This window comes from Streptococcus sp. Marseille-Q5619 (genome assembly GCF_946901205.1).
In the GTDB taxonomy this organism is placed as follows: domain Bacteria; phylum Bacillota; class Bacilli; order Lactobacillales; family Streptococcaceae; genus Streptococcus.
On record NZ_CAMPPO010000001.1, the window covers coordinates 57672 to 115342 of the forward strand.

The 57671-nt window shown below is 39.3% G+C and carries 56 protein-coding genes (2 of these 56 cut by a window edge); 43 read left to right on the top strand and 13 right to left on the bottom strand.

Annotated features, from left to right (window positions below):
* The 14 genes from OC530_RS00270 to lepA form a co-directional block, all read left to right on the top strand.
* Nucleotides 1-1015: the 3' portion of an O-acetylhomoserine aminocarboxypropyltransferase/cysteine synthase family protein gene (locus tag OC530_RS00270; RefSeq protein WP_262078508.1), read on the top strand. It extends 266 nt beyond the left edge of the window; the window shows 1015 of its 1281 coding nt (coding positions 267-1281); its start codon lies off the left edge, out of view; the stop codon is at nt 1013-1015.
* Nucleotides 1016-1110: 95 nt separating this feature from the next.
* Complete coding sequence (locus OC530_RS00275) at nt 1111-2385, top strand: DUF2130 domain-containing protein (RefSeq protein ID WP_262078510.1); 1275 nt, start codon at nt 1111-1113, stop codon at nt 2383-2385.
* Nucleotides 2386-2396: 11 nt separating this feature from the next.
* Nucleotides 2397-3275: a tRNA pseudouridine(55) synthase TruB gene (truB, locus tag OC530_RS00280; protein ID WP_262078777.1), complete on the top strand. Its 879-nt coding sequence runs from the start codon at nt 2397-2399 to the stop codon at nt 3273-3275.
* A gap of 112 nt (nt 3276-3387) precedes the next feature.
* Nucleotides 3388-4026, top strand: coding sequence for a uridine kinase (gene udk / locus OC530_RS00285; RefSeq protein WP_001181376.1), 639 nt, complete (start codon nt 3388-3390; stop codon nt 4024-4026).
* Nucleotides 4027-4136: 110 nt separating this feature from the next.
* The gene (locus OC530_RS00290; RefSeq protein ID WP_262078512.1) at nt 4137-4805 is read left to right on the top strand and encodes a hypothetical protein; all 669 of its coding nucleotides are present in this window, start codon (nt 4137-4139) and stop codon (nt 4803-4805) included.
* Nucleotides 4802-6514, top strand: a complete 1713-nt coding sequence (locus OC530_RS00295; RefSeq protein WP_262078514.1) for a GbpC/Spa domain-containing protein — start codon at nt 4802-4804, stop codon at nt 6512-6514. The genes OC530_RS00290 and OC530_RS00295 overlap by 4 nt, the downstream gene beginning before the upstream one ends.
* Before the next feature lie 240 nt (nt 6515-6754).
* On the top strand, nt 6755-8095 hold the full coding sequence (xseA, locus tag OC530_RS00300) for an exodeoxyribonuclease VII large subunit (RefSeq protein WP_164226235.1): 1341 nt from the start codon (nt 6755-6757) through the stop codon (nt 8093-8095).
* The gene (locus OC530_RS00305; protein ID WP_000043230.1) at nt 8073-8285 is read left to right on the top strand and encodes an exodeoxyribonuclease VII small subunit; all 213 of its coding nucleotides are present in this window, start codon (nt 8073-8075) and stop codon (nt 8283-8285) included. Before xseA ends, OC530_RS00305 begins: the two co-directional genes overlap by 23 nt.
* On the top strand, nt 8282-9157 hold the full coding sequence (locus tag OC530_RS00310; RefSeq protein WP_164226236.1) for a polyprenyl synthetase family protein: 876 nt from the start codon (nt 8282-8284) through the stop codon (nt 9155-9157). The genes OC530_RS00305 and OC530_RS00310 overlap by 4 nt, the downstream gene beginning before the upstream one ends.
* Nucleotides 9150-9965: a TlyA family RNA methyltransferase gene (locus OC530_RS00315; RefSeq protein ID WP_164226237.1), complete on the top strand. Its 816-nt coding sequence runs from the start codon at nt 9150-9152 to the stop codon at nt 9963-9965. Before OC530_RS00310 ends, OC530_RS00315 begins: the two co-directional genes overlap by 8 nt.
* The gene (locus tag OC530_RS00320; protein WP_164226238.1) at nt 9958-10389 is read left to right on the top strand and encodes an arginine repressor; all 432 of its coding nucleotides are present in this window, start codon (nt 9958-9960) and stop codon (nt 10387-10389) included. The genes OC530_RS00315 and OC530_RS00320 overlap by 8 nt, the downstream gene beginning before the upstream one ends.
* Nucleotides 10390-10395: 6 nt before the next feature.
* Nucleotides 10396-12063, top strand: a complete 1668-nt coding sequence (recN, locus tag OC530_RS00325; RefSeq protein WP_164226239.1) for a DNA repair protein RecN — start codon at nt 10396-10398, stop codon at nt 12061-12063.
* 1 nt (nt 12064) lies between these two features.
* The gene (locus tag OC530_RS00330; RefSeq protein ID WP_024057651.1) at nt 12065-12793 is read left to right on the top strand and encodes a metallophosphoesterase family protein; all 729 of its coding nucleotides are present in this window, start codon (nt 12065-12067) and stop codon (nt 12791-12793) included.
* A 78-nt stretch (nt 12794-12871) separates the two neighbouring features.
* A complete protein-coding gene (gene lepA, locus OC530_RS00335) occupies nt 12872-14695 on the top strand; it encodes a translation elongation factor 4 (protein ID WP_050242730.1) in 1824 nt (607 codons plus the stop codon).
* Between the two features lie 81 nt (nt 14696-14776).
* On the opposite strand, the gene OC530_RS00340 is transcribed toward lepA, so the two are convergent.
* Nucleotides 14777-15097, bottom strand: coding sequence for a hypothetical protein (locus OC530_RS00340; protein ID WP_262078528.1), 321 nt, complete (start codon nt 15095-15097; stop codon nt 14777-14779).
* 180 nt (nt 15098-15277) lie between these two features.
* Here OC530_RS00340 and OC530_RS00345 point away from each other — a divergent pair, with 180 nt between their 5' ends.
* The 13 genes from OC530_RS00345 (at nt 15278) to OC530_RS00405 (ending at nt 26572) form a co-directional block, all read left to right on the top strand.
* The gene (locus OC530_RS00345; RefSeq protein WP_000521974.1) at nt 15278-15754 is read left to right on the top strand and encodes a PTS sugar transporter subunit IIA; all 477 of its coding nucleotides are present in this window, start codon (nt 15278-15280) and stop codon (nt 15752-15754) included.
* Nucleotides 15755-15792: 38 nt separating this feature from the next.
* Entirely contained in the window at nt 15793-16098 is a 306-nt protein-coding gene (locus tag OC530_RS00350; protein WP_000590550.1) for a PTS sugar transporter subunit IIB, read from the top strand.
* Nucleotides 16099-16145: 47 nt separating this feature from the next.
* Complete coding sequence (locus OC530_RS00355) at nt 16146-17621, top strand: PTS galactitol transporter subunit IIC (protein WP_000338735.1); 1476 nt, start codon at nt 16146-16148, stop codon at nt 17619-17621.
* Nucleotides 17622-17719: 98 nt separating this feature from the next.
* On the top strand, nt 17720-18616 hold the full coding sequence (locus OC530_RS00360) for an aldose 1-epimerase family protein (RefSeq protein ID WP_262078531.1): 897 nt from the start codon (nt 17720-17722) through the stop codon (nt 18614-18616).
* 156 nt (nt 18617-18772) lie between these two features.
* Nucleotides 18773-19198 carry a galactose-6-phosphate isomerase subunit LacA gene (lacA, locus tag OC530_RS00365; protein WP_000029277.1) on the top strand — a complete coding sequence of 142 codons (426 nt, stop codon included), beginning with the start codon at nt 18773-18775 and terminating at the stop codon, nt 19196-19198.
* Between the two features lie 30 nt (nt 19199-19228).
* Complete coding sequence (gene lacB / locus OC530_RS00370) at nt 19229-19744, top strand: galactose-6-phosphate isomerase subunit LacB (RefSeq protein WP_001216916.1); 516 nt, start codon at nt 19229-19231, stop codon at nt 19742-19744.
* Between the two features lie 10 nt (nt 19745-19754).
* Nucleotides 19755-20684: a tagatose-6-phosphate kinase gene (locus OC530_RS00375; protein WP_164226242.1), complete on the top strand. Its 930-nt coding sequence runs from the start codon at nt 19755-19757 to the stop codon at nt 20682-20684.
* A 1-nt stretch (nt 20685) separates the two neighbouring features.
* The gene (gene lacD / locus OC530_RS00380) at nt 20686-21666 is read left to right on the top strand and encodes a tagatose-bisphosphate aldolase (protein ID WP_262078535.1); all 981 of its coding nucleotides are present in this window, start codon (nt 20686-20688) and stop codon (nt 21664-21666) included.
* Nucleotides 21667-21900: 234 nt separating this feature from the next.
* Complete coding sequence (locus OC530_RS00385; protein ID WP_262078537.1) at nt 21901-22737, top strand: transcription antiterminator; 837 nt, start codon at nt 21901-21903, stop codon at nt 22735-22737.
* Nucleotides 22738-22772: 35 nt separating this feature from the next.
* Nucleotides 22773-23090, top strand: coding sequence for a PTS lactose/cellobiose transporter subunit IIA (locus OC530_RS00390; RefSeq protein WP_262078539.1), 318 nt, complete (start codon nt 22773-22775; stop codon nt 23088-23090).
* Nucleotides 23090-24784, top strand: coding sequence for a lactose-specific PTS transporter subunit EIIC (locus tag OC530_RS00395; protein ID WP_262078541.1), 1695 nt, complete (start codon nt 23090-23092; stop codon nt 24782-24784). The genes OC530_RS00390 and OC530_RS00395 overlap by 1 nt, the downstream gene beginning before the upstream one ends.
* Before the next feature lie 81 nt (nt 24785-24865).
* Nucleotides 24866-26272: a 6-phospho-beta-galactosidase gene (gene lacG, locus OC530_RS00400; RefSeq protein ID WP_173306875.1), complete on the top strand. Its 1407-nt coding sequence runs from the start codon at nt 24866-24868 to the stop codon at nt 26270-26272.
* Between the two features lie 42 nt (nt 26273-26314).
* Entirely contained in the window at nt 26315-26572 is a 258-nt protein-coding gene (locus tag OC530_RS00405; RefSeq protein WP_262078544.1) for a DUF3884 family protein, read from the top strand.
* A 284-nt stretch (nt 26573-26856) separates the two neighbouring features.
* Here OC530_RS00405 and OC530_RS00410 read toward each other — a convergent pair whose 3' ends face one another.
* Nucleotides 26857-27618, bottom strand: coding sequence for a DeoR/GlpR family DNA-binding transcription regulator (locus OC530_RS00410; protein ID WP_000917603.1), 762 nt, complete (start codon nt 27616-27618; stop codon nt 26857-26859).
* A 188-nt stretch (nt 27619-27806) separates the two neighbouring features.
* On the opposite strand from OC530_RS00410, the gene OC530_RS00415 reads away from it, so the two are divergent.
* A complete protein-coding gene (locus OC530_RS00415; RefSeq protein ID WP_023933379.1) occupies nt 27807-27953 on the top strand; it encodes a hypothetical protein in 147 nt (48 codons plus the stop codon).
* Here OC530_RS00415 and nrdF read toward each other — a convergent pair.
* The 3 genes from nrdF to nrdH form a co-directional block, all read right to left on the bottom strand.
* Nucleotides 27950-28912 carry a class 1b ribonucleoside-diphosphate reductase subunit beta gene (gene nrdF / locus OC530_RS00420; protein WP_023939068.1) on the bottom strand — a complete coding sequence of 321 codons (963 nt, stop codon included), beginning with the start codon at nt 28910-28912 and terminating at the stop codon, nt 27950-27952. The two genes, OC530_RS00415 and nrdF, sit on opposite strands and share 4 nt — an antisense overlap.
* Before the next feature lie 187 nt (nt 28913-29099).
* The gene (gene nrdE / locus OC530_RS00425) at nt 29100-31259 is read right to left on the bottom strand and encodes a class 1b ribonucleoside-diphosphate reductase subunit alpha (RefSeq protein WP_166731698.1); all 2160 of its coding nucleotides are present in this window, start codon (nt 31257-31259) and stop codon (nt 29100-29102) included.
* Nucleotides 31260-31339: 80 nt separating this feature from the next.
* Entirely contained in the window at nt 31340-31558 is a 219-nt protein-coding gene (gene nrdH / locus OC530_RS00430) for a glutaredoxin-like protein NrdH (protein WP_262078550.1), read from the bottom strand.
* A 350-nt stretch (nt 31559-31908) separates the two neighbouring features.
* Here nrdH and OC530_RS00435 point away from each other — a divergent pair, with 350 nt between their 5' ends.
* The 4 genes from OC530_RS00435 to OC530_RS00450 all read left to right on the top strand — a co-directional run bounded on the left by OC530_RS00435 (nt 31909) and on the right by OC530_RS00450 (nt 35134).
* Complete coding sequence (locus OC530_RS00435) at nt 31909-32172, top strand: phosphocarrier protein HPr (RefSeq protein WP_000146947.1); 264 nt, start codon at nt 31909-31911, stop codon at nt 32170-32172.
* Between the two features lie 5 nt (nt 32173-32177).
* Nucleotides 32178-33911, top strand: coding sequence for a phosphoenolpyruvate--protein phosphotransferase (ptsP, locus tag OC530_RS00440; protein WP_000138123.1), 1734 nt, complete (start codon nt 32178-32180; stop codon nt 33909-33911).
* Nucleotides 33912-34043: 132 nt separating this feature from the next.
* Nucleotides 34044-34538, top strand: coding sequence for a YkgJ family cysteine cluster protein (locus OC530_RS00445; RefSeq protein ID WP_262078559.1), 495 nt, complete (start codon nt 34044-34046; stop codon nt 34536-34538).
* Between the two features lie 56 nt (nt 34539-34594).
* Nucleotides 34595-35134, top strand: coding sequence for a ClbS/DfsB family four-helix bundle protein (locus OC530_RS00450; protein ID WP_262078561.1), 540 nt, complete (start codon nt 34595-34597; stop codon nt 35132-35134).
* Between the two features lie 203 nt (nt 35135-35337).
* Here the strand turns inward: OC530_RS00450 and dhaQ are convergent, their stop codons facing one another.
* Entirely contained in the window at nt 35338-36327 is a 990-nt protein-coding gene (gene dhaQ / locus OC530_RS00455; protein ID WP_262078562.1) for a DhaKLM operon coactivator DhaQ, read from the bottom strand.
* Entirely contained in the window at nt 36324-36854 is a 531-nt protein-coding gene (gene dhaS, locus OC530_RS00460) for a dihydroxyacetone kinase transcriptional activator DhaS (protein WP_262078564.1), read from the bottom strand. The genes dhaQ and dhaS overlap by 4 nt, the downstream gene beginning before the upstream one ends.
* 153 nt (nt 36855-37007) lie before the next feature.
* Between dhaS and dhaK the strand changes: the two genes are divergently transcribed.
* The 11 genes from dhaK to pdrM all read left to right on the top strand — a co-directional run bounded on the left by dhaK (nt 37008) and on the right by pdrM (nt 45594).
* Nucleotides 37008-37997, top strand: a complete 990-nt coding sequence (gene dhaK, locus OC530_RS00465; RefSeq protein ID WP_262078568.1) for a dihydroxyacetone kinase subunit DhaK — start codon at nt 37008-37010, stop codon at nt 37995-37997.
* A gap of 20 nt (nt 37998-38017) precedes the next feature.
* A complete protein-coding gene (gene dhaL, locus OC530_RS00470; RefSeq protein ID WP_001100265.1) occupies nt 38018-38593 on the top strand; it encodes a dihydroxyacetone kinase subunit DhaL in 576 nt (191 codons plus the stop codon).
* Nucleotides 38593-38967, top strand: coding sequence for a dihydroxyacetone kinase phosphoryl donor subunit DhaM (gene dhaM / locus OC530_RS00475; RefSeq protein WP_000534745.1), 375 nt, complete (start codon nt 38593-38595; stop codon nt 38965-38967). The genes dhaL and dhaM overlap by 1 nt, the downstream gene beginning before the upstream one ends.
* Nucleotides 38968-39560: 593 nt before the next feature.
* Nucleotides 39561-40562: a hypothetical protein gene (locus OC530_RS00480; RefSeq protein ID WP_262078571.1), complete on the top strand. Its 1002-nt coding sequence runs from the start codon at nt 39561-39563 to the stop codon at nt 40560-40562.
* Entirely contained in the window at nt 40559-40756 is a 198-nt protein-coding gene (locus tag OC530_RS00485; RefSeq protein WP_000658758.1) for a hypothetical protein, read from the top strand. Before OC530_RS00480 ends, OC530_RS00485 begins: the two co-directional genes overlap by 4 nt.
* Before the next feature lie 38 nt (nt 40757-40794).
* Nucleotides 40795-41487, top strand: coding sequence for a YjjG family noncanonical pyrimidine nucleotidase (locus OC530_RS00490; protein ID WP_173234981.1), 693 nt, complete (start codon nt 40795-40797; stop codon nt 41485-41487).
* A gap of 61 nt (nt 41488-41548) precedes the next feature.
* Nucleotides 41549-42202, top strand: coding sequence for a uracil-DNA glycosylase (locus OC530_RS00495; protein ID WP_138700500.1), 654 nt, complete (start codon nt 41549-41551; stop codon nt 42200-42202).
* Between the two features lie 9 nt (nt 42203-42211).
* Nucleotides 42212-42676, top strand: a complete 465-nt coding sequence (locus OC530_RS00500; protein ID WP_001135770.1) for an 8-oxo-dGTP diphosphatase — start codon at nt 42212-42214, stop codon at nt 42674-42676.
* 12 nt (nt 42677-42688) lie between these two features.
* Nucleotides 42689-43957, top strand: a complete 1269-nt coding sequence (locus tag OC530_RS00505) for a dihydroorotase (protein ID WP_138700496.1) — start codon at nt 42689-42691, stop codon at nt 43955-43957.
* Nucleotides 43958-43970: 13 nt separating this feature from the next.
* Nucleotides 43971-44231 (top strand): hypothetical protein, encoded by a 261-nt coding sequence (locus OC530_RS00510; protein WP_001105920.1) that lies wholly within the window; start codon nt 43971-43973, stop codon nt 44229-44231.
* 10 nt (nt 44232-44241) lie between these two features.
* Nucleotides 44242-45594, top strand: coding sequence for a sodium-coupled multidrug efflux MATE transporter PdrM (pdrM, locus tag OC530_RS00515; RefSeq protein WP_173234983.1), 1353 nt, complete (start codon nt 44242-44244; stop codon nt 45592-45594).
* A 214-nt stretch (nt 45595-45808) separates the two neighbouring features.
* On the opposite strand, the gene xerS is transcribed toward pdrM, so the two are convergent.
* The 6 genes from xerS to OC530_RS00545 all read right to left on the bottom strand — a co-directional run.
* Nucleotides 45809-46879: a tyrosine recombinase XerS gene (gene xerS / locus OC530_RS00520; protein WP_262078584.1), complete on the bottom strand. Its 1071-nt coding sequence runs from the start codon at nt 46877-46879 to the stop codon at nt 45809-45811.
* 528 nt (nt 46880-47407) lie between these two features.
* On the bottom strand, nt 47408-48958 hold the full coding sequence (locus tag OC530_RS00525; protein WP_262078587.1) for a ClC family H(+)/Cl(-) exchange transporter: 1551 nt from the start codon (nt 48956-48958) through the stop codon (nt 47408-47410).
* A 15-nt stretch (nt 48959-48973) separates the two neighbouring features.
* Entirely contained in the window at nt 48974-49753 is a 780-nt protein-coding gene (locus OC530_RS00530) for a ribonuclease HII (protein ID WP_173217874.1), read from the bottom strand.
* Nucleotides 49740-50591, bottom strand: a complete 852-nt coding sequence (gene ylqF / locus OC530_RS00535; protein ID WP_173217872.1) for a ribosome biogenesis GTPase YlqF — start codon at nt 50589-50591, stop codon at nt 49740-49742. Before ylqF ends, OC530_RS00530 begins: the two co-directional genes overlap by 14 nt.
* 252 nt (nt 50592-50843) lie before the next feature.
* The gene (locus OC530_RS00540) at nt 50844-56561 is read right to left on the bottom strand and encodes an SIALI-17 repeat-containing surface protein (RefSeq protein ID WP_262078591.1); all 5718 of its coding nucleotides are present in this window, start codon (nt 56559-56561) and stop codon (nt 50844-50846) included.
* Between the two features lie 41 nt (nt 56562-56602).
* Nucleotides 56603-57671 carry the final stretch of a ZmpA/ZmpB/ZmpC family metallo-endopeptidase gene (locus tag OC530_RS00545; RefSeq protein WP_262078593.1) on the bottom strand. 5522 nt of this gene lie beyond the right edge of the window, so 1069 of the gene's 6591 nt are visible here — the last part of the coding sequence; the start codon falls outside the window, past its right edge; it ends in the stop codon at nt 56603-56605.

A 57671-nucleotide genomic window follows, 5' to 3' on the forward strand; every position in this document is an offset into this window, starting at 1 on the left:
AGTGACTTATACGATTTTGGCTCTTGCCCATGCGGGTGACCATGTTGTAGCGGCCTCAACTATTTACGGTGGAACTTTCAATCTCTTAAAAGAAACCCTTCCTCGTTATGGTATCACAACAACCTTTGTTGATGTTGATAATTTGGAGGAAGTGGAAGCAGCTATTAATGACAATACCAAGCTTGTTCTGATTGAAACCTTGGGTAACCCCTTGATTAATATTCCAGATTTGGAAAAATTGGCAGAGATTGCGCATAAATACCAGATTCCACTCGTTTCGGATAATACCTTTGCCACACCTTACTTGATTAATGTCTTTTCTCACGGTGTAGATATTGCCATTCACTCTGCGACTAAGTTTATCGGTGGGCATGGTACGACTATTGGTGGAGTGATTGTTGATAGCGGTCGTTTTGACTGGGCGGCTTCAGGAAAATTCCCTCAATTTGTTGAGGAAGACCCAAGCTACCACAATTTGAGCTATACTCGTGATGTGGGGGCAGCAGCCTTTATTATCGCTGTTCGTGTTCAATTGCTTCGTGATACAGGTGCAGCCTTGTCGCCATTTAATGCCTTCCTCTTGCTTCAAGGACTGGAAACCCTTTCTCTTCGTGTGGAACGTCATGTACAAAATGCTGAGAAAATTGTTGATTTCCTTGTCAACCATCCTAAGGTAGAAAAAGTTAACTATCCAAAATTGGCAGATAGTCCTTACCATGCCTTGGCTGAGAAATACTTGCCAAAAGGTGTGGGCTCAATCTTTACCTTCCATGTCAAAGGTGGGGAGGCAGAAGCACGCAAGGTAATTGATAATTTGGAAATCTTCTCTGATCTTGCGAACGTAGCGGATGCCAAGTCTCTGGTTGTTCATCCAGCAACAACCACTCATGGTCAATTGTCAGAAAAAGACCTGGAAGCAGCAGGTGTCACACCAAACCAAATTCGTTTGTCAATCGGTCTTGAAAATGTAGATGATTTGATTGAAGACTTGCGCTTGGCCTTGGAAAAAATTTAAAGTAAAAAAAGATAAACAGTGGGTTTCGACTCGCTGTTTTTGATTTTTCCTCAGGCATGATATAATGGATAAAGAAGTCTAGAAAGAGGAACGATATGAACGAAATCAAATGTCCCAACTGTGGGGAAGTCTTTACAGTAAATGAAAGTCAGTATGCTGAACTTTTGTCTCAAGTGAGAACAGCAGAGTTTGATAAGGAATTGCACGATCGGATGAAGCAGGAACTGGCCTTGGCTGAGCAAAAGTCCATGAATGAACAACAGTCTAAACTAGCTCAAAAAGACCAAGAAATCGCTCAATTGCAGAGTCAAATTCAAAACTTTGATACAGAAAAAGAATTGGCCAAGAAAGAAGTTGAACAGACAAGCCATCAGGCCTTATTGGCTAAGGACAAGGAAGTACAGGCTTTGGAGAACCAATTGGCCACTTTGCGTTTGGAGCATGAAAATCAACTGCAAAAGACCCTTTCTGACCTAGAAAAAGAACGGAATCAGGTTAAAAACCAGCTTCTTTTACAAGAAAAAGAAAACGAGCTTTCTCTTGCTTCAGTTAAGCAAAACTATGAAGCCCAGCTTAAAGCAGCTAGTGAACAAGTCGAGTTTTATAAGAATTTTAAGGCTCAACAATCTACAAAAGCCATCGGGGAAAGTTTGGAACACTATGCAGAGAGTGAGTTTAACAAGGTTCGCAGCTTTGCCTTTCCAAATGCCTACTTTGAGAAGGATAACAAGGTTTCTGCGCGTGGGTCTAAGGGGGACTTTATCTTCCGTGAGTGTGATGAAAATGGAGTCGAAATCATTTCCATTATGTTTGAGATGAAAAATGAAGCGGATGGAACAGAGAAGAAGCACAAGAATGCAGATTTTTATAAGGAATTGGACAAGGATCGTCGGGAGAAGAACTGTGAGTATGCCGTTTTGGTGACCATGCTTGAGGCCGATAATGACTACTTTAACACGGGTATCGTGGATGTCAGTCATGAGTATGAAAAGATGTATGTGGTTCGTCCTCAATTCTTTATCCAATTGATTGGGCTTTTGCGTAATGCGGCGCTTAATTCTCTAAAATATAAGCAGGAGTTGGCCTTGGTTCGGGAGCAAAATATCGATATTACACATTTTGAAGAAGACTTGGATGCCTTTAAACAGGCCTTTGCTAAGAACTATAATTCAGCTTCGACCAACTTTGGTAAAGCTATCGATGAAATCGACAAGGCCATCAAACGCATGGAAGAGGTCAAGAAATTCCTAACCACATCTGAAAACCAACTTCGACTCGCAAACAATAAATTGGAAGATGTTTCCGTCAAAAAATTGACCCGGAAAAATCCAACCATGAAAGCGAAATTTGAAGCGCTGAAGGGGGAGTGAGAAAACAAGATATGAACGGTATTATCAACTTAAAAAAAGAAGCGGGCATGACCTCGCATGATGCGGTTTTTAAACTGCGTAAGATTTTGGGAACCAAGAAAATTGGTCATGGTGGAACCTTGGATCCGGATGTGGTGGGTGTTTTGCCGATTGCGGTTGGCAAGGCGACACGAATGGTCGAGTTTATGCAGGATGAGGGAAAGGTCTATGAGGGGGAAATCACTCTGGGTTATTCCACGACGACTGAGGATGTCAGTGGGGAAGTGGTCGTAGAGACACCTGTTTTATCGCACTTGGATGAAAAGCTTGTGGATGAAGCGATTACGAATCTGACTGGGCCTATTACTCAGATTCCACCTATGTACTCAGCGGTTAAGGTCAATGGTCGTAAGCTCTATGAGTATGCGCGTGCTGGTCAGGAAGTGGAGCGTCCAGAACGTCAGGTGACCATTTATCAATTTGAGCGAACAAGTCCGATTTCTTATGAGGGTCATCTTGCACGCTTTACTTTTCGTGTAAAATGTAGCAAGGGAACTTATATTCGTACCTTGTCAGTTGATTTAGGTGAAAAGCTTGGTTATGCGGCTCATATGTCACATCTGACACGGACTAGTGCAGCCGGTTTGCAGCTAGAAGATGCTCTTAGCTTGGAAGAAATTGCTGCAAAAGTGGAGGCTGGTCAGCTGGATTTTCTCCATCCTTTAGAGATTGGGACAGGTGACCTTGTCAAAGTTTTCCTAAGTCCAGAAGAGGCTACGGAAGTTCGCTTTGGTCGTTTTATTGAGCTAGACCAAACGGACAAAGAACTGGCTGCCTTTGAAGATGATAAATTGTTAGCCATTCTAGAAAAACGAGGCAATCTCTACAAACCAAGGAAGGTTTTTAGCTAGTCTAACTGGGTGTAGGGATTGGAAATGTTTCCCTTAGACTATCCAAAATCAGACTATAAATTTTGTAAAAAATGTGATAGAATAGACGACGGATAAAAAAACGGAGGATAGCATGCAAAATAGACCAATCATTATCGGAGTGACAGGTGGTTCTGGCGGTGGTAAGACCAGTGTTTCAAGAGCCATTTTATCGCATTTTCCTGATGAAAAGATTTCCATGATTGAGCATGATTCATACTACAAGGATCAGTCTCATTTGACCTTTGAAGAGCGTGTCAAAACCAACTATGACCATCCTTTTGCCTTTGATACAGATTTGATGATCGAGCAGATTAAAGAATTGTTGGCAGGGCGTCCGGTGGACATCCCGACTTATGACTATACAGAGCATACACGAAGTAGCAAGACCTATCGTCAAGAGCCTCAAGATGTCTTTATCGTTGAGGGGATTTTGGTCTTGGAGGACAAGCGCCTGCGCGATTTGATGGACATCAAGATTTTTGTGGATACGGATGATGATGTGCGCATTATTCGTCGTATCAAGCGCGATATGGAGGAGCGTGGCCGTAGTCTTGATAGCGTTATTGACCAGTACTTAGGTGTGGTTAAACCAATGTACCACCAGTTTATCGAGCCAACCAAGCGTTATGCTGATATTGTCATTCCTGAGGGAGTCAGCAATACAGTTGCTATTGACCTGTTGACGACCAAGATTGCTAAGATTTTGGAAGAAGCTCGAAACAGCAAATAAACAGATGAATTAGATTTAAGTAAATTTATTGTATATGTATTAAGTTTGGAATATAAATAATCAAAAGAAACTAAGTTTTCTCTAAATCGTTCTAAGAAAGAGTGAGTAATATGAACAAAAACTCAGTAAAATTTGGATTAGCAAGCGCATGCTTAACTTCTGCTATCTTATTTGGGGTGCATACAGTTGAAGCTTCTGACCAATCTTCAAACATTCAACAAAACGAGTTTGATAGTTATGGCAAGGATTTAACTACGTATAAGGCAGAAACAACAAAATATGAATTAGATAAGAAAGCATATGAAGCAGAACTTAAAGCCTACAATGAAAGTGTGGCTAAATATGAAGCGGACAAGGCTGAGTACGATAAGGCGAAGGATGAATATGACAAAGCGTTAGTTGCAAACAAAGAGACACTTACAAAATACGAAAGTGACCTTTCGGAATACAATAAACAAAAAGCTGAGGCGGACAGGGTAAAAGCTGAATACGAAAAACTTAAAGCTGAGTGGGATGCTAAAAAAGCACAATATGAAAAAGATAAAGCGGCCTATGACAAAGCTCAAACTGACTATAATATGGCCAAAGCTGATTATGACGCTAAACTTGCAACATACAATACAAAACTTGCAGAATACAATAAACAAGTTAAATCTAATGAAGCTGCTGATAAAATTGAAAACGATAAACGTAGAGCAGAATATAACGAAAAATTGAAAAAATTCGAAGAAGAATCGAAGAAACCAGGTCGTTTTGCAAGCGAAGAAAAAACTATTTGATTTTCGTTAAAGAACCAAATGCTAAAATCAGCATAGAAGTTAAAGATACTGGTGATACTGGTGCTTTAGCAATGTTGAAATATACTCAGAAAGACGGAAGTTTTTGGAAACTAAATCATAAAAAGTTGAGTAGCGACCAATTATCAGATGAAGCATTAGCCAAAAATAATTTGACAGATAAGATCATCAAACGATGGGATGAAACAGTAACAGGTTATCGAGAATACGGCAAAGACCCACATATCACCACATATCCTGTCATTGCCAAAAAAGATAGACCGTTTACCGTGACTTACACAAACTTAGAGAACACCACATACGATAAGAAAAAAGTCACACGTATTGATTATGAATACACTGTCTTAGAGACTGGTAGTTCTGTTGATACAATGCAAATTTCTCCTGCCTACGATCCAACTATTTCAGTATCAATCTATGGTGATTTCAGAAAACATGGATATAGTACAAGAGTTCGTATGAAACCAACTCTATATCTTGAAGATGGAACGAAAGTGATTCCAACAAAAGAAAAACCAGTTATGTTTGCAGTGAGTTCTATGAATACAGGATGGCATGGTTATAGTGACAATTCGTATTATTTCGCAGACAATAAGGATATGTTTAAGGAATTCTATGGGAAATCAGGAGTTTATGACGAATACTTAAATGACGAATTTAAGAAACTGTATAACGTAGACCTCGAAACAGCATCAAAACCCGGCGGATTATTGAGTGACCCTGCTAAACGTCAAGAGTGGAATACAAAAAAAGCAGAATTGAAAACAGCATACGTAAAAGATGAAGAAGAGTACAAAAAAGATGGTTTCAAAAAAGTCAAAGATTATATGACTAACAAATATGGATCCAATGTGAATACATGGCCTAGTACCTATCGTGAAATTGTGTATGCTATTCATAATGCTTCATTTATCAAATTGAATGAATCTTTTGTCTATAAACATGATGATGGATTTTATGCCGATAAAACATTAGATGAAATTAACAGTGGAAACCCGGTATGGGATAACCAAGAATCACCTTACAAATACAAAGGTGCAGGTGTTATAAAAGTGTCAGAAGATGGCTTCTATTTGGAATTTGGTGCAACCGTCCCATTCACTCAATTATTCGGAATCAACACGGCTATCGTTGACGAATATATTGATGTGAAACCGAAACTAGAATTGATTGAAACACCAACGCCACCAACGAAACCAGTTGAACCAAAACAACCAGAACTTAAAGAACCAACACCATTAGGAGTTGCTCCAAAAGAACCAAATAAGTTCGATAAAGAAAAACCAGTGAAACCTGACTTGAAAGAACCAAAAGCTCCAACCCCACCGGTTAAGCCTGACTTGAAAGAACCAACGCCACCAACGAGACCAGTGGAGCCACCAAAAGTGGAGAAACCAGTAAAACCTGTTGAACCACCAAAAGTGGAGAAACCAGTAAAACCTGTTGAACCACCAAAAGTGGAGAAACCAGTAAAACCAGTGGAACCGCCAAAAGTGGAGAAACCAACAAAACAAGTTGAGACACCAAAAGAGGAGATACCAACGAAACTAGTTGAGCCACCAAAAGAGGAAAAACCAACATTGCCACGTACGGGGAGTGCGTCGGACATGAGTATGACTGTGGTTGGGTTATTAACAACTTTAGCATCATTCTTTGTGTTTACTAAACGTAAAGATGAAAGTAACAAATAGTTATCAAGGTTTTGTCGAAAAGATTTAAGCAGAAGGCAAAAGTTCACTTTTAAAATATCAAAAAAACGAGTATTTCCGTAATTGAAGATACTCGTTTTCTTATGCCATAAGCTGTCAGATATTTGTTGTAAACCTATTATCTATTTTTCCTTCATACATGGTACATAAATGGAGATTTTTAGGCATATTTTTGGTATAATAATACCCATGAAAGAGCAAGTAAATGAATAGTAGGTGGAGATGGAAAAGTATTTATCGGTAACAACTTTGACCAAGTATCTGAAAATGAAATTCGATAAAGACCCTTACTTGGAACGGGTCTATTTAACTGGTCAAGTTTCCAACTTTCGTAAACGACCTACTCACCAATATTTCTCCCTAAAGGATGAGCAGGCAGTTATTCAAGCGACCATCTGGTCTGGGATTTATCAGAAATTAGGTTTCGACCTAGAAGAAGGAATGAAAATCAATGTGATTGGGCGCGTGCAGGTCTATGAGCCGAGCGGTAGCTACTCCATCATCATTGAAAAGGCTGAGCCTGATGGGGTTGGAGCGCTTGCGATTCAGTTTGAACAACTTAAGAAAAAATTGACGGAAGAAGGCCTGTTTCAAGAACGTTTCAAGCAACCTCTGCCCCAATTTTCTAAGAGAATTGGTGTAGTGACCAGTCGCAGTGGAGCCGTTATTCGAGATATTATCACGACCGTCAGCAGGCGCTTTCCAGGTGTTGACATCCTTCTTTATCCGACCAAGGTGCAAGGAGATGGAGCAGCAGAGGAAATTGCTCGTAATATTGTGCGTGCTAATGAACGGGACGATTTGGATTTGCTGATTATTGGTCGTGGTGGTGGTTCCATCGAGGATCTCTGGGCCTTTAACGAAGAAATTGTGGTACGAGCTATCTTTGAATCTCGTTTGCCAATCATTTCTAGTGTGGGACATGAGACGGATGTGACCTTGGCAGATTTTGTTGCAGATAGACGGGCTGCGACGCCGACAGCGGCAGCTGAACTAGCAACACCTGTGACCAAGTTGGATCTATTAGCTCATTTGCAAAATCAAGAAAAACGAATGGCAACAGCGGTCCGAAATGTCCTATCGAAGAAACAAGAAGCTTTGAAAAAATGCAGTCAGTCTGTTATCTTTAGACAGCCAGAGCGTTTGTATGATGGCTATTTGCAACGGTTGGATCAACTGCAACTGCGCTTAAAACAAAGTTTGCGAACACGGATTTCTGATAACAAACAGATAGTACAAGTGAGGACGCATCAACTAGTCCAATTGTCACCTGTTACCAAAATCCAGCGTTATCAAGACCGTCTAGGTCAGTTAGACAAGCTCCTCCGTAGCCAAATGGCTTTGGTTTATGATGCCAAGGTTGCTGAAGTGAAGCGACTTTCGGAAGCCTTGCTCATGTTGGATACCAGTCGAATCGTGGCGCGTGGTTATGCTATTGTCAAAAAAGAAGAGTCCGTTGTAGATTCGGTTGAGAGTTTGAAGAAAAAAGATCAAGTGACGCTTTTGATGCGAGATGGTCAAGTAGAATTAGAGGTTAAAGATGTCAAAACAAAAGAAATTTGAGGAAAATCTAGCAGAACTGGAAACCATCGTCCAAAGTTTGGAAAATGGTGAAATTGCTCTGGAAGATGCGATTACTGCCTTTCAAAAGGGTATGGTCTTGTCAAAAGAGCTCCAAGCGACGCTGGACAAGGCTGAAAAGACCTTGGTCAAGGTCATGCAAGAAGACGGAACAGAAAGTGATTTTGAATGAAAAAGCAAGAAAAATTAGCTCTTGTCGAATCTGTCTTGGAAGATTTTTATGGAGATCAGCAGTTTGCTTCTAGTTTACGAGAGTCTGTTCTCTATTCCATTCATGCTGGTGGCAAGCGTATTCGACCTTTTCTCTTGTTAGAAGTTCTGGAAGCCTTGCAGGTGGCTATTAAACCAGCACATGCACAGGTGGCTGCGGCCTTGGAAATGATTCATACAGGGAGTTTGATTCATGATGATCTTCCTGCCATGGATGATGATGATTACCGTCGAGGGCGTTTGACCAACCATAAGAAATTCGGTGAAGCTATGGCCATTTTGGCTGGAGATGCTTTGTTCCTAGATCCCTATGCCTTGATAGCGCAGGCAGATTTGCCAAGTCAGATCAAGGTGGATTTGATTGCTAACTTATCCCTAGCTTCAGGAAGTCTGGGCATGGTGGCAGGGCAGGTTTTGGATATGGAGGGCGAACACCAGCACTTGTCTTTGGAAGAACTTCAGACCATTCATGCTAATAAGACTGGAAAACTACTAGCCTATCCCTTCCAAGCGGCTGCTATCATTGCGGAATTGGCACCTGAAATGCAGGAAAAGCTGAAAACGGTTGGCGAATTGATTGGACTTGCTTTTCAAGTTCGAGATGATGTGTTAGATGTGACCGCCAGTTTTGAGGAAATCGGCAAGACACCACAAAAGGACCTACAGGCTGAAAAGTCAACCTATCCAGCCTTGTTGGGCTTGGAAGAGGCTATTGCCTTTTGTAACCAGACTTTGGATCAAGCTAATGCCAAATTAGACGACATTGCCCAGCAGGTTCCCTTTGAAACAGAATCGATTGTAAGTGTAGTAGAAAGTTTGAGAATCAATGGCTAAGGAAAGAGTGGATGTACTAGCTTATAAACAGGGCTTGTTTGAAACGCGAGAACAAGCCAAGCGCGGTGTGATGGCTGGCCTAGTCGTAGCAGTCCTTAATGGAGAACGGTTTGACAAACCAGGAGAAAAAATCCCAGATGACACCGAGCTAAAACTCAAGGGTGAAAAACTCAAGTATGTTAGCCGTGGTGGCTTGAAATTAGAAAAGGCCTTGCAGGTCTTTGATTTGACAGTAGAAGGGGCAACAACGATTGATATTGGAGCCTCTACTGGAGGTTTTACCGATGTTATGCTGCAAAATGGTGCTGAGTTAGTCTTTGCAGTAGATGTTGGTACCAATCAGTTGGCTTGGAAATTACGCCAAGACCCACGAGTTGTCAGTATGGAGCAATTCAATTTCCGCTATGCAGAAAAGACTGATTTCGAAAAGGAACCGAGCTTTGCCAGTATTGATGTGAGTTTCATTTCCCTTAGTCTGATTTTGCCAGCCTTGCACCGTGTCTTGGCTGATCAAGGGCAGGTCGTGGCTCTGGTTAAGCCTCAGTTTGAGGCAGGACGTGAGCAGATTGGGAAAAATGGAATTATTCGCGATGCCAAGGTCCATCAACATGTCCTTGAATCTGTCACAGCTATGGCAGTAGAGGAAGGCTTTTCAGTCCTTGGTTTGGACTTTTCTCCCATCCAAGGTGGACATGGAAATATTGAATTTTTAGCATATTTGAAAAAAGAAGAGTCAGCAAGCAATCAGGTTCTTGCTGATATTGAAGAAGTAGTAGAGAGGGCGCATAGTCAATTTAAAAATGAATAAAAAAGAGAGACTTGAAAAAATTAGACGATTTGTGACAGATTATCAAATCGGTACACAAGAAGAAATCGTAGAACATTTGAAAGAAGCAGGCATCACTGCCACTCAAGCAACGGTATCACGAGATATCAAAGAACTAGGTATTGTCAAAATTCCTTTGAGAGACAGTACCTATGTCTATGAATTGCCAAAATCAATCGTGAAAAGTTTGCAACTGGCTGAAGACAATATTGAGTCAGCTGAATTGATGGATAAGATGATCAATCTCCAAGTTATTCCAGGAAATACAGCTTTTGTAAAAGCTCAGTTAATCGAGACTTTTGCTGACAAGATTTTTAGCTGTTTAGCTGATGATAGCTCGATTTTAGTCATTGCCAGAAGTGAAAGTCTAGCTGAGGAAATCTTTGAACAAGTAAAAAATTGGTAGGTCTATATGTTACTTGAAATTTCGATAAAAAACTTTGCCATTATTGAGGCTATTTCCCTCAATTTTGAAAAGGGGATGACTATCCTGACTGGTGAAACGGGTGCAGGGAAGTCGATTATCATTGATGCCATGAATATGATGTTGGGAGCTCGTGCTACGACAGATGTTATTCGTCATGGTGCACCAAAGGCAGAGATTGAGGGACTTTTCTCAGTTGAGAATAGTCGCCTTTTACAGGAAATTTTTGATGAGCAAGGTTTGGAAATGGGGGATGAAATTATCATCCGTCGGGAAATCTTGCAAAATGGTCGGAGTATCAGCCGTGTCAATGGCCAGATGGTCAATCTGTCTGTTTTGCGTGCTATTGGACAACATCTAGTAGATATTCATGGTCAGCATGACCAAGAGGAGTTAATGCGTCCTCAACTGCATATCCAGATGTTGGATGAATTTGGTGATACAGCCTTTTGGACCTTGAAAGAAACCTATCAAACGAGTTTTGATGCCTACCGTAAAATGCGTAAGCAGGTTCTGGAAGTCAAGAAAAACCAACAGGAACACAAGGCACGTATCGAAATGTTAGAATTTCAAATGGCAGAGATTGAGGCAGCAAACTTGCAAGCCGGAGAAGATCTGGCTCTCAATCAAGAGCGTGATAAACTCCTCAACCATAAAAATATTGCGGATACACTGACCAATGCCTACAGCATGTTGGACAATGAAGAGTTTTCAAGTCTGGCCAATGTTCGTTCAGCCATGAATGACATGGAAAGTGTTGAAGAGTATGATCCTGAATACCGTGAAATTTCAAGCTCTCTGTCTGAGACCTACTATGTCTTAGAAGATATTAGCAAGCGTCTGGAAGCTATTATTGAGGACCTTGATTTTGACGGTAATCGTCTCATGCAGGTTGAGAATCGCTTGGACCTCCTTCATACCATTACCCGTAAGTACGGTGGGACTGTTGATGATGTCTTGCTTTATTTTGCCAAGATTACGGAAGAATACAATCTCTTGACAGGTAATAACCTTTCGTCTGAGGACATGGAAGCAGAGCTTAAAAAATTAGAAGTCAATCTTGTTAATTTGGCAGGTCAACTTGCTTCTGCTCGTCATGACTTGGCTCAGCAGCTCGAAGCTGAGATTAAACAAGAACTGCAAGACCTTTATATGGAAAAAGCTCAGTTTCAGGTTCGTTTTAGCAAGGGTAAATTCAGCCGTGAGGGCAATGAAATGGTCGAATTTTACATTTCAACAAACCCTGGTGAAGACTTTAAACCCTTGGTCAAGGTTGCATCTGGCGGAGAATTGTCTCGTCTCATGCTAGCTATCAAGTCTGCTTTTTCACGTAAAGAAGGCAAGACCAGTATTGTCTTTGATGAGGTGGATACGGGAGTTTCAGGTCGTGTAGCTCAGGCTATCGCGCAGAAGATTCACAAGATTGGCCAGAATGGTCAGGTTCTGGCTATTTCCCATTTGCCACAAGTGATTGCGATTGCGGATTATCAATTCTTTATTGAGAAGATTAGCAATGAGCATTCAACGGTTTCGACTGTTCGTCTTTTGACGGTTGAAGAGCGAGTGGAGGAAGTTGCCAAGATGTTGGCAGGTGATGATGTGACGGAAGCAGCTCTGACGCAAGCCAGAGAATTGTTGAGAAACAGGGAGAAATAAGATGACAGATTATTATGTAATTGGAGATGTTCATGGAAAAGCTGGAATGCTAGAAGACCTTCTCAAAACATGGGATGGTCAGACCCAGTTGCTCTTTCTAGGGGATTTGATTGACCGCGGTGAAGATAGTCGCCGTGTCCTTGAAATGGTTAAGGACTTGGTTGATAATCAAGGTGCTATCTGTTTGTCAGGAAACCACGAGTATATGTTTTTGACATGGCTAGATGACCCAGAAGAAAGTTATGACCACTATCGTCGTAATGGTGGAGATACAACCATTAATTCTATCCTAGGTCGTCCCTTGGATGCACCAGTTGATGGAGTTGAGGATGCCAAGCGTGTTGCCACTGAAGCGGCAGACCTGGTCGAATTTATTCGTCAAATGCCGTTTGTGGTAGAGACAGATAAGTATATCTTTGTGCACGCAGGTATTGATTTGACCTTAGACGACTGGCATGAAACTACAGATTATAAAAAAGTCTGGCTTAGAAAACCATTCCACGAAGCAGAAAATCATACTGGAAAAATCATTGTCTTTGGTCATACACCAGTTTATGGTTTGTTAAAGCAAGAGCGTGGTACAGCTGAGCTTTGGACTACAGAAGATGGCAAGATTGGAATGGACGGAGGAGCTGTCTATGGTGGGGTCCTTCATGGGATTGTCTTTACAGACCAAGGAATGACAGAACATCACTTTATCGAAAATGACGGCTTTGTCGCTGAAGATTAGTACTCCGAGCAGGGTATGGTCTTGTCAAAATATCAAAAACAATTTATAATAAATAGATACCCTGAAAGGAAGAGAATCATGAACTTAGAAGAATTGAAAAAACGACAGGAGAAGATCCGTAACTTCTCTATTATCGCCCATATTGACCACGGGAAATCAACTCTAGCAGACCGCATTTTGGAAAAAACAGAGACCGTTTCAAGCCGTGAAATGCAGGCCCAGCTTTTGGATAGCATGGATTTAGAGCGAGAACGTGGGATTACCATTAAACTCAATGCCATCGAGCTGAATTATACTGCAAAAGATGGGGAAACTTATATTTTCCACTTGATTGACACGCCGGGACACGTAGACTTTACCTATGAAGTTTCACGTTCGCTAGCTGCCTGTGAGGGAGCGATTTTGGTGGTCGATGCCGCTCAAGGGATTGAGGCTCAAACCCTTGCCAACGTTTATCTAGCCTTGGACAATGATTTGGAAATCATGCCAGTCATTAACAAAATTGACCTACCAGCTGCAGATCCTGAGCGCGTGCGTACAGAGATTGAAGATGTCATTGGTTTGGATGCCAGTGAAGCAGTTTTGGCTTCTGCCAAAGCTGGTATTGGTATTGAAGAAATCCTCGAGCAAATCGTAGAAAAAGTGCCAGCGCCAACAGGTGATGTGACGGCGCCTCTTAAGGCCTTGATTTTCGACTCGGTTTACGATGCTTACCGTGGGGTTATTCTTCAAGTTCGTGTTATGGATGGGGTGGTTAAACCTGGCGATAAGATTCAGCTTATGAGCAATGGCAAGACTTTTGATGTTACGGAAGTCGGTATCTTTACACCCAAGGCAGTTGGTCGTGATTTCCTTGCGACTGGTGATGTTGGTTATATTGCGGCTTCTATCAAGACTGTTCAGGATACTCGTGTGGGTGATACCGTTACCTTGGCAACCAATCCTGCAGCAGAGCCATTACATGGTTACAAACAGATGAATCCTATGGTTTTTGCGGGTCTCTATCCAATCGAATCAAACAAGTACAATGACCTACGTGAAGCCCTTGAAAAATTGCAGCTGAATGATGCTAGTCTCCAATTTGAACCAGAAACATCTCAGGCACTTGGATTTGGTTTCCGTTGTGGTTTCCTTGGACTTCTCCATATGGATGTTATCCAAGAACGTTTGGAACGTGAGTTCAATATCGATCTCATCATGACAGCTCCATCTGTTATCTATAAGGTTAATCAAACCGACGGTGAGTCAATGGATGTGTCTAACCCATCTGAGTTTCCAGACCCAACTAAGATTGCGACCATTGAAGAGCCCTATGTTAAGGCGCAAATCATGGTACCACAGGAGTTTGTTGGAGCAGTGATGGAATTAGCTCAGCGTAAGCGTGGTGACTTTGTGACTATGGACTATATTGATGATAACCGTGTCAATGTTATTTATCAAATTCCGCTTGCGGAGATCGTTTTTGACTTCTTTGATAAGCTTAAGTCTTCAACTCGTGGTTATGCAAGTTTTGACTACGAATTGTCAGAATATCGCCCTTCTAAGCTGGTCAAAATGGATATCCTTCTCAATGGAGACAAGGTGGATGCCCTCAGCTTTATCGTTCACAAGGACTTTGCCTACGAACGTGGGAAACTCATCGTTGATAAGCTCAAGAAAATCATTCCTCGTCAACAATTTGAGGTGCCAATTCAAGCAGCAATTGGACACAAAATTGTGGCTCGTACTGATATCAAGGCCCTTCGTAAGAACGTACTTGCTAAATGTTATGGTGGTGACGTTTCTCGTAAGCGTAAACTCCTTGAAAAACAAAAAGCTGGTAAGAAACGTATGAAAGCTATTGGATCAGTTGAAGTCCCACAAGAAGCCTTCCTCAGCGTCTTGAGTATGGATGAAGAATAAGTTATCAGAAATGCCTTTCCTTGTTCACAGGAAAATTTATATAAGAATCAATAGTAAAGCAGGCTTTAATGGCCTGCTTTTTTAGTTTCTATACTCTTCAAACCACGTCAGCGTCGCCTTGTCGTATGTATGGTTACTGACTTCGTCAGTCTTATCTACAACCTCAAAACAGTGTTTTGAGCTGACTTCGTCAGTTTCATCTACAACCTCAAAACCATGTTTTGAGCTGACTTCGTCAGTTTCATCTACAACCTCAAAACCATGTTTTGAGCTGACTTCGTCAGTTTCATCTATAACCTCAAAACCATGTTTTGAGCTGACTTCGTCAGTCTTATCTACAACCTCAAAACTGTGTTTTGAGCAACCTGAGGCTAGCTTCCTAGTTTGCTCTTTGATTTTCATTGAGTATTAGAACAGAAAAAATGCTTGGAGTATTTGTTTGTGTGTTTATTTTTATATAACAAACTATAAACACAACAAAAATATAAAAAAAGAGACAAAAATCAACAGAAAACTATTGACAACGATTTCATATAGTGTTATACTTATGGCATAAAGTTAATGGAAAGAAGGGAAAACCTTATGGGATTAGATCATTTCTTTGACAAAAACCTTGTGTTTTGCTTAGAAGCGGATAATCAAGAACATCTCTTTGATCAGGTTGCAACTTTATTGGAAGAACGAGAAATCGTAACTCCGACCTATCGTGAAGCCTTGATCACGCGTGAAAAGTCATTTCCAACTGGCTTAGATATGGAATTTTTAGGTAAGGATTTGCCGAATGTAGCTATTCCTCACACAGATATTGTTCATAATCTGGCTGAAAAAGTTGTGGTCGTTCGATTAGAGAAACCGGTGACTTTCCACAATATGATTGCGCCAGATAAGGAAGTAGAAGTATCCTTGCTCTTCTTTATTATTAACAACTCAAGCTCAAGTCAAACTAACATTCTTGCTCAGTTGATGGACTTCTTCACAGGAAATGGCCATCTTGAAGACCTATCAAAAATTTCTGAACCAGAAGCCCTCTATGCTTATATCGCTGAAGCAATCGCTTAATCTTGTCTATTAAAAATATTAAATCGGAGGAGATCCATATGATTAAAATTCTTGCTGCCTGCGGTGCAGGTGTTAACTCAAGCCACCAAATTAAAAGTGCTCTTGAAGAAGAACTTTCAAACCGTGGTTACGATGTGCACTGTGATGCAGTCATGGTCAAGGACGTCAACGAGGACCTTATCAAAGGTTATGACATCTTCACACCAATTGCTGCGACAGACCTTGGTTTTGACCCAGGTATTCCAGTTATCGAAGCTGGACCAATCTTATTCCGTATCCCAGCTATGAGTGCTCCAGTATATGATAATATTGAAGCAGCTATTAAAGAACACGGGTTAAGCTAATTTTAATTTGTTAACATTCATATAACATAAAAAAGGGAGGAACTGTTATGGATGCAATCTTTGACCTAATCAAAAAGGTTTTCACGCCCGTCTTAGATATGGGTGGTCCTGTCATCATGTTAATCATTTTGACATTATTGGCTTTACTTTTTGGAGTGAAATTCTCCAAAGCGCTTGAAGGTGGTATCAAACTTGCCATCGCTCTTACAGGTATCGGTGCCATCATCGGTATGCTAAACACTGCTTTCTCAGCATCACTAGCAAAATTCGTTGAAAACACTGGTATCCAATTGAGTATCACTGACGTTGGTTGGGCACCACTTGCAACAATCACTTGGGGATCTGCTTGGACACTATACTTCTTGCTCATCATGTTGATTGTCAACATAGTGATGCTTGCTATGAAGAAAACAGATACACTTGACGTTGATATCTTTGATATCTGGCACTTGTCTATCACAGGTCTTTTGATTAAATGGTATGCTGACAACAATGGTGTGAGCCAAGGGGTTTCACTCTTTATTGCTACAGCAGCTATCGTCCTTGTTGGTGTGTTGAAAATTATCAACTCTGACTTGATGAAACCTACATTTGATGACCTTCTTAACGCTCCAAGTTCATCACCAATGACTTCAACTCACATGAACTACATGATGAACCCAGTTATCATGGTTTTGGATAAGATTTTTGAAAAATTCTTCCCAGGTCTTGATAAATATGACTTTGACGCTGCTAAATTGAACAAAAAAATCGGTTTCTGGGGTTCTAAATTCTTTATCGGTTTCATCCTTGGTATCGTTATCGGTATTATGGGAACTCCACATCCAATTGCAGGAGTTGAAGATGCAGATAAATGGCGTCTTGTTATCAGAGGATGGTTGTCTCTTGGTTTGACTGCCGGTGTATCTTTGGAACTCTTCTCACTTATCGGTTCATGGTTCATCGCAGCCGTAGAACCACTATCACAAGGTATTACAAACGTTGCTACTAAACGTCTTCAAGGACGTAAATTCAACATCGGTCTTGACTGGCCATTCATCGCTGGTCGTGCTGAAATTTGGGCTTGTGCCAACGTACTTGCACCAATCATGTTGGTTGAAGCAGTACTTCTTTCAAAAGTTGGAAATGGTATCTTGCCACTTGCAGGTATCATCGCTATGGGTGTTACTCCAGCTCTCTTGGTTGTAACACGTGGTAAATTGCTCCGTATGATCATCTTCGGAACACTCTTGTTGCCCCTCTTCCTTCTTTCAGGTACACTTATCGCACCATTTGCAACAGAACTTGCTAAAGGTGTAGGTGCCTTCCCAGCAGGTGTGAGTGAAACTCAATTGATTACTCACTCTACTCTTGAAGGACCAATCGAAAAACTTCTTGGTTGGACAATTGGTAACACTACAACAGGTGATATCAAAGCAATCCTTGGTGCTGTAGTCTTCCTTGTATTCTATATCGGTATCTTTGCATGGTACAGAAAACAAATGATTAAACGTAATGAAGAGTACGCAGCAAAAGCAAAATAATGCGCTCCTATAAAATGTAAATTGTTGAAACTAGGTTGTCATACCATTAGGAGTGACAGCCTAGTTTTTTATAAACTATCAAGAAATCGGAGAAAATAATGGTAATTGAATTAAAATCAGAACAATTAAGAGTTCAATTTAACAGTTTTGGTGGGGCTCTTTCTTCTATAAAAGATGCGGAAGGTCTCGAGTATTTGTGGCAAGGGGATGCTACTTATTGGAGTGGTCAAGCTCCTGTTCTCTTTCCCATTTGTGGTTCATTGAGAGAGGATATAGCACTTTATATAGATGAGAAGGGGCAGGAAAGCAAAGGAAAGATTCCTCGTCATGGTTTGGTTCGTAAGAAAGAATTTGAATTAGTTGAACAGACAGACAAGAGTGTAACTTTTGCAATTGAAGACGATGAGAATAGCTATCAAAACTATCCTTATCATTTCCGCCTAGAAATCACTTATATCCTTACTGGGAAGACAGTACGGACTCAATACAAGATTTTCAATAAAGAAACTAGCAAGGTCATGCCTTACTTTATTGGTGGACATCCAGGATTTAATTGTCCTCTGCTTGATGATGAAGTCTATGAAGATTATTATCTAGAGTTTGAGAAAGAAGAGACTTGCTCTGTTCCGCGTCCTTTCCCAGAAACGGGGATGCTTGATTTTCAAGATAGAAGTCCATGGCTAGAGGGACAAAAAGAAATCGATCTTAGTTATGATCTTTTCAGCACAGATGCAGTGACTTTGGATGAATTGCAATCTCAAACAATTGCGCTTCGTTCTCGTAAACATAATAAGGGATTGAAAGTGCACTTTGAAGAGTTTCCAAACCTCATCATCTGGTCAACTTTGAACAAGGGGCCTTTCATTGCCTTTGAGCCATGGTCTGGCTTGTCAACATCCCTTGAAGAAGGAGATCATTTAGAAGATAAGAAGAATGTTCGTCTCTTAGAAGCCAATCAGGTTGAAGAAATAGGGTTTGAGATAGAAGTTTTATAAAAAAGTAAAAAATAAATAACAAAAACAAACACAAACTGTTGACTTTTTCAAACAATAGTAGTATATTATGTTTGTGAGGACTAATTGACTGTTTTTTAAAGACAGCCAATACACTGCTGGAATCCAGCATAGAAAAAATAAAAAGGAGTATACAATATGTCTATTGTTATCGGTGCAGATGCTGCAGGTTTGAGATTGAAAGAAGTTGTGAAAGACTTCTTAGAAAAAGAAAACTTCCACGTTGTGGATGTTACAGCTGAAGGTCAAGACTTTGTTGATGTGACTCTTGCTGTTGCTGCAGAAGTAAACAAAGAAGAACAAAACCTTGGTATCGTGATTGATGCTTACGGTGCTGGTCCATTTATGGTCGCAACAAAAATCAAAGGAATGGTTGCTGCAGAAGTATCTGACGAACGTTCAGCTTATATGACTCGTGGCCACAACAACTCACGTATGATCACTATGGGTGCACAACTTGTTGGTGACGAATTGGCTAAAAACATCGCTAAAGGATTTGTTAACGGTAAATACGATGGTGGACGTCACCAAATTCGGGTCGATATGTTGAACAAAATGTGCTAATTAGATTACAGTAAGAAAGGTAAGTTAAAAATGAGAATTGCAATTGGATGTGACCACATCGTAACAGATGAAAAAATGGCGGTTTCAGAATTTTTGAAATCAAAAGGATATGAAGTCATTGACTTTGGTACATATGACCATACACGTACTCACTACCCAATCTTTGGTAAAAAAGTAGGGGAAGCTGTAACTAGTGGTCAAGCTGATCTTGGAGTATGTATCTGTGGTACTGGTGTTGGTATCAACAACGCTGTAAATAAAGTTCCAGGTGTTCGTTCTGCCTTGGTTCGTGATATGACAACAGCTCTTTATGCTAAAGAACAATTGAACGCCAACGTTATCGGTTTTGGTGGTAAGATTACTGGTGAATTGCTCATGTGCGATATCATCGAAGCTTTCATCCATGCTGAATACAAACCAACTGAAGAAAACAAAAAATTGATTGCGAAAATTGAACACCTTGAAAGTCACAATGCTCAACAAACAGACGCAAACTTCTTCACTGAATTCCTTGAAAAATGGGATCGCGGAGAATACCACGACTAAGAGGTGACCTATGATTTTAACAGTCACAATGAACCCATCCATTGATATTTCCTATCCCTTGGATGAGTTGAAGATTGATACTGTCAATCGTGTGGTGGATGTAACCAAAACGGCTGGTGGTAAGGGACTCAATGTTACCCGAGTACTTTCAGAATTTGGAGATTCTGTTCTTGCTACTGGTTTAGTGGGTGGTAAACTTGGTGAGTTTTTGGTTGAACATATCGATAATCAAGTAAAAAAAGATTTCTTCTCAATTCAGGGAGAAACTCGTAACTGTATCGCTATTCTTCACGGAGACAACCAAACAGAAGTTCTTGAAAAAGGTCCTGTAGTATTGGAACAGGAAGGTCAAGACTTTTTGGAACATTTCAAAAAACTCTTGGAGTCAGTTGAAGTAGTAGCTATCTCAGGTAGTCTGCCAGCTGGCCTTCCAGTTGATTACTATGCGAGCTTGGTAGAACTTGCTAATCAAGCTGGCAAGCCTGTTGTCTTGGACTGCTCTGGTGCAGCACTTCAGGCGGTTCTTGAATCACCGCATAAACCAACAGTTATCAAACCAAATAATGAGGAATTATCTCAGCTTCTTGGAAGAGAAGTTTCTGAGGATTTGGATGAATTAAAAGAAGTCCTTCAAGAACCTTTATTTGCAGGTATTGAATGGATTATCGTTTCACTTGGTGCCAACGGTGCCTTTGCCAAACATGGGGACACTTTCTACAAGGTAGATATTCCTAGAATTCAGGTAGTCAATCCTGTCGGATCTGGAGATTCTACTGTGGCAGGAATTTCTTCAGGACTTCTTCATAAAGAATCGGATGCAGAATTACTCATCAAGGCAAATGTCCTTGGTATGCTCAATGCTCAAGAAAAAATGACTGGTCATGTCAACATGGCCAACTATCAAGCTCTATATGATCAATTAATAGTAAAAGAGGTATAAAATGGCTTTAACAGAACAAAAACGTGCACGCTTAGAAAAACTTTCTGATGAAAATGGTATCATCTCAGCTCTTGCATTTGACCAACGTGGTGCTTTGAAACGCCTCATGGCTCAACACCAAACAGAAGAACCAACTGTGTCTCAAATGGAAGAACTGAAAGTTTTGGTAGCAGATGAATTGACTAAATACGCTTCATCTATGCTTCTTGACCCTGAGTATGGACTTCCAGCTACTAAAGCTCTTGATGAAAAAGCTGGTCTTCTCCTTGCTTATGAAAAAACAGGTTATGACACAACAAGCACAAAACGCTTGCCAGACTGCTTGGATGTTTGGTCTGCAAAACGTATTAAAGAAGAAGGTGCAGATGCAGTTAAATTCTTGCTTTACTATGATGTAGATAGCTCAGACGAACTCAACCAAGAAAAACAAGCTTACATCGAACGTATCGGTTCTGAATGTGTGGCTGAAGATATCCCATTCTTCCTTGAAATCCTTGCTTACGATGAAAAAATTGCTGACGCAGGTTCTGTAGAATACGCGAAAGTAAAACCACACAAAGTTATTGGTGCTATGAAAGTCTTCTCAGACCCACGCTTTAACATTGATGTATTGAAAGTAGAAGTTCCTGTTAACATTAAATATGTTGAAGGCTTCGCTGAAGGTGAAGTAGTTTATACACGTGAAGAAGCAGCAGCCTTCTTCAAAGCACAAGATGAAGCAACTAACTTGCCATACATCTACTTGAGTGCTGGTGTATCAGCTAAACTTTTCCAAGATACTCTTATATTTGCTCATGAATCAGGTGCAAACTTTAACGGAGTTCTTTGTGGCCGTGCTACATGGGCTGGATCAGTTGAAGCTTACATCAAAGATGGTGAAGCAGCAGCTCGCGAATGGCTTCGCACAACTGGTTTTGAAAACATTGACGAACTCAATAAAGTTCTTCAAACAACAGCGACTTCATGGAAAGAACGCGTGTAAGAAAGCCCTCCTAGTTTAAGAACATGAATCTAAAAAATTTTTAAAAAAAGTTGTATGTAAAGGTTTACAAAATAACTTACTTGTGCTATACTTAAATCACAAGTTAATACAAGGTGAGTGTTACTAAGTAATATTAGGCATGATCACAGGTGAATTAGAAATCGGCTGATTTTCTAGTTCATTTGTGGTCATTTTTTGTACTCATATACCTTTAAGATATAAAAGGAGGTTGACATGTATCGAATTCTAAATCCAATGAATCACAATGTCTCTCTTGTCAGAAATGATAAAGGAGAAGAAGTGATTGTGATTGGTAAGGGGATTGCATTTGGAAAGAAGAAAGGGGATTTGATTGCTGAAAATCAGGTTGAGAAAATCTTTCGGATGAAGACCGAAGAGTCCAGAGAAAACTTTATGTCTCTCCTCAAAGATGTTCCGCTTGATTTTATCACAGTGACCTATGAAATCATTGATAAGCTATCAAAGAAATATCATTATCCAATTCAAGAGTATCTCTATGTAACCTTGTCAGATCATATTTACTGTTCTTACCAAGCTCTAGCACAAGGAAGGTACAAGGATAGTAATCTGCCAGATATTTCCGCTAAGTATCCTGTCGCTTTTCAAATCGCAAATGAAGCATTTGAAATTTACCGCCAGAAGTTAGCGGATCATTTTCCTGAGGACGAAATTATTCGGATTGCTTATCATTTCATTAATGCTGAAGGTGAAAATGAAGTGGAACTTGTGGAGTCGATTGATAAGAGGAAAGAAATTCTCAGGAATGTTGAGGAAGTTCTAAAGGAATATGCAATTCAACGAACCAAAGAGAATACCCATTTCTATGATCGCTTTATGATTCATCTGAATTATTTCTTGGATTATTTAGACAGATCTAGAGATGATAACCAATCACTTCTGGATATGGAAGAGCATATCAATCAATCCTATCCAAAAGCGTTCGAGATTGGCTCCAAGATCTATGATGTGATTACGCAACATACGGGTCTTGATTTGTATAAAAGTGAACGAGTTTATCTAGTTCTACATATCCAACGTTTATTGTCATAAAAATTTAATTAAAAATACATAAGGAGAATTCTATCATGAATAGAGAAGAAGTAACATTGTTAGGTTTTGAAATCGTAGCCTATGCAGGCGATGCTCGTTCAAAACTATTGGAAGCCTTGAAAGCTGCTGAAGCTGGTGATTTTGCAAAAGTGGATAGCTTAGTTGAGGAAGCTGGTTCTTGTATTGCTGAAGCTCACCACGCGCAAACAAGTCTATTGACTAAGGAAGCTTCAGGTGATGACTTAGCTTATAGTGTAACCATGATGCATGGCCAAGACCACTTGATGACAACTATTTTGTTAAAAGATTTGATGCACCATTTAATTGAACTGTACAAGAGAGGAGTTAAATAATGAATAAACTAATTACATTTATTGAGAAAGGAAAACCTTTCTTTGAGAAATTATCTCGTAATATCTATCTTCGTGCTATTCGTGATGGTTTCATTGCAGGTATGCCTGTTATTCTCTTCTCAAGTATTTTTATCTTGATTGCCTTTGTACCAAACTCATGGGGCTTTAAATGGTCTGATGAAGTAGTGGCTCTATTGATGAAACCTTATAGCTATTCTATGGGTATTCTCGCACTTTTGCTAGCTGGTACGACTGCTAAATCACTGACCGACTCAGTAAACCGGAGCATGGAGAAAACCAATCAAATCAACTATATGTCAACTCTGTTGGCAGCTATTGTTGGATTATTGATGTTGGCAGCTGATCCAATTGAAGGTGGCTTTGCAACAGGATTCCTCGGAACAAAAGGTTTGCTTTCAGCCTTCCTAGCAGCCTTTGTTACTGTAGCAATCTATAAGGTTTGTGTTAAGAACAATGTCACTATTCGCATGCCTGACGAAGTTCCACCAAATATCTCACAAGTCTTTAAAGATGTGATTCCATTCACTCTATCAGTGGTTTCTCTTTATGCTCTTGATTTACTAGCACGTCATTTTGTGGGTGCTAGTGTAGCAGAATCAATCGGTAAATTCTTTGCACCATTATTCTCTGCAGCTGATGGCTATCTTGGTATTACCATTATCTTTGGTGCCTTTGCCTTCTTCTGGTTTGTTGGTATTCATGGTCCATCTATCGTTGAACCTGCTATCGCAGCTATTACCTATGCAAATGCCGAAGTCAACTTGAACCTTCTCCAACAAGGTATGCACGCTGACAAGATTCTTACTTCTGGTACACAAATGTTTATCGTGACCATGGGTGGTACAGGTGCGACACTAGTTGTTCCTTTCATGTTCATGTGGTTAACAAAATCGAAACGTAACCGTGCAATCGGTCGTGCTTCAGTAGTTCCAACTTTCTTCGGTGTAAATGAGCCTATCTTGTTCGGTGCTCCATTGGTATTAAATCCAATCTTCTTCATTCCATTTATTTTTGCTCCTATCGCAAACGTATGGATCTTTAAATTCTTTATTGAAACTCTTGGAATGAACTCATTTACTGCTAATCTACCATGGACAACTCCAGCTCCACTAGGTCTAGTTCTTGGAACTAACTTCCAAGTGCTATCATTCATTCTTGCTGCCCTTCTAATCGTGGTTGACGTAGTCATTTACTACCCATTCCTTAAAGTATATGATGAACAAATTCTTGAAGAAGAGCGTTCAGGTAAGTCTAATGACGAATTGAAAGAAAAAGTTGCTGCAAACTTCAACACTGCAAAAGCAGATGCTATTCTTGAGAAAGCGGGTGTAGAAGCAGCACAAAATACCATCACTGAAGAAACAAATGTTCTCGTTCTCTGTGCAGGCGGAGGGACAAGTGGTCTCCTTGCAAATGCTTTGAACAAGGCAGCTGCAGAATACAATGTTCCTGTGAAAGCAGCAGCAGGTGGCTATGGTGCTCACCGTGAAATGTTGCCAGAGTTTGATCTTGTTATCCTTGCTCCTCAAGTTGCTTCAAACTTTGAAGACATGAAAGCAGAAACTGATAAACTCGGTATTAAACTTGCCAAGACAGAAGGCGCTCAATACATCAAATTAACCCGTGATGGAAAAGGTGCTCTTGCATTTGTACAAGCTCAATTCGAAAAATAAAAGATTAGAAGTGAGATGGAGAATAAAGCCTCACTAGCCTCCTCTCCATCTTATTTCTTTTTTAATTAAAAGGAGAATTATATGACAAAAACATTACCAAAAGACTTTATTTTCGGTGGCGCAACAGCTGCTTATCAAGCAGAAGGTGCTACACATACTGATGGAAAAGGACCAGTTGCGTGGGATAAATATCTTGAAGATAACTACTGGTACACTGCAGAACCAGCCAGTGATTTTTACAATCGATATCCAGTTGACCTCAAGCTGGCAGAAGAGTATGGTATCAATGGCATTCGAATTTCTATTGCCTGGTCACGTATTTTTCCGACTGGTTATGGTGAAGTAAATGCTAAAGGTGTTGAATTTTATCATAATCTATTTGCAGAGTGTCACAAACGTCACGTTGAGCCATTTGTAACTCTTCATCATTTTGACACTCCAGAAGCTCTCCACTCAAATGGCGACTTCTTAAATCGTGAAAATATTGAACACTTTGTAGACTACGCGGCCTTCTGTTTTGAAGAATTTCCAGAAGTAAATTATTGGACAACCTTTAATGAAATTGGGCCAATCGGTGATGGTCAATATTTAGTTGGTAAATTCCCTCCAGGTATCCAGTATGACCTTGCCAAAGTCTTCCAATCGCACCACAATATGATGGTGTCTCATGCGCGTGCAGTTAAGCTATATAAAGATAAAGGTTATAAAGGTGAAATTGGTGTTGTTCACGCTCTGCCAACTAAGTATCCTTTGGATCCTAAAAATCCAGCAGATGTTATTGCGGCAGAGTTGGAGGACATTATCCATAACAAATTTATCTTGGATGCAACTTATCTGGGGCACTACTCTGAAAAGACCCTGGCAGGGGTAGAGGCTATCTTGGCTGCCAATGGTGGAAAGCTTGACTTGCGTGACGAAGATTTCGAAGTATTAGAAGCCGCAAAAGACTTGAATGACTTCCTTGGAATTAACTACTATATGAGTGACTGGATGGAATCCTTTGATGGAGAAACTGAAATCATCCATAATGGTAAGGGTGAGAAAGGAAGTTCTAAATACCAAATCAAAGGTGTTGGTCGTCGTGTAGCTCCTGATTATGTACCACGTACGGATTGGGATTGGATTATCTACCCTCAAGGTTTGTATGACCAAATCATGCGCGTGAAGAAAGATTATCCGAACTACAAGAAGATTTACATCACTGAAAATGGTCTCGGCTATAAAGATGAGTTCGTCGATAACACTGTTTATGATGATGGCCGTATTGATTATGTGAAACAACACTTGGAGGTCTTGTCTGATGCGATTGCAGATGGCGCTAATGTAAAAGGTTACTTTATTTGGTCATTGATGGATGTCTTCTCATGGTCAAATGGGTATGAGAAACGTTACGGTCTCTTCTATGTAGATTTTGAAACTCAAGAACGTTATCCTAAGAAATCAGCTCACTGGTACAAGAAAGTAGCGAAAACTCAAGTGATTGAGTAGTAGAATGAGTCATTAGATATAGAATTTTAGTGAGGCAAAAAGATGTTCAAAAATTTTATCCAATCTATTTATGAAAAAGTTTATATTATCAACTTTGAAAAATGCTCTCAAATACCGTGTTTGACGAATGAAGAACTGAAAAGCCTTGGGAAATGGTATGTCTCTACCGGTAAAGAATGGATTTGTCATTCAGATTATGAGCTGGAAGAATTTAAAAATATCTTTTTAAATTTTATCAATCCTGAAGAACGGGATAATATCTCCTTTGATTCAGATTTTATGCCGTTTCAACAATCGTAACCAATTTCCAAAAAAGTTAAATCTCGTATTTAGTACGCTGCAAAACTCTTATCTAATCACGTTGCTTATACTCAATGAAAATCAAAGAGCAACTTTAAACTAGGAAGCGAGTCGCAGGTTTCTCAATGCATAGCTTTGAGGTTGCAGATAAAGCAATTGGGCAAAAAGTCTTTAACGTAGAAAAACGCATAATATCAGGTGTTGAAAAACCTTGATACTATGCGTTTTATTGTGGGAAGATTTACTTCTGAAATTGAGTTTTTCCCACAGGATCTTTCAGTTTATTAAGGCTTGATGACTTTAGTAAGTTTAGATAGCTCAAAAAGGATTGAATCACTTAGTTTAGAATCTGAAACAATAGTATCAAGATTTGATACATTATAAAAAGTATAAAAATCAAACTTATTGAACTTACTATGATCTGCGAGCAAATATTTTTTATTAGAATTATTTAAAGCGATGCGTTGAGCCTCTCCCTCTTCCTCGCTAAAAGTAGCTAGAGCTCCGTTTTGAATACCATTACAGCTAACGAAAGCTTTGGAAAATTGGAGATTAGAGAGATTTTGTAGGGTCAATGTGCCAACAAAAGCACCTGTAATATCGCGATAATTTCCACCTATCAAAATCAAATCTGTTAATTTTCGTTCGCTTAAAATCAGAAAAACAGGTAGACTGTTGGTCACGACGCGGATATTGTCAATAGGCAATTCGCGCGCAAAAAATTCTAATGTTGTTCCTGGTCCAATGAAAATAGTTTCTCTTTCTTCTACTAGACTGCCTGCAAAACGGGCTATTTCTTGTTTTTCTGCCGTTTGGAGGGCTTGTTTTTCAATATTTGATCGCTCATTAGTCAAAAGGGAGTTGGTTCGAAGTTTTTCAGCTCCACCATGCACACGAATCAGTAAATCTTTATCAGCTAATTCCTGTAAATAGCGTCTTGCAGTCATATCTGAAACGGCTATTTCGTCCATAATCTGTTTAACCGTTATGGTTCCTTTACTATTTACTATCTCTAAAATTTTGGTTAATTTTTCTTGCTTGAGCATATTATCACCTCGTTTCCTACTACTATCTTACCATAAACTAGCTCATCATTCAAATACAAAAACAACAAAATAAAACAAAAACAAAAATATCGAGGTTTGTTTTCAAAACTTCGATATTTTATTAGATTATTATTTTGTTGTTTCAAGTTTACTTTTTGATAGTTAAGAGTGGTGGAGAATTATACTCAATGAAAATCAAAGAGCAAACTAGGAAGCTAGCCGTAGGTTGCTCAAAACACAGTTTTGAGGTTGTAGATAAGACTGACGAAGTCAGTGAGCATATCTACGGCAAGGCGAAGCTGACGTGGTTTGAAGAGATTTTCGAAGAGTATTAGTCCAAACCGTAGTTGTAGTCATCATCTTGCATGGCTTCAACTTCGCCAAGAAGGTAACCATTTCCGACTTGAGAGAAGAAGTCATGGTTGGAAGTTCCTGTTGAAATACCGTTCATAACGATTGGGTTGACATCTTCAGCTGAATCTGGGAAAAGTGGATCTTGTCCCATGTTCATGAGAGCTTTATTGGCATTGTAGCGAAGGAAGGTTTTAACCTCTTCAGTCCAACCAACACCGTCATAAAGACTCTCTGTGTAGCCTTCTTCATTTTCATAAAGAGTATAGAGTAGGTCGTACATCCATTCTTTGAGTTTTTCTTGCTCTTCTTCAGGCAATTCATTGAAACCAAGTTGGAATTTGTAACCAATGTAGGTTCCGTGAACAGACTCGTCACGAATAATCAATTTAATGATTTCTGCAACGTTGGCTAGTTTGTTGTTACCGAGATAGTAGAGGGGAGTGAAGAAACCAGAGTAGAAGAGGAAGGTTTCGAGGAAGACGCTGGCAACTTTCTTTTCAAGTGGGCTACCGTTGAGGTAGATTTCGTTGACAATCTCAGCCTTCTTTTGTAGGTAAGGATTGGTATTGGTCCATTCGAAAATTTCTTCAATCTCAGCCTTAGTATTTAAGGTAGAAAAGATTGAAGAGTAAGATTTAGCGTGAACAGATTCCATAAATTGGATGTTATTGAAAACAGCTTCCTCATGTGGTGTACGGATGTCTGCGCGAAGGGCTTCAACCCCAGTTTCAGATTGCATGGTGTCCAGAAGGGTTAAACCACCAAAGACTTTTCCGACCAAGTCTTTCTCTTTGTTAGATAGCTTTCTCCAGTCATCCAAGTCATTTGACAAGGGAATACGTGTATCGAGCCAGAATTGCTCCGTCAGTTTTTCCCAAGTTGATTTGTCGATGACATCTTCGATGGCATTCCAGTTAATGGCTTTGTAGTAAGTTTCCATTTAAAATCTCTTTCTGTGTTTAGTATTGCGAACTCACAATTATTTCTACTTTACCATAATTCTATAGGAGTATCGCACAAAAAGTCGGAAGCCCGACTTTTAAAATGTTACATAAATTATGTTATGACCTAGTAGATTTGATTTTATCAGTGCTGCTTAGGGAAAAATAGTGTTTCTATGCTAGAAACTAAATTACACAGCTTTCACATTGGTTAGCACCGACTTCTCCACCGTCATCTGTAAAGGTACGGACGTAGTAGATAGACTTGATTCCCTTGTTAAAGGCATAGTTACGAAGGATGGACAAGTCACGTGTCGTTTGTTTATTTTCCCTCTTCCATTCGTAAAGGCCTTTTGGAATGTCACTACGCATGAAGAGGGTGAGTGAAAGTCCTTGATCCACGTGTTCAGTCGCAGCAGCGTAAACATCGATGACTTTACGCATATCCATATCGTAGGCAGAAGTGTAGTAAGGAATGGTTTCTGTAGACAAGCCAGCAGCAGGGTAGTAGATTTTACCAATTTTCTTCTCTTGGCGTTCTTCGATACGTTGCGTAATCGGGTGGATAGAAGCAGAAACGTCGTTGATATAGCTGATAGAACCATTTGGCGCTACAGCAAGGCGGTTTTGGTGGTAAAGACCATCTGCTTGAACCTTGTCGCGAAGTTCAGCCCAGTCAGCAGCACTTGGAATAAAGACATCTTTGAAGAGTTCTTTAACACGGTCTGATTTTGGAACAAACTCGCCAGTTATATACTTATCAAAGTAGCTTCCCTTAGCATAGTCTGATTTTTCAAAGTTATGGAAGGTAATACCACGTTCACGCGCGATATTGTTTGACTCAACCAAGGTCCAGTAGTTCATAAGCATAAAGTAGATGCTTGTAAACTCAATAGACTCAGGCGATCCATATTCAATCAATTGTTGGGCAAGGTAGCTGTGAAGTCCCATAGCACCAAGACCAAAAGTATGAGCTTGGCTATTTCCATAGTCAATCGTAGGTACAGCCACGATGTGTGAACTATCTGTAACGAAAGTAAGGGAACGAACCATAGCACGGATAGAACGACCAAAGTCAGGTGAGGTCATCATGTTGACCACGTTGGTTGAACCAAGGTTACATGAAACATCTGTTCCCATTTGAAGGAATTCTTGAGCATCGTTGATAAGACTTGGTTCTTGGACTTGAAGAATCTCAGAACACAAGTTACTCATGATAATCTTTCCATCAACAGGATTTGCACGGTTAGCCGTATCAATATTGACTACATAAGGATAACCAGACTCCTGTTGCAATTTAGAGATTTCAGTTTCTAAATCACGCGCCTTGATTTTTGTCTTGCGAATATTTGGATTTGCGACCAATTCATCGTATTTTTCAGTAATGTCGATGTAGTTGAATGGGACATTGTATTCTTTTTCTACAGAGTAAGGGCTGAAGAGGTACATTTCTTCATTTTTACGCGCCAATTCGTAGAATTTATCTGGTACTACAACACCAAGTGATAGGGTTTTGACACGAACTTTTTCATCGGCATTTTCTTTCTTAGTTGAAAGGAAGGCGATGATATCTGGGTGAAAGACGTTGAGGTAGACAACCCCAGCACCTTGACGTTGCCCCAATTGGTTTGAGTAAGAGAAGCTATCTTCGAAGAGTTTCATAACTGGTACGACACCAGAAGCTGCTCCTTCATAACCCTTGATAGGTGCACCAGCTTCACGAAGGTTGCTGAGGGTAATTCCCACACCACCACCAATACGTGAAAGTTGAAGGGCAGAGTTGATAGAACGTCCGATAGAGTTCATGTCATCCGTCACTTGGATTAAGAAACAAGATACCAACTCCCCACGACGAGCACGTCCAGCATTCAAGAAGGAAGGAGTAGCAGGTTGGTAGCGTTGGTGGATGATTTCATTGGCAATATCGATTGCAACAGCTTCATTCCCATCAGCGAAATAAAGGGCGTTAAAGAAGACACGGTCTTCCATACTTTCAAGATAGTATTCACCGTCATTAGTCTTTAAGGCATATTGATTGTAAAATTTATAAGCAGCCATGAAAGACTTGAATTGGAAGTTTTGGTCTTTGATAAATTGAGCCAATTCTTCCAAGAACTCTGGACGGTATTTCTTGATAAAGGCTGTTTCGATGTAGTTGTGTTCAATGAGGTAGTTGATTTTATCAGTAATTGAATCAAAAACCATAGTGTTTGGAACGACATTTTCTTTAAAGAAGGCATCCAAGGCTTCCTTATCTTTATGAAGCATGATTTGTCCATTAACAGGACGGTTAATTTCGTTATTGAGACGGAAGTAAGTCACGTCTTCAAGATGTTTTAATCCCATAAAATTTCCCTTATCTAATTACAAAAGAAAGGCTTCTAAGTTAGCCCTAAAAGCAGTTTCTTCTGGATGATGTACTAAGATTATGCTAATTGTTTCAGTTTTCCTGGTTGGAAACCTGAAAAGACTTCAGTTGGTGTTTGGATAACAGGAGCTGCGCTAAAACCGAGCTCTTTAACTTGAGCGATGTACTCAGGTTGCTCATCAAGATTGATTTCACGATAAGAGACATTATTACTGTCCAAGAAACGTTTGGTCATCTTACATTGGACACAGTTGTTTTTAGAATAAACGGTTACCATTGTGTAACTCCTCTTCAAAATTTAATACTATCCTAGTATATCAGAAAATAAAATTTTGTCAATGATTTGAACTAAATATAGTGGTCTGTTTTTCTAGTCAAGCTCACAAAACACAATATGTAGTGTTTACTTTATAAAACAGCAATGATTATCCTATAAATCGTTTTTAAAGAAACTATATCCTGTGTTTTGTTATCTAGGATAGAAGATTTTCAGCAAGTTATCTGAAAGGAAATTGAAGGAAAATCCAGAAAATGCTTGAAAAAAATCCTAGAAGATGGTATAATACCAAACTGTAAGGGTTATCACATATAACTCAAAAAAAGAAAGAACAAAAGGAGAGTCAAACTATGGCTTCTAAAGATTTCCACGTAGTGGCAGAAACAGGTATTCACGCACGTCCAGCAACATTGTTGGTGCAAACTGCTAGCAAATTTGCTTCAGATATCACTCTTGAATACAAAGGTAAATCAGTTAACCTTAAATCAATTATGGGTGTTATGAGTCTTGGTGTTGGCCAAGGTGCTGACGTAACTATCTCAGCTGAAGGTGCAGATGCAGATGACGCTATCGCTGCAATCTCAGAAACAATGGAAAAAGAAGGATTGGCATAAGGGAAATGACAGAAATGCTTAAAGGAATCGCAGCATCTGACGGTGTTGCAGTTGCAAAAGCATATCTACTCGTTCAACCGGATTTGTCATTCGAGACTATTTCAGTCGAAGATACAAACGCAGAAGAGGCTCGTTTGGATGTTGCTCTTGAAGCTTCTCAAAACGAGCTTTCTCTTATCCGCGAGAAAGCTGTAGGTACGCTTGGTGAAGAAGCGGCTCAAGTTTTTGACGCTCATTTGATGGTTCTTTCTGACCCAGAATTGATTGGTCAGATTAAAGAAACAATTCGTGCTAAGAAAGTCAATGCAGAAGCAGGTCTTAAAGAAGTGACTGACATGTTCATCACTATCTTTGAAGGTATGGAAGACAACCCATATATGCAAGAACGTGCAGCGGATATCCGCGACGTGACAAAACGTGTATTGGCAAATCTTCTTGGTAAGAAATTGCCAAACCCAGCTTCTATCAATGAAGAAGTAATCGTGATTGCGCATGACTTGACACCATCTGATACAGCTCAATTGGACAAAAACTTTGTAAAAGCTTTTGTAACAAATATCGGTGGACGTACAAGCCACTCAGCTATCATGGCACGTACACTTGAAATTGCAGCTGTATTGGGAACAAATAACATCACTGAAGTGGTGAAAGACGGTGATATCCTTGCCGTTAACGGAATTACTGGTGAAGTGATTATCAACCCAACAGATGAACAAGCGGCAGAATTTAAAGCAGCTGGTGAAGCTTATGCTAAACAAAAAGCTGAATGGGCCCTTTTGAAAGATGCTCAAACAGTGACTGCTGACGGTAAACACTTCGAGTTGGCTGCTAACATCGGTACTCCAAAAGACGTGGAAGGTGTTAACAACAACGGTGCAGAAGCGGTTGGACTTTACCGTACAGAGTTCTTGTACATGGATTCTCAAGACTTCCCAACTGAAGATGAGCAGTATGAAGCATACAAGGCTGTACTTGAGGGAATGAATGGTAAACCAGTAGTTGTTCGTACAATGGATATCGGTGGAGATAAGGAACTTCCTTACTTCGATATGCCACATGAAATGAACCCATTCCTTGGATTCCGTGCCCTTCGTATCTCTATTTCTGAAACTGGAGATGCAATGTTCCGTACACAAATCCGTGCCCTTCTTCGTGCTTCTGTTCATGGTCAATTGCGTATCATGTTCCCAATGGTTGCCCTCTTGAAAGAATTCCGTGCAGCTAAAGCAGTTTATGAAGAAGAAAAAGCAAACCTTCTTGCTGAAGGTGTTGCAGTTGCGGATGACATCCAAGTTGGTATCATGATTGAAATCCCTGCAGCAGCGATGCTTGCAGACCAATTTGCTAAAGAAGTAGACTTCATGTCAATTGGTACAAACGACTTGATCCAATACTCAATGGCAGCAGACCGTATGAACGAACAAGTTTCATACCTTTACCAACCATATAACCCATCAATCCTTCGCTTGATCAACAATGTTATCAAGGCAGCTCACGCTGAAGGTAAATGGGCTGGTATGTGTGGTGAGATGGCTGGTGACCAAAAAGCTGTTCCACTTCTTGTCGGAATGGGCTTGGATGAGTTCTCTATGTCAGCAACATCTGTACTTCGAACACGTAGCTTGATGAAGAAATTGGATACTGCTAAGATGGAAGAGTACGCTAACCGTGCCCTTACAGAGTGTTCAACAATGGAAGAAGTCCTTGAACTTCAAAAAGAATACGTTAACTTTGATTAATTTCATTAACCTTGTAACCTAGTTGCAAGGTTTTTTGATACATTCGGGAATAGTATAGTCTTGTAAAGTCCACTTTTCAATGATGAAGAGGCATGATATAATAGGAGAAGCAAATAGAATAAGAGAGAAATCATGTCTAAAGAAATTGATATTGAGTATTACCACCAGCTAGCCATGCAAAAGCAGAAGGAACACCGTAAAGTTTTAGCCAATCTAAAGAAAAAACCTCCTAAAAACCTAGACAAGATAGCCCAGCAGATTCACCAAGAAGTCTTTGAGGAAATTGATTGCACGGCCTGTGCCAATTGTTGTAAGACATTGGGACCGGACTTTAAAGAAGCGGATATTACACGAATCGCCAAGTATTTTAAGATGAAATTACCAGCTTTTGAAGCGGAGTTCCTTCAGGTAGATGCAGATGGCGATAAGGTTTTTAAATCCATGCCTTGTCCCTTTCTAGGAGGAGATAATCTCTGTTCCATCTATGATGTTCGTCCCAAGGCCTGCCGAGAGTTCCCCCATACAGATCGCAAAAAGATCCATCAAATCAACCATTTGACGATTAAGAATACTTTGACCTGTCCAGCAGCCTATCTCTTTGTTGAGAAATTAAAGGATAAGTTATAGAGATTTAAAGGATAAAAAATTTCTAATAATAACTAACAATATGAAGGGAGAACTCTGTGCCTAGACCGAAAACAAAAGAGGAGCTAGTACTGGCCTCTAAGGAAAACTATGAAAAGCTCAATCGTTTCATCTCCCAACTAAGTGAAGATGAGCTACAGACTCCATTTGATTTTTCAAGAGACCCAAAGAAAAAAGAAGCTCACTGGAAAAGGGATAAAAATCTAAGAGATGTTCTGATCCATCTTTATGAATGGCATCAGTTACTTTTGACTTGGGTACATTCTAATCAAGAAGGTCACGAAAGGCCTTTTCTACCTGAACCTTATAATTGGAAAACTTATCGAGAAATGAATGTCGCTTTTTGGAAGAAGCACCAGAAAACGTCCTTAGAAGAAGCGACTAGACTCCTAGAACAATCACATAGGGAGGTTTTAGAGTTGATAGAAGTTTTTAGCAATGACGAACTCTTTGCCAAAGGTATCTATAAGTGGACGGGAGGGACAAGTCTAGGTTCTTACTTTGTTAGTAGCACGTCAAGCCACTATGATTGGGCTCTGAAAAAACTCAAAGCTCATCGGAAGAATTGTAAGGGATAGATGGACTATTTGAAATTGCAAGAATGAGTTCTTTTAAACGTAATACTCTTCGAAAATCAAATTCAAACTGCGTCAACGTCGCCTTGCCGTACTCAAGTACAGCCTGCGGCTAGTTTCCTAGTTTGCTTTTTGATTTTCATTGAGTATAAGATAAAAACAAAGGGCCATCAAGTGATGTAGCCCTTTTGAGTAATACAAGCAAATTACCATGCAAAAGCTGTCGTTGGAGCATTGAGAGCTTCTAACCACTGTTTATTCTTCACGGGGCAAAGAGTTACGGATATACCTGCCATATCCAGACTGGTCATAAATGTTCCTGATTTTATAAAGGTAATAGTGACTCCTTCAATTTCTAAGAGTTGAAGGAGATCATTGATAAATATGCCCATTTCTAAGTTGCTGGTAGTGCCTAGATTATTTACAAGCAATATAAAATGATCACCCTTTTTCCAATGATAGTGCAATCTTAATTTACTTATAATTTCATTTGCAAGGATTTCCGATGATTGGAATGGGACGATACGATAGCCTTCTTCGCCATGTATCCCAATACCATAAGAAATATTTCCTTCTTCCAAGTTAAATAGTGGAAGGGTGGCTTGGGGGAGACTAGCAGATTTCGTTGCAAAGCCAATTGTTGCGATTTCGGGAGCAAGCTGATGACCTAAATCAGTTAGTTGCTCGATGTCGGAACCATTTTGAGCTGCAAATCCTAGGATTTTATGAAGTAAAATAGTCCCTGCAAGCCCTCTTCCTCTAATTTGAAATCTATTGTGAGGTTCAATTGAAATATCGTCGTGTGCTAGACTATAGCCGACCTTAATTCCTTCTTGTCTAGCAGTATTAATGGCCGAGCTAAATTCTTTGATGTCTGCTTCGAAATTTTTTACAATGATGAAGACACCGTGACCATTGTTTAAAAAACGAATGGACTCTAAGATTTCAGTTCTTGTAGGAGGAGTAAATAATTGGCCATAGATAGCAGCGGTAAGCATTCCTTCTCCCACATATCCAATATGCGCAGGTTCGTGTCCTGAACCTCCACCCGACAAGATTGGAACCTGATGAGGATTGCGATTTTTTTGATAGACTAGTGGTAAGGTAGGGTGTTTTTCTAATTCAGGATGACTGCTGACAGTTGCCGAAATGTAACTTGAAATAATTTTCTGTTTATGATTTGAAATAAATGTCATTGTAGTCTCTTTCCAATAATTGTCATGATTAGAAAGTCTGGTTGTGGAACTGGACTTTTTTTATTGACGTAAGCCTTCACGATTTCTGCTAGAGCATGTGAATGATAGTCTAACAAAAAACAAGTATAAGCAGATGAATCGATATCAATCTGACCGTATTCTCTTAAAATTTTTGATACAAGCAAGCGACAGTAGCTGATAAAGTGGTCATAGAAGTTATTTTGCCCTTGAATATCAAAAAGTTGAATATAAAAGTCACGCTCTTGTTCGAAATAAAAAAATAATTCTTGTAATAGTTTTTGGCCTGAAATGAAGTCCAAGTTATTGGTAATATACTCGGTTAAGTCAGTTTCAAATATCCAGTCTAGCAGTTCATATTTGTCAAGAAAGTGATTATAAAAGGTCTGTCTACGAATGCCAGCTGATTCCATGATATCTACAATAGAGATTTTGTCAAATTCTCTAGTAGCTAATAGGTCTCTAAATGCCTTGGCAATCCGTTTTTTTGTAATGAGTGATGATGCCATAGGAAACCTTTCTTTTACTTACTTCATTTTACCAAAAAAATGTTTTAAACGGGTTTAAAAGGGGACAAATAATAGAATCTGTCCCTTATCAGCCAGCGATAAAAAATATATAATGAAAACGAAAACAAAGGTAGATGCCGAAAGGAGTTTCTCATGAAAAAAATTATAAATGAACCGACACAAGTTGTTGATGAAATGTTGCAGGGATTGTCATTCATGCATGATGACTTGGTAGAACGCTTAGATGGTTTTGATGTCATCGTTAGAAAGGCAGAAAAGACAGGAAAAGTTGGACTTATTTCAGGTGGAGGTTCAGGACATGAACCAAGTCATGCTGGATTTGTAGGAGATGGAATGTTGTCTGCTGCCATTTGTGGAGCAGTCTTCACTTCACCTACTCCAGACCAAATTTTAGAAGCCATTAAGGCGGCTGATGAAGGTGCTGGAGTTTTCATGGTCATCAAAAACTATTCTGGTGACATTATGAACTTTGAAATTGCACAAGAACTTGCTGAAATGGAAGGTGTTGATGTAGCAAGCGTTGTGGTTGATGATGATATCGCTGTTGAAAATAGTCTCTATACCCAAGGTCGTCGAGGTGTTGCAGGTACTATTTTAGTCCATAAAATTTTAGGTGATGCGGCCCGTTCTGGTAAATCATTGGCTGAAATGAAGGACTTGGCCGATAAACTTGTCTTAGAAATTAAAACAATTGGGCTGGCCTTGTCTGGAGCAACTGTTCCTGAGGTTGGCAAACCAGGTTTTGTTCTAGAAGATGATGAATTTGAATATGGAGTTGGTATTCACGGTGAGCCAGGATATAAAAAAGAGAAGATGCAGCCTTCAGCACTATTGGCCTCAGAATTGGTTGAAAAATTATCTGAAGGTTTCCAACTTAAGGCTGGTGAACGCTATGGGCTTCTCATCAATGGTTTAGGAAGCACTCCGCTTATGGAACAATATGTTTTCGCAAATGATGTGGCTAAATTACTTCATGAAAAAGATGTTCAGTTGGCGTTTAAGAAAATTGGAAACTATATGACCTCAATTGATATGGCTGGCTTGTCATTAACATTGATTCGATTGGCAGATGATGAGTGGTTGGATGCTCTAAATGCACCTGTTACTACCCCAGCTTGGTAAACTCAAGGAGGAAATGTCGCATGAATGTTGAACAAGCTCTTGAATGGATGAAGCTTTTTAATGAAAAGATTCAAGAACAGAAAGATTACCTTAGTGAGTTAGACACTCCTATAGGAGATGGAGACCACGGTGGAAATATGGCGCGTGGCATGGCTGCAGTTATGGAGAACTTAGAAGGAAAGCAATTTGAAACAAGCAGTGATGTGTTTAAACTTGTCTCAATGCAACTACTGAGTAAGGTAGGCGGTGCTTCTGGTCCTCTGTATGGCTCTGCTTTTATGGGCATGGCCAAGGCTGATTCTAATTCGAAAATAGAGGAAATCTTACAAAGCGGTTTGGATATGATTGTCAAACGTGGGAAAGCAGAAGTTGGAGAAAAGACAATGGTTGATGTTTGGGCTCCTGTTATTGCTGCCTTGTCTGCTGGCCAATTGACTCAAGAGGTTATTGATAAGGTAGTGAATGCTACCAAAGATTTACTTGCAACTAAAGGAAGGGCATCTTATGTAGGAGAACGTTCTCTTGGACATATTGATCCTGGATCATTCTCATCAGGATTACTCTTTACTGCTCTTTTAGAAACTGGGGTGTTTTAATGGGAAGTATTGGTCTTGTTATCGTTTCACATTCCAAAAACATTGCACAAGGTGTCGTTGAACTGATTAGTGAAGTAGCTAAAGAGGTCCCGATTACTTATGTAGGAGGAACCGAAGATGGAGGAATTGGAACAAGTTTTGATCAAGTAGATAGGGTTGTTTCCGAAAATCCAGCAGATACTTTATTAGCCTTTTTTGACCTAGGTTCTGCTAAAATGAACTTAGAAATGGTGGCTGATTTCAGTGATAAAAGTATCATGATAAATAGGGTTCCAATTGTAGAAGGTGCCTATACTGCAGCTGCTCTTCTTCAGGCTGGTGCAGAACTGTCAGTTATTCACACACAGTTGTCGGAGCTTGAAATCAATAAATAAGGAATCTTACTATAACTCTTTTTATAGGTGGGCTATTGATTATCTCAACTATCAAAGTTTAATACTCAATGAAAATTAAAGAGCAAACTAGGAAGCTAGCCGCAGGCTGTACTTGAGTACAGCAAGGTGAAGCTGACGTGGTTTGAATTTGATTTTCGAAGAGTATAAGTAAATGATTTCAAAATCAGAAAAGGATTGCTTGGGCAGTTCCTTTTTGTTTAAAAGGAGTAGAATTATAGTGTTTCTAAATTGTTCATCATTCAAAACTGATTGTGATAGGACTATTCTAGCTTTAGAATCCTTCAAAAATTAAAATTTAAGGCAATCAATGGCTTAGAAGAGTGCCAAAACATTTAGTTTATAGGAATTCTAGGCATAGGATTGCATAGATATTTATGAAGTTGAGTTATTCGATAGTTAGGATTGTTCTATTCTGAACGATTTGGGCTGTCAATTGTATAGGATAGTGTTATTCTATGTTAGATTCCAGTAAAAATGATTGGATAAATAATATTAAAGAAAAATCAAAATCATAATTTTGTTTAATATGGTATAATATTTCTAATAATTTAAATATAATGAGGTAGTAATTTATGGATGAAGTTTTATTTTTTGGAGAAGATGACTTCGATATTCTTGATATTGATGGTTATGAACTAAAACCCTCATCGTTTTTTAATAAGTTACCAGAAATAGCCAAACCATTAGTCAAAAATGCAAATAAAATCTTATCTGAAGTAGAAAAAATGTTATATTCTGCTCCAGCCTTTATCAATGTTGTCCAATCTAGTATACCTGAAGAGATTTTTCAGGCAATTCTTTCTCCAGAACAACGGGAACAAATTGCTCAAGGAGTGTTAAAATTAATGACCAAGAAAGATGGCTCTCTTTTGGCGGTATTAGTAGATACTAATACTAATAAAGTCGTTGGAAATGTACCATTGAAATCTGTTAAGTTGGCACCAGAATTAAATAAAGCGCTAGCCGATTATTCGTCACAAATTCAAATGGCTCAGATTGCAGAGGAGATTCAGAATGTACAATATGCTATCGAGGACGTCAGAAAAGGACAGGAGTCAGATAGACTCGCAATAGCCTATAGTTGTCAACAGAAACTCTTGCAAGCTAGAGAGATATCAGATTCAAACATTAGAACAATGATGTTACTGCAAGTTATTTCAGATGCAGAAGATAGTAGAAATCTCTTAATGCTTAGTCAAAAATCAAATGTAAATTTTATCAAAGAACAACCAGATTCTACTTGGGGTAAGTTATTAAAAGGGGATAAACCAGATAAAATTGAAGCTCGTATGAATGAGATTAGAGATGGATTAGCAGCTGTAAATATCGTTTCACTATCAGCAGCAATAGCTTATAATGAGTTGGGCGAGAAAAAAGCTGCTCAAAAAAGTTTGGATTACTTTGGGAAATTTATTAACGAAACTTATCTCAGTTCTCAGAAATTAGTAGAGAGACTTGATTTACTTGATCCTTCGCCTACAAATTACTGGACAAAAGAATTGCCAAAAATTGAAACTTCGATAATGAAATTGCCAAATAAAACAGATTCTATTGAGACAGAGGTGCTAGAATGAAAGAAATAAAAAAATGCAAGACATGTACTAGGGATTTACCATCAAGTTATAAGCACAATAAGTGCGAATCGTGTAGAAACAAAAAAATAGATGAAGCAAAAAAGATACTTAAAGTTGTTGGACAAGTTGGAAGTGTGGTTACTCCAGTTGTAGTTGGTATGTTGATGAATAAAACTAAGAAAAAGAAGAAATAAACTAATCTATTAAATACCTAGAAAGGAAAACTCTCAAATTGTCCCACAAATTTCTACTTTTCGACCTTGACCACACTCTTCTTGATTTTGATGCTGCTGAGGATGTGGCTTTGACGCAACTCCTAAAAGAAGAAGGAGTTGCAGATATTCAGGCATACAAAGATTTTTACGTTCCCATGAACAAGGCTCTATGGAAGGACTTGGAGCAAAAGAAAATTAGTAAACAAGAGCTGGTTAACACGCGCTTTTCTCGTTTATTTGCTCATTTTGGACAGGAAAAAGACGGTAGTTTTCTAGCCCAGCGTTACCAATTTTACCTTGCCCAGCAGGGACAAACTTTTTCAGGCGCTCATGAACTCTTAGACAGCCTCATTGAGCGAGATTATGAGCTGTATGCTGCGACAAATGGAATTACTGCCATTCAGACAGGGCGTTTGGCTCAATCTGGTCTAGCACCTTATTTCAATCAAGTCTTTATCTCTGAACAGTTGCAAACACAAAAGCCTGATGCTCTCTTTTATGAAAAAATCGGTCAACAGATTGCAGGTTTTAGCAAAGAAGAGACGCTGATGATTGGAGATTCCCTAACCGCCGACATTCAAGGTGGCAATAATGCTGGGATTGACACGATTTGGTACAACCCTCATCACCTCGAAAATCATACACAAGCCCAGCCAACTTATGAGGTCCATTCTTACCAAGACTTGCTGGATTGCTTAGATAAACTGTAAAAAGTGGTTTCCATAGCCACTTTTTGCTATAATAGAGGCAGTAAAAATGAAGGAGTTGGCTATGGAACACTCGTCTTGGCATGCTTTGATTAAGGCGCAATTACCTGAGGGTTATTTTGGGAAAATCAATCAGTTTATGGAGCAGGTCTATTCTCAGGAGACTGTTTATCCGCCCAAGGAAAAGGTTTTTCAGGCTCTCTTGACAACACCGCTTGAAGAAGTTAAGGTGGTGATTTTAGGGCAAGATCCCTATCACGGGCCAGGTCAAGCGCAGGGCCTGAGTTTTTCTGTACCGGACTCTATCCCAGCTCCGCCTTCCTTGCAAAATATCTTGAAAGAATTGTCAGATGATATCGGGGTTAAGAAATCTCATGATTTGACAGCTTGGGCTGAGCAAGGAGTCTTGCTTCTTAATGCTTGTTTGACGGTTCCTGCTGGTCAGGCCAATGGTCATGCTGGGCAGATATGGGAGCCTTTTACGGATGCTGTGATTCAGGTGGTTAATCATTTAGATAGACCAGTTGTTTTTGTACTCTGGGGAGCTTATGCACGCAAGAAGAAGACCTTGGTTACCAATCCTCATCACCTGGTTATCGAATCAGCCCATCCCAGTCCTTTGTCGGTTTATAGAGGATTTTGGGGTTCCAAGCCTTTTTCCAAGGCCAATGCATTCTTAAAAGAGATAGGACAAGAGCCAATCGATTGGCTTAGATAAGGAGAAAATATGCCTCAGTTAGCGACGATTTGCTACATTGATAACGGGAAAGAACTGCTTATGCTCCACCGCAATAAGAAACCCAATGATGTCCATGAAGGCAAATGGATTGGTGTGGGTGGCAAGCTAGAGCGAGGTGAGACCCCTCAGGAATGCGCGGCGCGTGAAATCCTCGAAGAGACGGGACTGAAAGCCAAGCCAGTTCTAAAAGGTGTTATCACTTTTCCAGAATTTACGCCAGATTTAGACTGGTACACCTATGTTTTTAAGGTGACAGAGTTTGAAGGGGACTTGATTGACTGCAACGAGGGAACGTTAGAATGGGTTCCCTATGATGAGGTTTTGAGCAAGCCGACTTGGGAAGGTGACCATACCTTTGTTGGGTGGCTTTTAGAGGATAAACCCTTCTTTTCAGCCAAGTTTGTTTATGATGGGGATAAATTGTTAGATACCCAAGTCGATTTCTATGAATAAAGGAGAAAGTAGATGCTACTAATCAAAAATGGTCGTGTAATGGATCCCAAGTCTGGTTTGGATCAAGTGTGTGATGTCTTAGTTCAAGATGGGGAAATTATCAAAATTGCACCTGAGATTAAAGAAGAAGGAGCAGAGATGCTTGATGCTAGTGGTCTTGTAGTTGCTCCTGGCTTGGTCGATATTCATGTTCATTTCCGTGAACCTGGACAAACCCACAAGGAAGATATTCATACAGGTGCCTTAGCAGCTGCGGCAGGTGGTTTTACAACGGTTGTCATGATGGCTAATACTAGTCCAACCATTTCAGACGTGGAGACTTTGCAAGAGGTTCTCCAGTCAGCTGCCAAAGAGAAGATTAATGTTAAGACGGTTGCGACCATTACTAAGAATTTTAATGGGCAAGATTTGACTGACTTTAAGGCACTTTTAGAAGCTGGTGCGGTTGGTTTTTCTGATGACGGTATTCCGCTTGAAAGCAGTAAGGTTGTAAAGGAAGCCATGGAGGAAGCCAAAAAACTCAATACCTTTATTAGTCTCCATGAGGAAGATCCAGGATTGAACGGTGTTCTTGGGTTTAATGAAAATATTGCTAAAGAACATTTCCATATCTGCGGTGCGACTGGGGTGGCTGAGTACGCTATGATGGCGCGTGATGTCATGATTGCCTATGCAACTAAGGCCCATGTTCACATCCAGCATTTGTCTAAGGAAGAAAGTGTTAAAGTAGTTGAGTTTGCTCAAGGTTTGGGTGCGCAAGTCACAGCAGAAGTAGCGCCACAGCATTTTTCTAAGACCGAAGCTCTCCTTTTGACACAAGGAAGTAATGCCAAGATGAATCCGCCGCTTCGTTTGGAATCAGACCGTCGTGCCGTGATTGAAGGTCTCAAGTCAGGTGTCATCACAGTTATTGCGACTGACCATGCGCCTCATCATGTAGATGAAAAAAATGTTGAGGATATTACCAAAGCGCCATCTGGTATGACTGGCTTAGAAACCTCTCTGTCTCTCGGATTGACTTATTTGGTCGAAGCTGGTGAGTTAAGCTTGATGGAATTACTCGAAAAGATGACATACAACCCAGCCAAGCTTTACAACTTTGAAGCAGGTTACTTGGCTGAGAATGGTCCAGCGGACATCACTATTTTTGATGCTAAAGCTGACCGCCTTGTGGACTCCCATTTTGCTTCCAAAGCAGCTAATTCACCATTCATCGGTGAAACCTTAAAAGGGCAGGTTAAATATACCATCTGTAAAGGACGAATTATCTATCAAGCTTGATAGGAGTTGGAATATGAATTATTTTCGAAAACGTAGGGAGAGAAAAGCAAAATCTAATAGCGGAATTTACTGTCCCGCATCTAATCGTTCTAAAATTCAATATGAAACTAAAGAAAAAGCTGATCATGCGGTTCAATATGATAATGGAGGTTTAGTTAGAAGCTATTATTGTCGAACATGTGCGTGTTGGCATACTACTTCAAAATCTAATAACCCTCCGCTAAGTTTGAAAAACTATGGTCTGAAACTCTTTGGTTTAGATAAATCAGAATAGAAAGAGAAGTATGTATAAGACAAAGTGTTTACGAGAGAAGTTAGTATTATTTTTAAAAATTTTCTTCCCAATCCTGATCTACCAATTTGCCAATTATTCTGCCTCTTTTGTTGACACTGCAATGACAGGTCAATACAATACTATGGACTTGGCTGGTGTGTCTATGGCAACCAGTATCTGGAATCCTTTCTTTACATTCCTAACAGGGATTGTGTCAGCCCTGGTGCCTATCATTGGTCACCATCTTGGTCGAGGCAAAAAGGAAGAGGTTGCGTCTGATTTTTACCAATTCATCTATCTGGCCTTGGGTCTATCTGTGGTCTTACTGGGACTGGTACTTTTCTTGGCACCTCCTGTCTTGAATCATATAGGACTAGAAGCTCCTGTAGCAGCAGTAGCGGTTCGCTATCTTTGGTTTTTATCTATCGGGATTATCCCCTTGTTGCTCTTTAGTGTCATTCGTTCCTTGCTGGATTCGCTGGGCTTGACCAAACTGTCCATGTACCTCATGCTTTTGTTACTTCCTCTCAATAGTGGATTTAACTACCTCTTGATTTACGGGGTATTTGGTGTTCCAGAACTGGGAGGTGCTGGTGCTGGTTTAGGAACATCCTTGGCCTACTGGGTCTTGCTGGGGATTTCTGTTCTGGTTTTATTTAAACAGGAGAAGCTCAAAGCCTTACACCTTGAGAAACGCATTCCGCTTAATATGGATAAAATCAAGGAAGGAGTTCGTTTAGGTCTGCCTATTGGGGGAACTGTCTTTGCGGAAGTAGCTATTTTCTCCGTGGTTGGCTTGATTATGGCTAAGTTCTCATCCTTGATTATTGCTAGTCACCAGTCAGCAATGAACTTTTCAAGTCTCATGTACGCCTTTCCTATGAGTATCTCATCTGCTATGGCTATTGTTGTTTCCTATGAAGTGGGAGCCAAGCGATTTGATGATGCGAAAACCTATATTGGTCTAGGAAGATGGACTGCCCTTATTTTTGCGGCCTTCACCTTATCTTTCCTTTACATTTTTAGGGGAAATGTGGCCGGTCTTTATGGGAACAACCCAGAATTTATCGATTTGACAGCACGTTTTTTGACTTACAGTCTTTTCTTCCAGTTAGCAGATACCTTTGCGGCACCGCTTCAAGGAATTTTACGGGGGTATAAGGATACCGTTATTCCTTTTTACCTTGGTTTGGTTGGTTACTGGGGAGTGACACTTCCAGTAGCTATGGTATTCGACTCTCTAACAGATTTTGGAGCTTATTCTTACTGGATCGGTTTGATTATTAGTCTAATCGTGAGTGGGGCTTTCTACCGTTGGCGTCTAACTGTTATTATGAAGAGATTTGAATCCAGAAAAGCTTGATTTTTAGGATTCATACAAGTAAAAAGATCCTTCCTTATCTGCATTATTTTTGCTATAGTTAAATTAGTAGTAGGCAAATGAGAATTTCAAAAATATAGAAACAATTGATATTCCACGCTACTTTACTAGTATCAGATATAAAGAAAAAGAAGTTGCTTATTTTTAGCAGCTTCTTTTTTTGATAAATATTTTACATAAGTTATATTACGTAAAATTATAAACTATCCAAGGCATTTTTTTGTTCATCATTGACGATATGGGTATAGAGGTCAGTGACTTGTGTGCTGGCATGTCCTAGCTGGTGACTGACCAAAACTTGCGATTTAGTGGCATCATAGAGTCTAGTTGCTAGGGTATGGCGCAGTTTATGGGGTGTTACACGGACTTTGAAGTCCTCTGAGTATTTAGCAACCATTTTCTCAACGCTGGAAGCGTCAATACGATTGGGAACACCTCTATAGAGTGTCAAAAAGAGGGCTGTGTCTGTTTTTTCCGTCTTATAGCGTTGATTTCGAATGGCCAGATAATTCTCTAAATAAGGCTTAGCAAAGGCAGCAACATTGACCGAATCGCGTTTGCCACCTTTTCGAGTGACATCAATAACCATCATTTTTAGATTGAGATCTCTTAAATCCAGATTAACAGCTTCAGATAAGCGAACACCCGATGCCAAGAGAAGGGCAATAATGGCTAAATCTCGTTCTTTATTTTTGTTGAATGATGAGAGAGCTCGATTTGAAAGCTCTTGTGGGTAATCTTGGTCGATATAAGTTAGAAAACCTTCTGTTTCATCACCTAGAAAGAGTTTTTGCTTGATGTTTTCAGCTCTGGCAGCAAGGGTTTCTTTCTTTTTCTTGGTTGAAACTTTTTTCATTACATTACGATAGAAATAAGGTTCTCCCTGATCGTTTTCAACTTCCTCAGTCAAATACTTATAAAGACTAGAAAGTGCTGACAAAGTCCGATTGATGGTTGTCTGAGAAACTCCTTGCTTGGTTGTATTAGCATTCAGCAAGGGACGTTCACGTAGATAAAGGATAAAAGATTCCATGTCTTTCTTTGACATATTTTCCAAGACAGATAAGGGAATATCGGACATTTTATCAGCATTTGAAATCCCAGACTCTAAAACCCAGCTGAAAAATCGATCGTATTCCTTAAGGTATTCGTACAGGGTTGTAAAACTGTAGGGCACAGCCAGCTTAGATTGGTAGTATTCCAGTACATACCAGGGCATGATTTGTTTTAGTTTGTCAATTCGTTCCAGTAAAATCTCACGTTTCATGTATTTTCTCCATAAATAAGTCTACTAGTAGTATAGCATAGACCTATTTATTTTTCAAGAAAATTATAGTTTTTCGGAAAGATGTTGTAGAGATTTTTAAAAAAGACTTAGATCTTTTTTACTCAGGTCTAAATCTTTGGAGTTATTATTGTGAATAATTATCTAGTGCTTTTTCTAGCTTCCAAATACTAAACCAGAATGAAATAGTCAACAGAATAAGGAAAATAAAAAAGAGATTATCAGTAACGATACTTCTGTTCATTCTACATACATTCTACATAACTGAAGAGCTATATAAGGAGCTATGAGATACAAAATACATTGTATAATCGCTATCGTTTTCTTTTTCATGATTTTAATCTTACTGTACAGATTTGATACAGTAAACTCCTTTCTAGCTTTATGCTTTATCGTTCAATTATTTGTATGAGAAATATCTGTAAAAAATAACCGATCTCATTGCTGAGAATCGGTTATTTAAATAAATTAAGTTGATATTTACATAACATAAATTATGTAACAATTATACTATAACAACAAATCTTTGACTTTCCCAATTTCGCTTTTTGGAATAACTAGATGAATCATATCACCCAGATACATTCTGGTTGAGCCGTTAACTGTTTGGCTCTTGCCATTATGGACTTGGGTAGTGATGAGGACGTTGTGTGGTAAGTTGAGTTCATGAACTTGTTTCCCAGCAATTTTATCAGAAACTGGTATTTCGATAAGTGTAACTTCTCCTTCGCTGGATACTTCTTCTGGAAGCATTTTTTCCAGCATGGCTTCATAGACTGGTGCACCCTTGAGCAAATCCATGATAATATAAGAGACAAGAGTGACAAGACCAAGTGGCATGAGGTTGCGAATATCTCCTACCATCTCAGTTACGAGTATCATAGCAGTTAAGGGAGCCTTGGATATTGCTCCAAAATAGCCACTCATTCCTAGAATGACAAATATAGGGAATTGCTCCTGACTGACAAGTCCAATATTCACACAAATGACACCAACTAGGGCACCAAGTAAGGAACCGAGAGCCAAAATTGGTAGGAAAATTCCTCCTGGAAGACCACTTCCATAACTAATCATGCTCCAGATAAAGCGAATTAAAAAGTAAGCTAATAGAACTTGAAAACTAAAATCTTGCTCAGTTAGGGAAAGTACCAGCTGATTTCCACCACCAAGGATGTGGGGTAAAAAAATTCCGACTGGTATGATGAGAATGAAGGCTAGAATTGGATAATAAGCTCTATCCAAATGGATTTTTTGACCAATCCAATCATAAAGTCTACCGACATCGAGCACAGCTTTTTCATAGAGAAAACCGGAAAATCCAAGGAAAATTCCCATCACAAGATAAATCCAGTATTGATCTAGGGTCATGAGAGGAATGTTATCTGGCATATCCAATACTGGTGTCAAACCGAACATGAGCAGAGACACAAAGTTTGCTACGATGCTGGCTGCTAGTGTAGAAACCCAGAAAAAGCGCGAAAAATGGTGATAAACTTCTTCTACTACAAAGAGGAGGCCTGCTATTGGTGCATTAAAGGCTGCGGCTAAACCTGCTGCAGCTCCACTTGCAATCAGGGAACGTTCCTCTACTGGACTGGATTTGAGCCACTTGGCGATACCTTTACCACCAACAGCTCCCAGTTGGATACTTGGCCCTTCTCGACCTAACATAAGTCCACTAGCAATAGCAAGAATTCCTAGAATATATTTTTTCCAAAGAACTCCCCACCAATTGAGGGTCATGAGACCTTTCAGTTCGGCTTCGACTTGCGGAATTCCTGAGCCTTTAATATCTTTTTCAGAGCGTGTCAGTTTGGCACTGAGCCAGCAGATGATTAGATAAAACAGGGCGATAATAAATAAATTAACAAATAGGTGCGCTTGATCTTGATAAAGTCCTTGTATCAGGTGGAAGCCTTTTTCAATTAAGAAACGAAAGGATCCGACGATAATTCCAACGACGAGGCCGACAATGATTCCTCGACCAACTTGGGATAGTATAGTGCTGGATGCAAAGGCGAATTCTTTCTTAGAACGGACTATTTCCGACTGTTCCTCCATGGTATTTCCTTTCAATTAACTTTCTTTTTTACCTAAAACCAGGGATTTAACGGGTTCAAAGCTGGTTCGGTGAATTGGGGTAACTCCTAGTTTTTTCAGTCCTTCCAGGTGTTTGGCTGTTCCATATCCTGCATTAGTAGCGAAATCATAGCCAGGGAACTGCTGATCGTAGTCCTTCATCAATTCATCACGGGTCACCTTGGCTACTATGGAAGCTGCTGCGATCGAGAGGGAGTTGGCATCTCCTTTGATGATGGAGGTTTGTGAAATGGGCAATTCCAGTTTCATGGCATCTATTAGGAGGTGCTCGGGTTGAGGACTGAGCTGGGAGATTGCTTCTTGCATGGCTAGTTTGGTTGCTTCATAGATATTGACTTGGTCGATGACCTGATTATCCATGATACCAATTCCAATCGACAAGGCTTGGTCTTGAACGGCTTGAAAAATCTCCAGATGTTTCTTTTTAGGGATTTTCTTGCTGTCGTTGAGGCCTTTAATCTTACAATTTTGAGGTAAAATAACGGCTGCAGCAACCACAGGCCCAGCTAGAGGACCTCGGCCGACTTCATCAACACCAGCAATTAAGGTCAATCCTTGCTTATACAGTTCCTTTTCATAGGAAAGCATGGATTCCAAACGAAGATCCTCATCCAATTCTGCCTGAATAGCTTTTTTACGCTTGCTGATTTCCTTTTGAACTCCAGAGCGATTATCCTTTTCAAGCTCTAAAAAAATAGGGCTTTCTAACTCCTTGACCGTTTCAAGGAGTTCTTTGATTTCTTTAATCGTCGCCATCGAGGTCTTCCAATGTATCTAAGGTATAGTTACCGAGTTTGCCATCACGGACTTCCTTCACGAAGAGACTGTAAAAACGGTCATAGTCATCACGGAAACCGAGGGCACGGGTCATATCCATAATAATAACAGTCGCTTCTTCTTCAATTTTCATTTGTTTGAAGCGTTCAGCCAGCTTTTCTGGATAATGTTCTTTGAAATAATTAAGACCAAAAATGGTCACCTCGTCCATAGGGAGCAACTGGTCTTTAATAGCTCCAGTCAAGGCTAGTTTAAGAGCAACAGTTTCGTCTTCGAATTTAGGCCAGAGAATCCCTGGTGTATCCAAGATTTCCAGGTCTTTATTTGTTTTGAGCCATTGTTGTCCCTTGGTCACCCCTGGTTTATTGCCGACAACGGCAATTTTCTTACCAGCTAAACGGTTCATAAGAGTTGATTTACCAGCATTTGGAATCCCGATAATCATGGTACGCAAGGTTTCAATCTTGATACCACGTTCTTTCTGACGAGTAATCTTATCAGCCATGAGTTTTTTTGCCGCATCTGTTACAACTTTTACAGTCACTTGCTCTTTGGAGTTGATAGCTAGCGTCTGGATTCCTTGTGATTCAAAATACTGACGCCATTCTTTGGTCATTGCTGGGTCAGCCAAGTCTGCCTTGTTTAAAATCAAGAGTTTTGGTTTGTCACCAACAATTTTGGTCAACATAGGATTTTGACTAGATAAAGGTAAACGTGCATCCACCAAAATCGTTACAAAATCAACAAATTTTAAATTTTCCTGAACCTGTCGACGTGCTTTAGACATGTGACCAGGAAACCATTGAATAGTAGCCATTGAATTTTTTCCTTTCGTAGCAAGGGTTTAGATACCCTATTTTATTTTACTATCGTTTGAACATAGAGAGTTCTCAAATGAATGATGTTCAAATAGTTTTTTGTTTTATGATATAGAAATCTACTTTATATTATATCATGACTTCTTTCTTTTGTCCGATGATAGCCTTTCAAGCACTCTATATAGAAAAAAGCCATCAAATGATGACTTTTCAGAGGGAGCAAAAAACTGCCCTCTTTATATTTTAAACATTTAAATGTCTTCTTTAAACAGTTGGTTAAAGAAACCGTCTGTGTTTTTAAGAAGGGCTTTGAAGACCTTAGATTTCAAGTCCACTGTATTTTTGAAATGATCTTTAATTTTCGGATCTGACATACCATCAAGATCTTTTTGAACAGCTTCATCAAATAAAGTTTTCAACTGAGCATAATTTGTAATTTGACGACCATCAATTTCAATAGTTTCAAATCCTTTTTCTGCTTTTGACTTAACATCTTTGAAGTATTGTTTCTTCCACTCTTCAAGAGTATTAAATACACCTTTAGATACCTTCTTAATAATGAAATCATCACCTAATAGCTTGTTGTTCTCTCTATTAGCTTCACCTTGGTATTTACTAGATACATATCCGATAAATCCATTTTCATAGCCAAAGTAACCCCACATACGGAAGGCATTATGCTTGAATGATAATGAACCTGGGGCACCTTTACTTGTATTACCACCATAAATACCAGCCATCATATTGACATTGACATAAGCCGTACCAAAATCTTCTGGGTGGAAGACCTTATTGCCTGGATTTCCGTGAATGGTCATGAAATTATTATTTACCAAATCATCAATGGTTTCAAGCTTGGTCATTTTCTCAGCGTCTGTCAAGTCACGCACTTTGTCCCATTGGTGAGGACCACTTAGTTTATTTCTATCCATTGGTCGACGTATTTCACGGTCAATTTTCTTGAACCACTTACCATTATCGCCTTTAACCTTAGGAAGAACAGCTTCAGCTTCAGCATAATCAAGCATCATCATAGCTTCATTGTAGTTCTTCATGTAATGGTCGATTTGGTTACGTGTTTGAAGTTTGTCAGGGTCGGGATTATACCATTGATTTCCATCATTTGGACGATGATAGGCCATGTTAAGACCTAACGCACCATATTCACCATTTGTTGTTGACTTATCAGGAGTTTGCAACATACCTTGAGCAAAGGCTTCTAAATCTGTACCTTGACGATGGTTATGTCCTCCAAAGTAAGCTACACGGTCATTAATGTGTGTGGTTTCATGTGTGAAGGCAGAGATACCAAACGGGTCAAGCATATTGGTTACCATGAAGAATACTTGCTCATCTTTCCACGGTTTATCGTAGATTTTCGCCATCGCTCCCATAGCTCCATTAACTTGATGCCAACGGTTAGTCGGGCCGAATAGTTCACGAATAGGAGATACCACGGTTCCACCTTTTCCATAACCTTGACGATTTGCATCCTTAATTCCTTCATAAGTTTGATTATCCCAAACAGGTGTTGGTACCATATACTCGCTCTTCAAGAGTTTATTACGAACACTTGGAAGAGCTAAACGAGACCAGAAATCAAGATAAGTTTGTTGTGATTTAGCGACTTCATCAATACGTTTCTTCAATTCCTTACGTTCTTCTTCAGTGTTCTTACCATATTTCTCAAATGAACTATAAGCCATCGTGTTATATGTTGAAATCATAAAGATATGGGCTTTCTTTAAGTTGAGCAATGGTAAAATCATACGACCGTGAACGTCATTATTTAAACCGTCAAATACACGATGTCGCTTATCTTTAAAGGCTTCAGTAGTTGTTTCAGGCTCTGCTACATAAACGTTTTTCGCAGAATGAATAAACCAGTCATTCAAATCTTTATCTTCTGTAAATAAACGCATATTATAGTCTAAGAAGCTACGTAAATCACCTTTACCAGTTGCACCAGCAATCACTTCTTTGTAGGCATCTTGTGTACGGTCACCTTTCAAGAAATGTTCTCTTGAACCAATTTGAATCAAACGGTCTAGTACACTTGGTGTCTTACCATAGAAGTCCGGTTTGAACATCATGATATCCTTGATACTCAAATCACCATATTTGATATCATAGTAACGATTAAGATAAGTCAGTCCCATTATAATCTTAGCTTTATTATCTTCTACTTTCTTGAGTAGCGATTTCATCGCGGCAGCATCAACGTTTAATTGATGGTCTTCATTTTCGACCAAGGCTTTGACGAACTTATCTAGATTTTGCTTCACTTCGGCAAAACTTTCTTCTAAGTATAGATTACGAATATATCCATCTTTACGAGCATTTGTATTTTCTTCTGACTTCTTACGTATATCCATTAATGCGCGTACTTCAGCTGAAATTAGGTCAACACTTGAAAGTCTTTCTTTAACATCAGCAATCAATTTATCACGATTTTTAACAACCATATTTGGTGTGTAAACCACATCATCTAAACCATCAATACTATACTCACGAACTTGTTTCACCTTAGAATCAGCAACTGCTGTCACGTTCATTTCTTCTTTGGTGCCATCCGCATAGTGAACCATAATCTTATCAATATCTGATAAGTCCGTCACAAACTGACCATTCTTCATACCTGTAACAGATAACACTTCTTTAGTCATTAGGTTTGAACTTGTAGCCAATCTGTTACCTTGGTTTACAATCCATTCCTTATTGTAGAAGGGTTGTAGTTTCTCGATGTTGTGGTATGCCTGCTCACGCGTTGCGTCATAATCTTGAGTTGTTTTATACTCATTATCACGAGTTGTTAGGTTGTTAAGTGTATTCACAAGTGGGTCTGTGATTTCATACTTATCAGCAGTGATATTGAAGGTGGCAATACGTTTATCAGCTTCAGCTTGGTCTACACTCTGAATTTGTTTTGAACGTTTATATGAAACATTGCCTGACGCAATATCTCTCACATATACATTGTTCTTGAAGTAATAGAATCCAAAGTCTGGGTCGCCCGAATCCACTAAACCAGAACCGTACATGATTTCACCATTGTTTACTTTCATCATGCTGACGTTGTTTTCAACCCATCCCCAATTGTAGTTGTCGTGAATGAGCCCACCACTTTGGTTATTTGTTTTGAGAGTCATGGATCCTTTAACAACGGATTTAGTCAAGTGACCTTTTTGTTTTACATCCATAGGGTTTACACCGTGGTCGATTTTCGCAATCAGTCCACCGAATTTAGCGTTGTTTGCCTTAATATTCGCATCTACATAAGAGCTATCAACATTACTTCGCCAACTTTCGCTGACAAGTCCACCAGCCCACCAACCTTTGTTACCCACACTTTCGATTTTACCAATGAAAGCAACATTGCGCATGCTGGATTCATCAAGTTTGTTTACCATACCCGTCACGTCATTGTTACCAACAACTTGGCCAGTCACTTTGATATTTTCAATTGTTGAATTCTTAAAGTTTTCACCGAGTGGTGCGGTTCGGTCTGCCCAAGGCATGTTTATGTTTACATTCCCCAGATTAATGTCATGAATGTGAGCATTTTCAGCTCTTGCAAATAATGGCCGTGCCAGATTATGGATAGTGAAGTGATTGCTTCCATCACTCAATAATTTTCCTTTGAAAACATTCGTCACATATGATTTGTTCGGGGTTGGTGTATTAGTTGCATTTAAGTCAGCCCCAAGTTTAAACTCACCATCAGGTTTTTTCTGCATATCTTCAATGAGTTCTTTGAAGTTGTAATATACATTTCCAACCTTTGGTCGTGGTTTTTCCATGTAATAAACGTACTCATTACGTATCTTGCTTGGGTCAGTATGCTGAATAAGGTCAACAGCTCTTGCGGTTACTTTGTAGAGAATTTGACCAACCTGATTAATCTCTTCGATTTGATCAACTGCTAAACGAGTCACTTTGTTATCCCGAGACGTCACTTTGAGATAGTATTTTTCAGTCTCTGTTGGTGTCTCAGTCAGGAAGTCCTTCAATGTTTCTGTTCCATCTTCTTCGACTTTTACAAGATTTGTTGAGGTAATGTTTTTCAACTCAATTTTTTTCAAATCCAAGCGAAGTGGTTTCTCTTCTAATGTTGCAGTTTCTTCTCCCTTACCACGGTCATAGGTCATAGTGGTTTCTATCTTATAGTCCTTGTAGAATTTTAAATCTTCTACCTGCTTATCTAATTGCTCTGAAGTTAAATCTACTGTTTTGACAATTTCATTTCCATCTTTAATTGTCGCAGTAATTTTATTGATCTTGACTCCATCTGTATTAACCAAATGATAAAAAAGATTTGCGGAGCGGTCTAATACATTTGTATCTGTTCGCTCCAAAGTCAAAACAGGAGCCGTTTTTTCTTTAGGCTTTTCTTTTGTACCTTTTACAAGAATTTCAGGCTTCATTTCTTTCAAGATAGTTACTGTTTCAACTGGTTCACTAATTTTTTTGCCATGTAACTCTTCATAGCTAGTAACAATTTGACGTTCGCCATCCTCACCAACTTGTTTAACAGAATCATCGCCTATAAATTTGCTAGGATCAGATTCTTCTGTGATAGTTTTAGGAATAGTCTCTTTACGAATATCGGTATGTAAAGAAGGCAACTCTTCTCTTTCTGATGCAACTTCTGAAACTGTAGATACTGGTTCAGTGTATTCTGTCTTCTTGCTAATAGGTGGTTCAAGTAAGTTTCCTTTTTCATCCACTCCTATTGTACCTACTGGTTCCGTGTATGCTGGTTTTTCGCTAACAGGTGGTTCAATCAAGTTTCCTTTTTCATCCACTCCTATTGTACCTACTGGTTCCGTGTATGCTGGTTTTTCGCTAACAGGTGGTTCAATCAAGTTTCCTTTTTCATCCACTCCTGTTGTACCTACTGGCTCAGTATATTCTGGCTTTTCGCTAACAGGTGGCTCAAGTAAGTTTCCTTTTTCATCCACTCCTGTTGCACCTACAGGTTCAGTATATTCTGGTTGCTCAGTTTTAGGCACTTCATCTGGACCTGTACCTACAGGAGCTGTGTACTCAGTTTTCTCTACTTTAGGAGCCTCGTCTGGAACAGTACCTATAGGTTTAGTGTATGCTGGTTTTTCATGAACTTTTGGTTCAACTAAATTACCGCCAATTGGAGCTGCATATTCTGGTTGCTCATGAACTTCAGATTCTACCAGATTACCACTAGCTGGTGCTGTATGTTCTGGCTTCTCAGCTTTAGGCGCCTCGTCAGGGACTGTGCCTACCGGTGCAGTGTACTCTGGCTTCTCTGATTTAGTTGTCTCGTTTGGAACGGTGCTTACAGACTCTGGATTTTTAGGTTTTTCTGCTTTAGGCGCTTCATTATGAACACTTTGAATTTCAGACTTTTCTGACTGAGTAAATGATGTGTTTATTTCGCTTTGAATAGAACGAATCATCGTTTTATCTGGCGCTAGAATATCCTTTGTCCCCTCATCCTTATGTTGAATTTCTGAAATTGCATCATCATTAAGGGGTAGGTATCCAATATAACGATATCCAGCAATTTGAACTACTCCTTCATTACTTGGAGCTTTCAAAGGATTGCTTATATCGAGTGCTTGTATGCTAGAAAGACCGATTAGTCCAATCGTAGTAACTAAGAACAGACTAGCAACTTTTTTCTTTTTATGAACTAAAAGAACTAAACTACCAATAGCTAATAGACCTAAAGCTGTAAGCACAGAAGTCGATGAACCTGTTGCAGGAAGAGTTTCCTGCTGATAAATAAGAGCATAAATTTTCTCATTATCAGTAGGAATTCCTGCCTGAATCTTTGTTTGTTCTTCTTGTGTAAGAGAGCTTTTTTCAATGTAATGATAGGTAGAAGCATGAATGATTGACGGTGCAACCAAGATACTTCCGAGTAATACCGAACCAACAATCCCACAGATTTTTCGGATCGAAAATCGTTCTTTTTTAAATAATGACAAGCGTAATCACCTTCTTTAATTTTATTTCCTAATAGTAAACACTATTTTTTATTCTCAAAAATTGAACTTCTAAAATCACCGGTTTGGTCAAGATAAGCTTTAAAGATCGCTTTTTTCAGTTTAAGAACTCTACTATATTCAGGATAAATATTTACACGTTCATCCTCTGCATCAGCTTTGACAGCAGCAGTTATCATACTTTGAAGCTCTTCTATATTTTTTATTGTCACTCTATCTTTTCTGAACCAATTTCCATTTGGGTTATCGAAGCTAATGCTCATTAATTTATTAAATTTAGCTTTTCGCTCTTCATACATTGCTTTTTTAAAGTCTACCCAAGATGAGTAACTATTATTAAATATTTTTTGAAGTACTAACTCATCAGTTACATTACCAACTTCCTTACCATATGACTTAATCACTTTACCTTTAGCTTTCGCTTCTTCTGCGTATTGATTAGAAATATATGGTACCATTCCATCTTTAAATCCTTTTGCAGCTAACAATTCAAACGCCATACGACGTCCCATTAAATCACCCGGCGTTCCTTCATTATTACTTAAAGCTGAATATATTGGTGAAAATAGTTTAATTGTATAATAGCCATTTCGTTTAAAGGTATTATCATTGTCATTTTCATATCCTCTTCTTGTAATAACATCATTTTCAATTAGACTATTAAATGTCGTTAATTTGCTAAGTTCACTTTCATTTAAGTAACGAATAGTATTAGTTGCATATACTTTACTTCCGTCTGGATCCGGTTCAAATTTATTTTCTATTTTTCTCAACAACTCATTTTTCTTAGAAATATCTAAGTTAACAACAGTATTACCTTCTAGATATTCTAGCATATAAATTACATCAAACATATTATGCATATATTTTTGCAAATCTTCTGCATTATTAAATCGTTTTGTAGGATCTTTCACCTGAAGTCTAGTTGGATCTTCTGATTCTTCATACTTCAATATAGAGTTAATCGTAATAGTAGGATCATTTGGATGATCCGGAGCTTGTAATAATCCTTTTGCATAAAATTCTGGTCCAAGTCCATTTCTTCTTCCATAGCCTCCAAGATAAATTTCTCTATCTGAGTTATGTGTCATT

Excerpts from the sequence above, each read along its gene's own strand:
- OC530_RS00275 (WP_262078510.1), top strand. The coding sequence starts at position 1,111 with ATGAACGAAATCAAATGTCCCAACTGTGGGGAAGTCTTTACAGTAAAT.
- truB (WP_262078777.1), top strand. The coding sequence starts at position 2,397 with ATGAACGGTATTATCAACTTAAAAAAAGAAGCGGGCATGACCTCGCAT.
- udk (WP_001181376.1), top strand. The coding sequence starts at position 3,388 with ATGCAAAATAGACCAATCATTATCGGAGTGACAGGTGGTTCTGGCGGT.
- OC530_RS00290 (WP_262078512.1), top strand. The coding sequence starts at position 4,137 with ATGAACAAAAACTCAGTAAAATTTGGATTAGCAAGCGCATGCTTAACT.
- xseA (WP_164226235.1), top strand. The coding sequence starts at position 6,755 with ATGGAAAAGTATTTATCGGTAACAACTTTGACCAAGTATCTGAAAATG.
- OC530_RS00305 (WP_000043230.1), top strand. The coding sequence starts at position 8,073 with ATGTCAAAACAAAAGAAATTTGAGGAAAATCTAGCAGAACTGGAAACC.
- OC530_RS00310 (WP_164226236.1), top strand. The coding sequence starts at position 8,282 with ATGAAAAAGCAAGAAAAATTAGCTCTTGTCGAATCTGTCTTGGAAGAT.
- OC530_RS00315 (WP_164226237.1), top strand. The coding sequence starts at position 9,150 with ATGGCTAAGGAAAGAGTGGATGTACTAGCTTATAAACAGGGCTTGTTT.
- OC530_RS00320 (WP_164226238.1), top strand. The coding sequence starts at position 9,958 with ATGAATAAAAAAGAGAGACTTGAAAAAATTAGACGATTTGTGACAGAT.
- recN (WP_164226239.1), top strand. The coding sequence starts at position 10,396 with ATGTTACTTGAAATTTCGATAAAAAACTTTGCCATTATTGAGGCTATT.
- OC530_RS00330 (WP_024057651.1), top strand. The coding sequence starts at position 12,065 with ATGACAGATTATTATGTAATTGGAGATGTTCATGGAAAAGCTGGAATG.
- lepA (WP_050242730.1), top strand. The coding sequence starts at position 12,872 with ATGAACTTAGAAGAATTGAAAAAACGACAGGAGAAGATCCGTAACTTC.
- OC530_RS00340 (WP_262078528.1), bottom strand. The coding sequence starts at position 15,097 with ATGAAAATCAAAGAGCAAACTAGGAAGCTAGCCTCAGGTTGCTCAAAA.
- OC530_RS00345 (WP_000521974.1), top strand. The coding sequence starts at position 15,278 with ATGGGATTAGATCATTTCTTTGACAAAAACCTTGTGTTTTGCTTAGAA.
- OC530_RS00350 (WP_000590550.1), top strand. The coding sequence starts at position 15,793 with ATGATTAAAATTCTTGCTGCCTGCGGTGCAGGTGTTAACTCAAGCCAC.
- OC530_RS00355 (WP_000338735.1), top strand. The coding sequence starts at position 16,146 with ATGGATGCAATCTTTGACCTAATCAAAAAGGTTTTCACGCCCGTCTTA.
- OC530_RS00360 (WP_262078531.1), top strand. The coding sequence starts at position 17,720 with ATGGTAATTGAATTAAAATCAGAACAATTAAGAGTTCAATTTAACAGT.
- lacA (WP_000029277.1), top strand. The coding sequence starts at position 18,773 with ATGTCTATTGTTATCGGTGCAGATGCTGCAGGTTTGAGATTGAAAGAA.
- lacB (WP_001216916.1), top strand. The coding sequence starts at position 19,229 with ATGAGAATTGCAATTGGATGTGACCACATCGTAACAGATGAAAAAATG.
- OC530_RS00375 (WP_164226242.1), top strand. The coding sequence starts at position 19,755 with ATGATTTTAACAGTCACAATGAACCCATCCATTGATATTTCCTATCCC.
- lacD (WP_262078535.1), top strand. The coding sequence starts at position 20,686 with ATGGCTTTAACAGAACAAAAACGTGCACGCTTAGAAAAACTTTCTGAT.
- OC530_RS00385 (WP_262078537.1), top strand. The coding sequence starts at position 21,901 with ATGTATCGAATTCTAAATCCAATGAATCACAATGTCTCTCTTGTCAGA.
- OC530_RS00390 (WP_262078539.1), top strand. The coding sequence starts at position 22,773 with ATGAATAGAGAAGAAGTAACATTGTTAGGTTTTGAAATCGTAGCCTAT.
- OC530_RS00395 (WP_262078541.1), top strand. The coding sequence starts at position 23,090 with ATGAATAAACTAATTACATTTATTGAGAAAGGAAAACCTTTCTTTGAG.
- lacG (WP_173306875.1), top strand. The coding sequence starts at position 24,866 with ATGACAAAAACATTACCAAAAGACTTTATTTTCGGTGGCGCAACAGCT.
- OC530_RS00405 (WP_262078544.1), top strand. The coding sequence starts at position 26,315 with ATGTTCAAAAATTTTATCCAATCTATTTATGAAAAAGTTTATATTATC.
- OC530_RS00410 (WP_000917603.1), bottom strand. The coding sequence starts at position 27,618 with ATGCTCAAGCAAGAAAAATTAACCAAAATTTTAGAGATAGTAAATAGT.
- OC530_RS00415 (WP_023933379.1), top strand. The coding sequence starts at position 27,807 with ATGAAAATCAAAGAGCAAACTAGGAAGCTAGCCGTAGGTTGCTCAAAA.
- nrdF (WP_023939068.1), bottom strand. The coding sequence starts at position 28,912 with ATGGAAACTTACTACAAAGCCATTAACTGGAATGCCATCGAAGATGTC.
- nrdE (WP_166731698.1), bottom strand. The coding sequence starts at position 31,259 with ATGGGATTAAAACATCTTGAAGACGTGACTTACTTCCGTCTCAATAAC.
- nrdH (WP_262078550.1), bottom strand. The coding sequence starts at position 31,558 with ATGGTAACCGTTTATTCTAAAAACAACTGTGTCCAATGTAAGATGACC.
- OC530_RS00435 (WP_000146947.1), top strand. The coding sequence starts at position 31,909 with ATGGCTTCTAAAGATTTCCACGTAGTGGCAGAAACAGGTATTCACGCA.
- ptsP (WP_000138123.1), top strand. The coding sequence starts at position 32,178 with ATGACAGAAATGCTTAAAGGAATCGCAGCATCTGACGGTGTTGCAGTT.
- OC530_RS00445 (WP_262078559.1), top strand. The coding sequence starts at position 34,044 with ATGTCTAAAGAAATTGATATTGAGTATTACCACCAGCTAGCCATGCAA.
- dhaQ (WP_262078562.1), bottom strand. The coding sequence starts at position 36,327 with ATGACATTTATTTCAAATCATAAACAGAAAATTATTTCAAGTTACATT.
- dhaS (WP_262078564.1), bottom strand. The coding sequence starts at position 36,854 with ATGGCATCATCACTCATTACAAAAAAACGGATTGCCAAGGCATTTAGA.
- dhaK (WP_262078568.1), top strand. The coding sequence starts at position 37,008 with ATGAAAAAAATTATAAATGAACCGACACAAGTTGTTGATGAAATGTTG.
- dhaL (WP_001100265.1), top strand. The coding sequence starts at position 38,018 with ATGAATGTTGAACAAGCTCTTGAATGGATGAAGCTTTTTAATGAAAAG.
- dhaM (WP_000534745.1), top strand. The coding sequence starts at position 38,593 with ATGGGAAGTATTGGTCTTGTTATCGTTTCACATTCCAAAAACATTGCA.
- OC530_RS00480 (WP_262078571.1), top strand. The coding sequence starts at position 39,561 with ATGGATGAAGTTTTATTTTTTGGAGAAGATGACTTCGATATTCTTGAT.
- OC530_RS00485 (WP_000658758.1), top strand. The coding sequence starts at position 40,559 with ATGAAAGAAATAAAAAAATGCAAGACATGTACTAGGGATTTACCATCA.
- OC530_RS00495 (WP_138700500.1), top strand. The coding sequence starts at position 41,549 with ATGGAACACTCGTCTTGGCATGCTTTGATTAAGGCGCAATTACCTGAG.
- OC530_RS00500 (WP_001135770.1), top strand. The coding sequence starts at position 42,212 with ATGCCTCAGTTAGCGACGATTTGCTACATTGATAACGGGAAAGAACTG.
- OC530_RS00505 (WP_138700496.1), top strand. The coding sequence starts at position 42,689 with ATGCTACTAATCAAAAATGGTCGTGTAATGGATCCCAAGTCTGGTTTG.
- OC530_RS00510 (WP_001105920.1), top strand. The coding sequence starts at position 43,971 with ATGAATTATTTTCGAAAACGTAGGGAGAGAAAAGCAAAATCTAATAGC.
- pdrM (WP_173234983.1), top strand. The coding sequence starts at position 44,242 with ATGTATAAGACAAAGTGTTTACGAGAGAAGTTAGTATTATTTTTAAAA.
- xerS (WP_262078584.1), bottom strand. The coding sequence starts at position 46,879 with ATGAAACGTGAGATTTTACTGGAACGAATTGACAAACTAAAACAAATC.
- OC530_RS00525 (WP_262078587.1), bottom strand. The coding sequence starts at position 48,958 with ATGGAGGAACAGTCGGAAATAGTCCGTTCTAAGAAAGAATTCGCCTTT.
- OC530_RS00530 (WP_173217874.1), bottom strand. The coding sequence starts at position 49,753 with ATGGCGACGATTAAAGAAATCAAAGAACTCCTTGAAACGGTCAAGGAG.
- ylqF (WP_173217872.1), bottom strand. The coding sequence starts at position 50,591 with ATGGCTACTATTCAATGGTTTCCTGGTCACATGTCTAAAGCACGTCGA.